This window comes from Nonomuraea harbinensis (assembly GCF_019396385.1).
GTDB lineage: Bacteria > Actinomycetota > Actinomycetes > Streptosporangiales > Streptosporangiaceae > Nonomuraea > Nonomuraea ferruginea.
In genome coordinates this window covers 1-41469 of sequence record NZ_JAHKRN010000065.1, presented here as the reverse complement: position 1 = coordinate 41469, position 41469 = coordinate 1, and the positions used below count along the sequence as shown (strand labels likewise).

Annotated in this window: 41 protein-coding genes; 20 read left to right on the top strand and 21 right to left on the bottom strand. The window is 72.4% G+C overall.

Annotation, left to right across the window (positions count from 1 at the left end):
* From KME79_RS47300 to KME79_RS39610, 4 genes are all read right to left on the bottom strand, one after another.
* A partial coding sequence (locus KME79_RS47300; protein WP_219550964.1) for a thiamine pyrophosphate-binding protein occupies positions 1-1320 on the bottom strand: 1320 nt, incomplete at its 3' end.
* A complete protein-coding gene (locus KME79_RS39620; protein WP_219550962.1) occupies positions 1317-2099 on the bottom strand; it encodes a cyclase family protein in 783 nt (260 codons plus the stop codon). The genes KME79_RS39620 and KME79_RS47300, both read right to left, overlap by 4 nt.
* Positions 2100-2179: 80 nt before the next feature.
* Complete coding sequence (locus KME79_RS39615) at positions 2180-2797, bottom strand: Rv1352/Rv1906c domain-containing protein (protein ID WP_504739491.1); 618 nt, start codon at positions 2795-2797, stop codon at positions 2180-2182.
* A gap of 24 nt (positions 2798-2821) precedes the next feature.
* Positions 2822-3250: a CBS domain-containing protein gene (locus KME79_RS39610; RefSeq protein ID WP_219550958.1), complete on the bottom strand. Its 429-nt coding sequence runs from the start codon at positions 3248-3250 to the stop codon at positions 2822-2824.
* 123 nt (positions 3251-3373) lie between these two features.
* Between KME79_RS39610 and KME79_RS39605 the strand changes: the two genes are divergently transcribed.
* Positions 3374-4792 carry an aminopeptidase P family protein gene (locus KME79_RS39605; RefSeq protein ID WP_219550956.1) on the top strand — a complete coding sequence of 473 codons (1419 nt, stop codon included), beginning with the start codon at positions 3374-3376 and terminating at the stop codon, positions 4790-4792.
* Positions 4793-4885: 93 nt separating this feature from the next.
* A complete protein-coding gene (locus tag KME79_RS39600) occupies positions 4886-6418 on the top strand; it encodes an alpha/beta fold hydrolase (RefSeq protein ID WP_219550954.1) in 1533 nt (510 codons plus the stop codon).
* Here KME79_RS39600 and KME79_RS39595 read toward each other — a convergent pair.
* Positions 6399-7802 carry an FAD-binding oxidoreductase gene (locus KME79_RS39595; RefSeq protein ID WP_219550952.1) on the bottom strand — a complete coding sequence of 468 codons (1404 nt, stop codon included), beginning with the start codon at positions 7800-7802 and terminating at the stop codon, positions 6399-6401. The genes KME79_RS39600 and KME79_RS39595 overlap by 20 nt on opposite strands.
* 110 nt (positions 7803-7912) lie before the next feature.
* Here KME79_RS39595 and KME79_RS39590 point away from each other — a divergent pair, with 110 nt between their 5' ends.
* The 7 genes from KME79_RS39590 to KME79_RS39560 all read left to right on the top strand — a co-directional run bounded on the left by KME79_RS39590 (position 7913) and on the right by KME79_RS39560 (position 15096).
* The gene (locus KME79_RS39590) at positions 7913-8512 is read left to right on the top strand and encodes a 4'-phosphopantetheinyl transferase family protein (protein WP_246641189.1); all 600 of its coding nucleotides are present in this window, start codon (positions 7913-7915) and stop codon (positions 8510-8512) included.
* A 70-nt stretch (positions 8513-8582) separates the two neighbouring features.
* Positions 8583-9041: a MarR family winged helix-turn-helix transcriptional regulator gene (locus KME79_RS39585; protein ID WP_148032570.1), complete on the top strand. Its 459-nt coding sequence runs from the start codon at positions 8583-8585 to the stop codon at positions 9039-9041.
* 59 nt (positions 9042-9100) lie between these two features.
* Positions 9101-9751, top strand: a complete 651-nt coding sequence (locus KME79_RS39580; protein ID WP_219550950.1) for an LppX_LprAFG lipoprotein — start codon at positions 9101-9103, stop codon at positions 9749-9751.
* On the top strand, positions 9748-11277 hold the full coding sequence (locus KME79_RS39575) for an MFS transporter (protein ID WP_219550948.1): 1530 nt from the start codon (positions 9748-9750) through the stop codon (positions 11275-11277). Before KME79_RS39580 ends, KME79_RS39575 begins: the two co-directional genes overlap by 4 nt.
* Positions 11278-11344: 67 nt before the next feature.
* Complete coding sequence (locus KME79_RS39570; RefSeq protein WP_308249220.1) at positions 11345-12433, top strand: GNAT family N-acetyltransferase; 1089 nt, start codon at positions 11345-11347, stop codon at positions 12431-12433.
* A 79-nt stretch (positions 12434-12512) separates the two neighbouring features.
* Positions 12513-13781, top strand: a complete 1269-nt coding sequence (locus KME79_RS39565) for a DegT/DnrJ/EryC1/StrS family aminotransferase (RefSeq protein WP_219550946.1) — start codon at positions 12513-12515, stop codon at positions 13779-13781.
* Positions 13771-15096, top strand: a complete 1326-nt coding sequence (locus KME79_RS39560; RefSeq protein ID WP_219550944.1) for a lipopolysaccharide biosynthesis protein — start codon at positions 13771-13773, stop codon at positions 15094-15096. The genes KME79_RS39565 and KME79_RS39560 overlap by 11 nt, the downstream gene beginning before the upstream one ends.
* 37 nt (positions 15097-15133) lie before the next feature.
* Here KME79_RS39560 and aspS read toward each other — a convergent pair whose 3' ends face one another.
* The 5 genes from aspS to KME79_RS39535 form a co-directional block, all read right to left on the bottom strand.
* Entirely contained in the window at positions 15134-16396 is a 1263-nt protein-coding gene (aspS, locus tag KME79_RS39555) for an aspartate--tRNA(Asn) ligase (RefSeq protein ID WP_219550942.1), read from the bottom strand.
* Positions 16397-16658: 262 nt separating this feature from the next.
* Positions 16659-18053, bottom strand: coding sequence for a ribosome biogenesis GTPase Der (der, locus tag KME79_RS39550; RefSeq protein WP_148032576.1), 1395 nt, complete (start codon positions 18051-18053; stop codon positions 16659-16661).
* A 30-nt stretch (positions 18054-18083) separates the two neighbouring features.
* Positions 18084-18740, bottom strand: coding sequence for a (d)CMP kinase (gene cmk / locus KME79_RS39545; RefSeq protein WP_261808653.1), 657 nt, complete (start codon positions 18738-18740; stop codon positions 18084-18086).
* 70 nt (positions 18741-18810) lie between these two features.
* Complete coding sequence (locus tag KME79_RS39540) at positions 18811-20172, bottom strand: carotenoid oxygenase family protein (RefSeq protein ID WP_148032577.1); 1362 nt, start codon at positions 20170-20172, stop codon at positions 18811-18813.
* Positions 20169-20795 carry a TetR/AcrR family transcriptional regulator gene (locus KME79_RS39535; protein WP_148032578.1) on the bottom strand — a complete coding sequence of 209 codons (627 nt, stop codon included), beginning with the start codon at positions 20793-20795 and terminating at the stop codon, positions 20169-20171. Before KME79_RS39535 ends, KME79_RS39540 begins: the two co-directional genes overlap by 4 nt.
* A gap of 105 nt (positions 20796-20900) precedes the next feature.
* Between KME79_RS39535 and KME79_RS39530 the strand changes: the two genes are divergently transcribed.
* Complete coding sequence (locus KME79_RS39530; protein WP_308249219.1) at positions 20901-21749, top strand: glycosyltransferase family 2 protein; 849 nt, start codon at positions 20901-20903, stop codon at positions 21747-21749.
* A 20-nt stretch (positions 21750-21769) separates the two neighbouring features.
* The gene (locus KME79_RS39525; RefSeq protein ID WP_148032579.1) at positions 21770-21964 is read left to right on the top strand and encodes a DUF2795 domain-containing protein; all 195 of its coding nucleotides are present in this window, start codon (positions 21770-21772) and stop codon (positions 21962-21964) included.
* A 46-nt stretch (positions 21965-22010) separates the two neighbouring features.
* Here the strand turns inward: KME79_RS39525 and KME79_RS39520 are convergent, their stop codons facing one another.
* From KME79_RS39520 to pyrG, 9 genes are all read right to left on the bottom strand, one after another.
* A complete protein-coding gene (locus tag KME79_RS39520; protein WP_219550940.1) occupies positions 22011-23093 on the bottom strand; it encodes a prephenate dehydrogenase in 1083 nt (360 codons plus the stop codon).
* Between the two features lie 40 nt (positions 23094-23133).
* Positions 23134-23493 carry a chorismate mutase gene (aroH, locus tag KME79_RS39515; RefSeq protein WP_148032581.1) on the bottom strand — a complete coding sequence of 120 codons (360 nt, stop codon included), beginning with the start codon at positions 23491-23493 and terminating at the stop codon, positions 23134-23136.
* Positions 23494-23562: 69 nt separating this feature from the next.
* Positions 23563-24447 (bottom strand): pseudouridine synthase, encoded by an 885-nt coding sequence (locus KME79_RS45855; RefSeq protein ID WP_308249218.1) that lies wholly within the window; start codon positions 24445-24447, stop codon positions 23563-23565.
* A 1130-nt stretch (positions 24448-25577) separates the two neighbouring features.
* Positions 25578-26309: an SMC-Scp complex subunit ScpB gene (gene scpB / locus KME79_RS39505; protein WP_281429635.1), complete on the bottom strand. Its 732-nt coding sequence runs from the start codon at positions 26307-26309 to the stop codon at positions 25578-25580.
* Positions 26302-27120, bottom strand: a complete 819-nt coding sequence (locus KME79_RS39500; RefSeq protein ID WP_219550938.1) for a segregation and condensation protein A — start codon at positions 27118-27120, stop codon at positions 26302-26304. Before KME79_RS39500 ends, scpB begins: the two co-directional genes overlap by 8 nt.
* The gene (locus KME79_RS39495) at positions 27117-28058 is read right to left on the bottom strand and encodes a ParA family protein (protein WP_148032582.1); all 942 of its coding nucleotides are present in this window, start codon (positions 28056-28058) and stop codon (positions 27117-27119) included. Before KME79_RS39495 ends, KME79_RS39500 begins: the two co-directional genes overlap by 4 nt.
* A gap of 116 nt (positions 28059-28174) precedes the next feature.
* Positions 28175-29101: a site-specific tyrosine recombinase XerD gene (locus tag KME79_RS39490; RefSeq protein WP_148032583.1), complete on the bottom strand. Its 927-nt coding sequence runs from the start codon at positions 29099-29101 to the stop codon at positions 28175-28177.
* Complete coding sequence (locus KME79_RS39485) at positions 29098-29706, bottom strand: NUDIX domain-containing protein (protein WP_219550936.1); 609 nt, start codon at positions 29704-29706, stop codon at positions 29098-29100. Before KME79_RS39485 ends, KME79_RS39490 begins: the two co-directional genes overlap by 4 nt.
* A 44-nt stretch (positions 29707-29750) precedes the next feature.
* The gene (gene pyrG / locus KME79_RS39480; protein WP_148032585.1) at positions 29751-31412 is read right to left on the bottom strand and encodes a CTP synthase; all 1662 of its coding nucleotides are present in this window, start codon (positions 31410-31412) and stop codon (positions 29751-29753) included.
* A 106-nt stretch (positions 31413-31518) separates the two neighbouring features.
* Here pyrG and KME79_RS39475 point away from each other — a divergent pair, with 106 nt between their 5' ends.
* From KME79_RS39475 to KME79_RS39465, 3 genes are read left to right on the top strand one after another with little or no spacing between them, the layout of a single operon-like run.
* Complete coding sequence (locus KME79_RS39475) at positions 31519-32166, top strand: acyltransferase (RefSeq protein WP_219550934.1); 648 nt, start codon at positions 31519-31521, stop codon at positions 32164-32166.
* 41 nt (positions 32167-32207) lie between these two features.
* Positions 32208-33332 (top strand): nitronate monooxygenase, encoded by a 1125-nt coding sequence (locus KME79_RS39470; protein ID WP_148032587.1) that lies wholly within the window; start codon positions 32208-32210, stop codon positions 33330-33332.
* Positions 33333-33381: 49 nt separating this feature from the next.
* Entirely contained in the window at positions 33382-34161 is a 780-nt protein-coding gene (locus KME79_RS39465; protein ID WP_219550932.1) for a GntR family transcriptional regulator, read from the top strand.
* Here KME79_RS39465 and KME79_RS39460 read toward each other — a convergent pair.
* The gene (locus tag KME79_RS39460; RefSeq protein ID WP_219550930.1) at positions 34118-36496 is read right to left on the bottom strand and encodes a GcvT family protein; all 2379 of its coding nucleotides are present in this window, start codon (positions 36494-36496) and stop codon (positions 34118-34120) included. The genes KME79_RS39465 and KME79_RS39460 overlap by 44 nt on opposite strands.
* A 69-nt stretch (positions 36497-36565) precedes the next feature.
* Here KME79_RS39460 and KME79_RS39455 point away from each other — a divergent pair, with 69 nt between their 5' ends.
* From KME79_RS39455 to KME79_RS39440, 4 genes are all read left to right on the top strand, one after another.
* Positions 36566-37468, top strand: coding sequence for a choline/ethanolamine kinase family protein (locus KME79_RS39455; protein WP_219550928.1), 903 nt, complete (start codon positions 36566-36568; stop codon positions 37466-37468).
* A 4-nt stretch (positions 37469-37472) separates the two neighbouring features.
* Positions 37473-38060, top strand: coding sequence for a DUF4126 domain-containing protein (locus KME79_RS39450; protein WP_148032591.1), 588 nt, complete (start codon positions 37473-37475; stop codon positions 38058-38060).
* 238 nt (positions 38061-38298) lie between these two features.
* A complete protein-coding gene (locus tag KME79_RS39445) occupies positions 38299-38904 on the top strand; it encodes a hypothetical protein (RefSeq protein WP_148032592.1) in 606 nt (201 codons plus the stop codon).
* A 57-nt stretch (positions 38905-38961) separates the two neighbouring features.
* Positions 38962-39540 carry a Uma2 family endonuclease gene (locus KME79_RS39440; RefSeq protein ID WP_219550926.1) on the top strand — a complete coding sequence of 193 codons (579 nt, stop codon included), beginning with the start codon at positions 38962-38964 and terminating at the stop codon, positions 39538-39540.
* 10 nt (positions 39541-39550) lie between these two features.
* On the opposite strand, the gene KME79_RS39435 is transcribed toward KME79_RS39440, so the two are convergent.
* On the bottom strand, positions 39551-40036 hold the full coding sequence (locus tag KME79_RS39435; RefSeq protein WP_308249217.1) for a hypothetical protein: 486 nt from the start codon (positions 40034-40036) through the stop codon (positions 39551-39553).
* 188 nt (positions 40037-40224) lie between these two features.
* Here KME79_RS39435 and KME79_RS39430 point away from each other — a divergent pair, with 188 nt between their 5' ends.
* Positions 40225-40860 (top strand): GOLPH3/VPS74 family protein, encoded by a 636-nt coding sequence (locus KME79_RS39430; RefSeq protein WP_219550924.1) that lies wholly within the window; start codon positions 40225-40227, stop codon positions 40858-40860.
* Between the two features lie 332 nt (positions 40861-41192).
* On the top strand, positions 41193-41469 hold a 277-nt coding region (locus KME79_RS39425; RefSeq protein WP_219550922.1), incomplete at its 3' end, for a hypothetical protein.

Sequence of the window (41469 nt, the reverse complement as noted above, 5' to 3'; positions counted from 1 at the left end):
GCACGCCCCCCCGCCGCCGAGCCCCGCCACCGGCAGCCGGTCGGGGCGGGCCACGGCGGCGCCGATGGCGGTGGCGAGGCCGAGCCCGACCGCCTGGAACGCCTGCGTGAAGCAGAACCCGCGCTCGTCGGGCACGTCCAGGAACATCGCCGGGTAGCCCATGAAGTTGCCCGAGTCGGTCGCCACGATCCGCTCGGCGGGCAGCAGGTCGTCCAGGCCGATGGTGAGAGTCCTCGGGTCGACGCGGCCGCCGCCGCTCTCGTCGCGGTACGGGACCGCGCGCCAGCGGCCCTCCTCCCGGATGCGCCGGGCCAGCTCGGGCGAACGGTAGCCGGCCCGCTCGCCGCCGGCCGTGAGGGCGCGGGCGACCTCGGCCACGTCGCCCACCACGCCGTGGTCGGCGGGCACGTGCAGGCCGACGGCGGCCAGGTCGAGATCGACCTGCGCGACCTTGGCGCCGGGGCCGATCAGCGAGCCGTGGCGGGTGGTCCACATGTTGAGCGCGCACCCCCAGCCGACCACCAGGTCCGCGCCCCGGACCAGCTCGGCCGTGAGCGGCGTGGCGAAACCGCCGCTCACGTCGAGGTCCCACGGGCTGCCGCGGAACAGGCCCTTGGCCACGGCCGAGGTGGCCAGCAGGGCGCCGGTCCGCTCGGCCAGCTCCACCAGCTCGGCCCGCGCGTGCCGTGCTCCACGCCCGGCGACGAACACCGGCCGTTCCGCCCCGTCGAGCAACCGGCGCAACCCGTCGAGCTGCTCGGCGGAGGCGGCGGGCGCGGCGGGACGGCTCTCGCGAACAGCCGCCGCGGCCCGCTCCGGTCGCTCCCCGCCGAGTTCCGTCTCGGCGGCCTGCACGTCGAGGGGCAGGTTGAGTACGACCGTGCGGCGTTCGTCGCGGGCGACGCGGAACGCCTCCAGGGTGTGCCGGGCCGCCTCGGCGGGGTCGCTGACCCGCATCGGGACGGCGCCCACCGCGCGCACGGCGGCGTCCTGGTCGATGTGGAAGTTGGAGCGGGCGTCGGTGGCCTCGCCCGCCAGCACGACGAGCGGGGTGCGGCTCTTCGCGGCCTCGGCGAGGCCGGTGATCGCGTTGGTGAGGCCGGGCCCCTGGTGCACGGAGACGACCGCCACCTCGCCGGTCATCCGGGCGTAGGCGTCGGCCATGGTGGCCGCACCGCCCTCGTGACGGGCGGCGACGAAGCGCACGCCGTGGCTCACGAGGGCGTTGGTGAGGTGGAAGTTGCCGCTGCCGACGACCCCGAACGCGGCTCGTACGCCCGCCGCGGCGAGCAGCCCGCCCACGGCCTCGGCGACGATCACCCTTCGCCCCGCTCCACCAGCGCGAGCACCCGCACCGGGCTGCCCGAGCCGCCGAGGATGGGCAGCGGCGGCGCCACCACGACCGCGCCGGTGACCGGGAGCCGGTCGAGGTTGCGCAGCTGGGTGAGGCCGTACTTGCCGGCGCCGAGGAAGAAGGCGTGGCAGGGGAAGGCCGGGTCGAAGGAGTGGGCGGCGCCCGCGTCGGTGCCGACGGTCTCGACGCCCAGCCCGATGATCGGCGTCTGCTCGGCGAGCCACCTGGCGCATTCGGCGGAGACGCCGGGGGTGTGCGAGCCGGTCTCGTCGGCGTTGAGGAACGTGTCCTGGTCACCGGAGCGGGAGTCCCAGCCGGTGCGGTAGAGCAGCCAGCCGCCTTCGGGCAGCGGGCCGTTGGCGCGCTCCCACTCCTTGACGTGGTCGATCTGGAGGAGGAAGTCGGGGTCCTTGCCCGCCTCGGCGGTGAAGTCGAGCACCACGGCCGGCGCGATCAGGCTGGCCACCGGCACCTGGGAGACGTCCTGGCCGTCACGGCCGGTCGCCCAGTGGATGGGCGCGTCGAAGTGCGTGCCGGTGTGCTCGCCGGTGTGGATGTCGTTCCAGTACCACCCCGGGCCGCGGTCGTCGTAGCGGCTGATCTCCTCCAGCCGGAACCGGATGGTGTTGCCGAACGGCTCGGGCAACTGGAGGATCGGCGTCTCCTCCGACAGGGGCGCGGTGAGGTCGACGACCTCGATCGCGCCGTTGCGCACACTGTCTACGAAGCTCCGCAACACCGACATGGCTTCCTCCTCGCGTGGGGCTGAGCGCATCCTCCTACGCGGGTGTCACCTCCGCAAACAGGCACCGCTGCGGCGGTCCGTCAGGCTCTGGTCCATTCGGCGCAGCCGGCCGTCTGGAAGCTCTTGTCGGTGGCGGCGATGGTGACGGTGGCCGGGCCTGAGGGCATGCCGGCGTCGATGACGTCCCCGATGTCGCCGGTGGTGCTGTTCATGCGGGCCCAGTAGCACTGGCCTCCGCCGCCCGCGGGGCCGGTGGTGCGGTAGGTGCCGGGCTGGATGTCGACGCCGACGACGAGGGTGCGCATCGACGCGAGCGGATCGCCGGGGTTCGACGTGACGGGATCGCCCGGGGGGCCGGCGGACGGGTCCGAGGTGACGGGTGCCGACGCGGACGGGTCGGCGGCCGGAGGCGACGCGGCAGGATCGGACGCGGCGGGGTCGGACGCGGCGGGGTCGGACGCGGCGGGGTCGGACGGGACGGGGTCGGACGGGACGGGGTCGGTGGGCTGCGTGTCGGGGTCGAGCTGTCCCTCGACCGTCACGGTGACCCGGGGAGCGGGGGCCGCCGCCAGCTCTCCTGACCCGAGCCCGGTGAGGAAGCCGATCAGGAAGCCCAGCACCCCGGTCAGCCCGGCGACGAGCAGGATGATCGTCGGGCTGCTCGACGCGCGCGGGTAGTCAGGCGGGGGGCGGTACATCACCTGGACAGCGTCCCACCCGCGTCAGCGGTGGAGGTAGTCCACCAGTGAGGCCTTCTCCGTCTCCAGCTCCTCGATGGTGTTCTTGACCACGTCGCCGATGCTGACGATGCCGGCCAGGCGGCCGTCCTCGACCACCGGCATGTGCCGCACGCGGTGGGTGGTCATGGTCTTGCGCAGCTCGTCGACCCGGTCACCCGGGGCGACGGTGCGCACCTCGGCGGTCATGATCGACGAGACCGGCTCGCCGAGGATGCCCGCGCCGCGATCGTGCAGCCGGCGCACCACGTCGCGCTCGGAGACGATCCCGTCGATGGTGACGCCGTCGGCGGACACGACGACGGCGCCGATGTTGTGCTCGGCCAGCCGGGCCAGCAACTCACGGACGGTCGCGTCGGGCGCCACCGTCGTCACGTCGCTTCCCTTGCCGCGCAAGATCGTGCTGATCAGCATCCGTACCACCTCGGCTAGGAGTTACCCCGTCGTGGTTACAGGCAAGCAAGGGGGTGGGAGGCCGTCAAGGACTCCCGTAAGCTGACCGTACTTGCCATATGAAATACCACTGTTGGAGCCGCTGTGACCGAGCCTCTCAACACCGGGAGCCACGACCTGCCGATCTCCGAGGAGCTGGCCGCGTTCATGCGGACGGGCTGGGCGGACACGCGGCGGACCGGCGTGCGCGCGCTGCCCGTCGCCCCGTGGGCGGCCAAGCGGCGGGCGGCTCTGGCGAGCCGGTTCCCCGGGGAACGGCTGGTCGTGCCGTCGGGCACGCTCAAGGTGCGCAGCAACGACAGCGACTACCGATTCCGCCCGCACAGCGCCTTCTCGTACCTGACGGGCGCGGGCGAGCCCGGTGACGTGCTCGTGATCGAGCCGTCCGGTGAGGCGACCCTCTACACGCGGCCGCGCTCCCCCCGCGAGGAGGGCCAGGAGTTCTACCGGGACCGCCGTTACGGCGAGTTCTGGGTGGGCCGCAGGCCCGACCTGGCGGAGGCGGCGGAGCTCTACCAGATCGACTGCGCGCACCCGCGCGAGCTGGATCTGAAGGGACCCGCGCGGGTGCTGCGCGGCGTGGACCCGGCGGTGGACGAGGCGGTGGACGAGGCGGTGGACAAGGCCGTGGAGCCCGGCGGCGGCGACGCCGAGCTGGAGAGCTTCCTGGCGGAGGCGCGGCTGGTCAAGGACGAGTGGGAGATCGGCGAGCTGCAGGCCGCGGTGGACGCGACCGTGCGCGGCTTCGAGGACGTGGTGCGGGCGCTCCCGCAGGCGCTCGGCCACCCGCGCGGCGAACGCTACCTGGAGGGCGTGTTCGGGCTGCGCTCGCGGCTGGAGGGCAACGCGGTCGGCTACGAGAGCATCGTGGCCTCCGGCGCGCACGCGTGCGTGCTCCACTGGATCCGCAACGACGGACGTCTCGACCCGGGCGACATGCTGCTGCTGGACGCCGGCGTGGAGACCGACACCCTCTACACCGCCGACGTCACCCGCACGCTGCCGCTCTCGGGCCGGTTCGGGCCGGTACAGCGGCAGGTGTACGAGCTGGTCTACGAGGCGCAGTCGGCCGCGATCGCGGCGCTGCGGCCGGGCGTCCGGTTCCGCGACTTCCACCTGACGGCCATGCGCGTCATCTGCGAGGGCCTGCACGAATGGGGCCTGCTGAAGGACTCCCCCGACGCGCTCATGGAGACCGGGCTCTACCGCCGTTACACGCTCTGCAGCAGCGGCCACATGCTGGGCCTGGACGTGCACGACTGCGCCAGGGCGCGGGCGGAGACGTATCTGGACGGCGTGCTGGAGGAGGGCCAGGTGCTGACCGTGGAGCCCGGTCTCTACCTCCAGCCGGACGACCTCACCCTGCCGGAGGAGTTCCGCGGGCTGGGCGTCCGCATCGAGGACGACCTGGTCATCACGGCCGACGGGGCGCGGCTGATGTCGGCGGCGCTCCCCCGCCACCCCGACGAGGTGGAGAGCTGGATGTCGGTCCTGCTCGGCTGATACCTGAGGACGACGCGAAGACCGTACTCAGGGTCGATGGCGCCGCCGGCGGGCCCGTCCGACGATCGGGTCCCACCGACGATTGGACGCGTCATGCGAAGATCTGTCCTGATCCTCAGCCTCGTCATCGCCGCGGTCCTCCCCCTCGTGCCCGTCTTACCGGCCGGCGCCTCGGGCGGGATCGCGTGGACCCCGTGTCCCGAAGCGCCGGAGGTCGAGTGCGGCACGCTCGCCGTGCCCGTCGACTGGGACGACCCCGGCGGGCCGACGCTGGACCTGGCGCTGGCCCGCCGCAAGGCCACCGGTCCGGGTGCCCGCATCGGCTCGCTGGTGATCAACCCGGGTGGTCCCGGCGGCTCAGGGGTGGACGCCGTGATCACGAACCGGATCGCCTTCACCGCCAAGCTGACCAGCAGGTTCGACGTGGTCAGCTACGACCCGCGCGGGGTGCGCCGCAGCCACCCCGTCCGGTGCTCGCTGGAGCTGGCCCTGCGGGCGCCCGACCCGCTCACCGTCGGCAACCGGGCGGGCTTCGAGGCGCTCCTGGCCCACAACGAGCGCTACCGGCAGGACTGCCGGGCCCGCACCGGGCCGCTCTTCGACCACGTCGACACCGGCAGCGTCGTGCGGGACCTCGACGCGCTGCGCGCCGCGCTCGGCGACCGGAAGCTCACCGCCTACGGCCTCTCGTACGGGACGCTGATCACCCAGCTCTACGCCGAGCGCTACCCGCACCGGGTGCGGGCGCTGGCGCTGGACAGCACCATGGACCACAGCCTGCGCACCCGCGCCTTCCTCGACACCGAGTCGCGGGCGGCGCAGGACTCCTTCGACGAGTTCGTCTCCTGGTGCGGGCGGACGGAGTCCTGCGCGCTGCACGGCAGGGACGTGCGGGCCGTCTGGGCGGAGCTGCTGGAGCGCGCCGGGCGGGGCGAGCTGACCTTCCCCGGCGAGCCGGGCGTGCCGCTCTCCAGGACGACGCTGATCAGGCAGGCGTTCGGCGCGTTCTACGGGCCGGACTACTCCGGACTGGCCCGGTTCCTGGTGGCGCTGGAGACCGGCGGGCCCGCCGAGCGGCTCCTGGCGGCGGCCACCCCGCAGGAGGAGACGGTCAGCGACGCGTCGCGGGTCTTCTGTCTCGACTACCTGCTGCCGGTGCGCGACCACCGCGAGTACGCCGCCCACCTGCGCCGGTCGGCGGAGATCGCGCCGGACATGCTGGTCAGCCCGCTCGCGTACGGCATGCTGGCGGCCTGCGCCGGCACGCGGGCGCCGATCCCGAACCCGCAGCACCGGCTGCGCGTCGACGGCACGCCGCCGCTGCTGCTCGCCAACGCCCTGCACGACCCGGCCACCGCCTACGCGTGGGCCACCGCCGCCGCGCGGCAGATCGGGCGCGAGGCCCGGCTGCTCACCTACGAGGGCTGGGGGCACGGCGTGTACGGCATGGGCGACTGCGCGACGGCGGTCTTCGACCGCTACCTGGTCGATCTGGAGATCCCGGCCGAGGGCGCCCGCTGCCCGGCGGTGCCGCCGTCGGAGGGCACGGCCACCCTGCGCGACGCGCCGCCGGACACTCCGTTCCCCGGCACCCCGGGCTACCTCCTCAGCCGGTGGCGGGCCTGATGTTCTGGTTGAGTCGGAAGACGTTGTCGGGGTCGTACTCGGCCTTGATCGCGGCCAGCCGGGCGTACTTCTCCTCGCCGTAGGAAGCCCGCACGCGGTCCTCGTCCTGGTCGGTGAGGAAGTTCACGTACGCCCCGGTGCCCCGGGAGTACGGGAGCAGCGCCGACCAGGCGTCGCGGGCCCACGTCCTCTCCTGTTCCAGGGCGTCCGCCGTGCGTGTGAGCGCCATGACGGACAGCGTGTAGTGCGGCTCGCGGCTGCCGCCGAAGGCGGTGGCCGCGTCAGGGATCGCGCTGAAGGCGCCGTCGAGGCGGAACGCCGGTATGAACGACATCGGCGACCCCTTGAGCGCCGCCTGCTCGCAGAGCGTGGCGATCGCGTCCGTCCCGAGCGACGGCAGGTCGAGCGCCTTCTCGTAGGCGGGCGTCCCCCAGGGCACGGTGTCGTCCAGCAGCGACTGGAGCTGCGGGTACGACATCGGCGCGGCGAACGAGAACAGCGGCGGCAGCGCCCGCGTGATCGGCTCCAGCACCGAGGCGTGATGCCGGGGCGAGCCGAACCCGGCCACGATGAGCGCGTGCCCCTGCCGCAGGCGGTGCTCCTCGGGGACGAACGGGGCGGGCGGCGCGCTCATCCCGAAGGCGATCAGCACGCCGACGTGTTCCGGCAGGCTCCGCACGGCCTGGTCGATCGTCTCGATCGCCTCGGGGCCCCGCTCCGCCTCCCAGAACAGGACCCCCACCTGCACCTCGGGCCCGACGGGATGCAGCCGGAAGGCGAAGGAGGTGACGACGCCGAAGTTGCCGCCGCCGCCTCGCAGCGCCCAGAACAGGTCGGGGTGCTCGCGGGCGGAGGCGTGCACCTGCCGCCCGTCGGCGAGCACGACGTCGGCCGACTCCAGGTTGTCCACGGTCAGCCCGTGGTCGTGGCTCAGCCAGCCGAAGCCGCCGCCGAGCGTCAGCCCGCCGACGCCGGTGTGGCTGATCGTGCCGCCGGGCGTGGCCAGCCCGTACACGTGGGTGGCCGCGTCGAGATCGGCCCAGGTCGCGCCGCCCCCGCAGGACGCCCACCGGCTGGCGGCGTCGACCTCGATCTGCCGCAGCGCGCTGAGGTCGAGCATGACTCCGCCGTCGGTCACGGCCAGGCCGCCGAAGCCGTGGCCGCCGCCGCGCACGGAGATCTCCAGATCCTCCTGCCGGGCGTAGGCGACGGCCGCCTCAGCGTCGTCGGGCCCGCCGCACCGGACGATCACGCCGGGGTGGCGGTCGACGGCGCCGTTCCAGATCCTCCGCATGCTCTCGTAGCCGTCGTCCTTCGGGGAGACCACACGCCCGGCGCATCTCTCGCGCAGTCCTTCGAGCCCGCTTCTGATGAGCTGAACCATGTCGCACTCCCAGGGCGCGCTATAGGCGAACCTCAATTAATCGTAGGTTTCGCCGGATTTGTGGTTGGTTGGCGGATGGGCAAATCCGGGTCACGGTGTACGTTGCGGACATGGCGCTGGTGATGGGCGGTCGGCCTGACGAGGTGGACGCCCCGGTGACGTTGCTGACCTCCGCCGAACGGGAGCGGGCCGCGCGGTTCCGGCACGAGGCCGACCGCCACGCCTTCGTCGCCGCCCACCTGCTGGTCCGCCTCTGCGCGGCCGAGCTCCTCGGCGTCGCCCCGCACCGGCTCACGCTGGCCCAGCACTGCCACGTGCACGGCCCCGGCCACGGCAGGCCGTACCTGGAGGAGGCCCCGGCGGTGGGCGTCAGCCTGAGCCACACGCGCGGCTACGTGTGCGCGGCCGCCGGCCACGGCCGCGTCGGCGTCGACGCCGAGCGGGTGCCGCCCGGCCCGCTCGACCGCATGCTCGCCGGGATGGCGCTCACGCCCCGCGAGCGGGAGGAGGCCGGCGGCAACGAGGACCTGATCCGGGTGTGGGCGCGCAAGGAGGCGCTGATCAAGCGGGGCGAGCTGACCCTCGACGAGCTGTCCGCCCGCGACGGCGACTGGGCGGGCCGCCATCTGCTGGAGTGGCGGGCCGGACCGGACATCCTGGTGGCCGCCATCACCGACACCCCTGCCAGGAGAGCCGCCATCCCCGGTTAACCTTGATATGTGTCCCACAGGCGCCGCCGCTGTCGTGGCCGGCCGCCGGACGTGTCCTGGATAGGAGATCATGAGCGCGCCTCGCTGGCTTTCCCCCGCTGAGCAGCGTGCCTGGCGAACCCACCTGGCGCTGCACAAGCTCCTCATGCACCGCCTGGACCGGGAGCTGCAGGAACACGCGCTGTCGCTGAACGACTACGAGATCCTGGTCAACCTCTCGGAGAGCCCTGGCCGGCGGATGCGCATGAGCGACCTGGCCGACGCGACGATCCAGTCCCGCAGCCGCCTCTCCCACCAGATCTCCCGGATGGAGGCCAAGGGGCTGGTCGTCCGCGAGGACTGCCGCGACGACCGGCGCGGCACCTTCGCGGTGCTGACCGACGAGGGCTGGGACACCATCCAGCGGGTGGCGCCCGTCCACGTCTCCGGCGTCCGCGAACACTTCGTCGACCGGCTGACCGACGACCAGCTCGGCGAGCTGGAGGGGGCCTTCGCGCCGATCGTGGAGCATCTGAAGAAGCTGCGCTGACACCCAACCGATACCGGCGGCGCGCGCGGCGCGCGCCACCGCTCGCTACGATCCGCTTCATGCTGAGAAAGCTGCTCCTCATCCTCCTCGTCGCGGGTCTCACGGCCTGCTCTTCCGGCGGTGGCGAGGAGCTGCCCGCGGGGCCCGACCTGATGAAGAAGGCCGCGGCGGCCATGCGGTCGGTGAAGTCGGCGGCGTTCTCGATCGCCACGGACGGCAAGCCGAACGTCCCGGTCAAGAAGGCCGACGGCCGGCTGACGGCGCAGGGCGACGCCGACGGCACCATCACCCTGGAGGTGTTCGGCAGCCTCCAGGAGATCACCTTCGCGCTGATCGGCGACACCGTCCACTTCAAGGGCCCGACCGGCGGCTTCCAGAAGCTGACCCGGCGGGAGCTGGCCCAGCTGTACGATCCCTCGCTGATCCTCGACCCCGCCAAGGGCATCGCACAGCTGCTCGAATCCGCCTCCGACCCGCTGGTCCAGGCCGAGGAGGGCGGCGCCTACCGGGTGGCGACCGGGTTCTCCGAGCAGACGCTCGGCACGCTCGTGCCGGGGGTCACCCAGCCCGTCAACGGCACGGTCTGGGTCGACAAGGCCACCAGCAGGCTCACCAAGGTCGAGCTGCCGCTGCAGGGCGGCAGCGTGAGCGTGACGCTGGCCGACTACGACGCGCCGGTGACGATCACGCCGCCCCCGTCGGCCGGATGAGGCGCGCGCGCCGGGTCGCGCTCGGCGTCGGCGGCGCGGTGGTGCTGCTGGCCGCGCTCGACGCGTACGTCGTGGTGACCGTCCTCATCGACATCGCCACCGACCTCGGCATCCCGCTGAACCGGCTGGAGCGGGCCACGCCCGTGGTGACGGGCTTTCTGCTCGGCTACGTGGCCGCGATGCCGCTGCTCGGGCAGCTGTCCGACCGCTACGGCAGACGGCCGCTGATCCACGCCTGCCTGGCGGCGTTCGCGGCCGGCTCGGTGCTGACGGCGCTGGCGTCGTCCGAGATCATGGTGGTGTCGGGCCGGACCGTCCAGGGGATCGCCGGAGGGGCGCTGCTGCCCATCACCATGGCGCTCATCGGCGACCTGTGGGGCGAGCGCGAGCGGCCGGTGGCGCTGGGAGCGGTCGGCGCGGCCCAGGAGCTCGGCAGCGCGCTCGGGCCCGTGTACGGCGGGGTGCTGGCGCTGATCCCGAGCTTCGCGGTGCTCGGGGTGGAGCTGGGCGACTGGCACGCCATCTTCTGGATCAACCTCCCCCTGGCGCTCGCCGCCGCCCTCGCCGTCCAGTGGGGCATCCCCGCCGGGAGCGGCGCGGGCGTGCCGCCGGAGGTTCCCGTGAAGGTGCGGGTGGACTGGGTCGGGGGCGGGTTACTCGCGCTGGCGCTGGGGCTGCTGGTGGTGGGGTTGTACAACCCGGACCCGGCCGCGGCCGTGCTGCCCGCCTGGGGCCCGCCGTTGATCGGGGCGGGCGCGCTGGTGGGTGCGGCGTTCGTCTGGTGGGAGATCCGCTCGCCCGTACGGTTGCTCGATCTCACGGGCGTGCCCAAGGGCCCGCTGCTGTCCACGCTGGGCGTGAGCTTCCTGACCGGGGCGGCGCTGCTGGTGACGATGGTGTTCGTGCAGTTCACCGCCCAGACGCTGCTCGGCCTGGAGGCGCTGGAGGCGGCGCTGGTGCTGGGCCGGTTCCTGATCGCGCTGCCGGTGGGGGCGCTGCTGGGCGGGCTGCTGACGCGGCGGTCCGGCGGCCGCGTGGTCACCGCGGCGGGCCTGCTGGTGGCCGCCGCCGGCTACGGGCTGATGAGCCGATGGCCGCTGGAGCTGGCGGACGCCCGGCTGATGATGGACGCCACGCTGGTGGTGGCGGGCCTGGGCGTGGGCCTGGTGATCGCGCCGGTGTCGGCGGCGGCGCTGCGGGTGACCCGGCCGGCGCAGCACGGCGTGGCGTCGGCGGCGGTCGTGGTGGCCAGGATGATGGGCATGCTGATCGGCATCGCCGCCGTCTCGGCCTGGGGTTTCTACCGCTTCCAGTCGCTGACCGCGCACCTCGACACGCCGGTGCCGTTCGGCGTCGAACCGGCCGAGTACGCCCGGCGGCTCGCCGAGTACACGGCCCAGGTGCGGGGCGCGCTGCACGTCGAGTACACCGAGATGTTCCTTGTGACGGCGTTCATCTGCCTGCTCGGCGCGGCGCTGGCATGGTTCATGCCGCGTCGCTCGACAACACGCTCAACGCTCGTATAACGCCCGCTCCTGGAGCATCGACCGGGACTACGCTGTTCCTCCTTACATCAAGTAGCAGGGGGCGAGCGTGTATGAGATCGGTGTTCTGCGTCCGCGCGAACTGGGGACGTCGGAGATCGACGCCTGGCGGGAGATGCAACGGGAGCAGTCGCATCTGGACAACCCGTTCCTGAGCCCTGATTTCGCCCTGGTGATGGGCGAGGTCAGCGACCGGGTCCGGGTCGCGGTGATCCGCGACGGTGACGGCATCGCCGGATTCCTCCCGTACGAGGAACGTTCCGGCGTCGGGGCTGCCGTCGGCGCGTGGGTGTCGCTGTGCCAGGGGGTGGTGCACCGGCCGGGCGCCGTGTTGGAGGCGGCCAAGCTGCTGCGGGCGTGCCGGCTGCACGTGTGGGAGTTCGGCTGCCTGGTGCGGGACCAGCCGTGGTTCGCCCCGTACGTCACCCTGACCCAGGACGCGGTCGTGCTCGATCTGACCGAGGGCTACCAGTCCTATCTGAAAGGGCTGCGCGAACGGTCGCCGAAGTTCCTCAAGACCACCCAGTACAAGGAGCGCAAGCTCGGCCGCGACGCGGGCGAGGTGACGTCCACGTTCGCGGTGAGCCCCGGCGAGGTCGAGCAGTTCCGGCTGCTGCGCACGTGGAAGTCGGGGCAGTACGCGCGCAGCGGCCGCGCCGACCGGTTCGCCCGGCCGTGGGTGGTGGAGCTGGTGGAGCGGCTGCACGCCATCGACTCCAAGGACTTCGGCGGCGTGCTGTCGATGCTGTACGCGGACGGCACGCCGGTCGCCGGCCACTTCGGGCTGCGCAGCCGCTCGACGCTGGTCGGCTGGTTCCCCGCGTACGATCCGGAGTTCGCCAAGTACTCCCCCGGGCTGATCCAGCATCTGCGGATGGCCGAGGCGGCGGCGGAGGCCGGGCTGGACGCGATCGACCTGAGCGTGGGCGCCGGCTACGAGTACAAGGACGCGCTCGCCAGCAGGACCGTTCCTGTGGCCGAGGGTGTGGTGCGGCGGCGGACGGCGCGGGCGGGCGTCCACTGGGCGCGCACCGAACCGGTGCGGCTGGCCCGCCGGGCCGTCCTCGGCACGCCCGCGCTGTACCGGCTGGCCGACCGGGTGCTGAAGAGCTACGGCAAGCGCCGGGTGACCTCGTGAGGTCCCCCGGCCGGCTCCGGCGAGCGCGGGGTCGCGTCGTGGAGGCCGGCCGGACCCGCGACCCGCGACGGACGGCGTCATGAGGGCGACCGAGCTGGAGGCCCGGATGGGCGAGCGGCTCGGGCAGGGCTGCCTGCACGTGCCGTCGGCCCGGTTCGGGCTGCTGCTGGCGCTGCGCCACTGGTTCCGGCCCGGCGACCGGGTGCTGATCGCGCCGACGAACTGCGAGACCGTGCTCTTCGTCGCCCTGGCCGCGGGGCTGACGCCGGTGATGGCGCCGGTCTCGGCCCGTGACGGCAACATCGACGTCGACCGGGTCGACTGGTCGGGGCTGGCGGGCGTGCTCACCACGCATCTGTACGGGGTGCCGGACCGGGTGGCCCGGCTGCGCGCCGCGTGCGACCGGCACGGGCTGGTGCTGGTGGACGACGCCGCGCACGCCTTCCAGACGGAGGCCGACGGCCGGCCGGCCGGGCTGTGGGGCGAGGCCGGGGTGTTCAGCCTGGCCAAGCACGGGCGGGCGATGTCGGGCGGTTTCCTGACGGCCGCCGATCCGGCCGCGCTGCGGGAGCTGGCCGCGGCCCGCGAGGAGCTGCTGCTGCCCGGCCCGGCGCGGGCCCAGGTGCCGGCCGTGCTGCGGCCGCTGCTGCGGGAGGCGGTCTACCGGACCGGGCTGGTGCGGCCGGTGTGGCACGCGCTCAAGCGGCTCGGCCTCATGACGTGGACCGGCCATCGCTACCCGACCACCGCCGGCGAGGTGGCCAAGGCGGCGGGCGACCTGGACGCGATGGACCCGTGGCTCCGCATCGACCTGGACGACTGGCGGATGCGCCCCGGCCGCGCCCTGCTGCGCCTGCACCGTTCCCGGATCCGCGCCATCGGGCGCGAGCGGGAGCGCAGGCTGGCCGGGGTCGCGGCGCTGCGCGCCACCCCGTGGGCCGCGCCGGGAGTGACGGACGCGCCGGTGCGGCCGCTGCTGCGGGTCCCGCTGCTCGTGGCCGACCGCGACCGGGTCGTGGCCGCGCTGGAGTCGCACGGCGTGGTGCCGGGCTTCGTGTACGACCCGCCCCTTGACGACTACCTGACCACGATCCTGCCCGCCGACCCGCTCGATGCCCACCCCTCGATTCCCCCCGCCGACCCGCTCGACGGCGACCGCCCGATCCCCACCGCCGACCGGCTCGATGCCGACCGGCTGTTCCCCACCGGTCCCACGCCCGGTGTCGCGCGCTGGTGGACGGGGCACGTGCTGCCCGCCGACCCGCTCGACGCCGCTCGCCTGATCCCGTTGCTGGAGCGGCTGGGTGTCCGGCCGCCGCTGGAAGGACCGCCTCCTGATGACGAGTGACACAGGGGCGGTCCCGCGCCGGGCCGGGCTGGTCGCCCGGCTCCGCACCGACCTGCGCGACCCGCTCTTCCTCCAGGGCTACGCCCTCATGGTCAACACCGCGGTCACGGCGCTGCTCGGGCTGGGCTACTGGTTCCTGGCCGTGCGGCTGTACGACCCGGCCGCGTTCGGCCAGGGTCAGCTCATGATCACGGCGATGCGGCTGTTCTCCTCGCTCGTCGGGCTGGCGTTCGTGGGGGTGATGGCCCGGTTCATCCCGGTGTCGGGGCGCGGCACGGGCGGGCTGGTGCTGCGCGGCTACGGGGTGGCCGGCATCACGGCGGTGCTGGCGGCGCTCGGGTTCCTGCTGACGCTGCCGCTGTGGGGGCCCGCCTACGGGGAGCTGGCCGGGTTCGTGCCCTCGGTGGTGTTCCTGGCGTCGGTGCTGGTGTGGACGATCTTCACCTTGCAGGACGTGGTGCTCGCCGGGCTCCGGCAGGCCGTCTGGGTGCCGGTCAACAGCACGGTGTTCGGGCTGGCCAAGATGGTGCTGCTGGTCGTGCTGGCCGGGGCCCTGCCGGTGGGCGGGCTGTACGGCGGGATCTTCGTCTCGTGGATGGTGCCCACGGCGCTCGCCCTCATCCCGGTCACCTTGCTGATCTTCAAGGTGGCGGTGCCCCGGCACGTGGCCCGCACCGGCGCGAACGCCACCCCGCCGCGGCTGCGGGAGATCGGCCGGTTCGTGGCCGGCGACTTCTCCGGCACCCTGTCCACGCTGCTCGTGCTCTACCTGGTGCCGGTCATGGTGGGCGCCTGGCTCAACGACGCCGAGCTGTTCGGCTACTTCTCGATCGCCCACACGCTCGGCTGCATGATGGGGCTGCTGGCGGCCAACATGGCGGTCTCGCTGACCGTCGAGGGCTCGCTCGACGCCGGGCGGCTGGCGCGGAGCACCCGCGACGCGCTGCGCCGCACCTTCCTGATCGTCGGGCCGGTGGTGGCCGTCGTGGTGGCCGGGGCGCCGCTGATCCTGCGGGTGTTCGGGCCCGAGCTGGCCGAGGCCGGCACACCGCTGCTGCGGCTGATGGCCGTCGGCGTGCTGCCGATGGCGCTGGTGGAGATCCGGCTCGGCACGCTGCGGGCCCGCAGCGAGGCCAGGAAGCTGGCCACCGTGCAGATCGGCATGACGCTGCTGGTGTTCGCCACCGTGATCGCGCTGTTCCCGGTGGCGGGCGTCACCGGCGTCGGCTACGCCCTGCTGATCAGCCAGACGGTGACCGGGCTGTGCGTGCTGCCAGGCCTGCGCAAGGTGCTGGCGCTCCCCCGTACCGGCTGACCCGCCGTCCGGTGAGCCCGGACGGCGGGCCGGGCCGCTACGGCGTGAGGCGGTGCAGGTCGCGCGGGAACGCGGTGACCTGGCGGATGTTCGCCGCGCCCGTCAGGCGCGCCGTCCACCGCTCCAGCCCGATGGCGAACCCGCCGTGCGGGGGCATCCCGTACGCGAACGTCCGCAGATATCCCTCGTACGGCTCCGCGCTCTCACCACGGGCGGCCAGCGCGTCCAGGTAGTCCTGATGGCGGTGCAGCCGCTGCCCGCCGGTCACCAGTTCCAGCCCGCGGAAGAGCAGGTCGAAGCCGTTGGAGTACCCAGGTCTGCCGGGGTCGGGATGGGTGTAGAAGGGCCGTTTGGCCATCGGGTAGCCGGTGACGAACAGGAACTCCGAGCCGTGCTCCTTCAGCGCCCACTCCGACAGCCACCGCTCCTGGGCGGGTGAGAGGTCGGGCTCGTCCTCGCCCGTCATCCGCTGCGCCTCGGTGAAGTGGATCGCCGGGATCTCCTCGGGCACCCCCGGCAGCTCGGCGCCGAGCAGGGCCACGGCCGGGGCGGCGCGCTCGCGTACCGACTCCAGCATGCCCGCCACGGCCTCGCGCAGCACCGCCATCACGTCCCGGTGGTCGCGGACGAAGCCCAGCTCGGCGTCGAGGCTGGTGTACTGGGCCAGGTGGCGTACAGTGTCGTGCGGCTCGGCCCGGAAGACCGGCCCCACCTCGTACACCCGCTCGAACACGCCTGCCATCGCCTGCTTGTAGAACTGCGGCGACTGGGCGAGGTAAGCGGGGCGGCCGAAGTAGTCGATGCCGAAGACGTTCGCGCCGGACTCGGTGGCCGACGCGACGATCTTCGGGGTGTGCACCTCGGTGAACCCGAGCCGGTCCAGCGCGGCGCGGAACCCCGCCACGCTCGCGGCCGAGATCTCCAGCGGCGCCCGCAGCGCCGGATGGCGCAGGGCGGCGGGCGCGTGGTCGAGCACCGTCGGCAGTGTCGCCGCCACCACGGGCCTGAACAGGTCGAACGGCGGAGGCTCGACCGGCCGTGACAGCAGCTCGATCTCCGGCTCGGTCAGCTCGGCGCCGCCCGGCGCCTGCGGGTTGACGGTCACCCTGCCGGTGACCTGGACGACGCTCTCCTCGGCGGGCAGGTCGCCCGCGGTGACCGCCTGGGCCAGCCCTGAGCGGTCCCTGACGACGAGGAAGGACACGGATTTCAGCAGCCGGCGGCGATGGACCCAGCCGGCGATCGTCACTCGTTGCCCGGCGTGCTCGGCGAGCTCGGCGGACAGGACACGAGAGATCATGACAGCTCCTGATGAGGAAGGTGTATGACCCCTTGGGAGTGCGGGGGAGAAGGGAGCTCCCGGTGCCACCGCACTTTCGCCGCCCGGGGAACGGGCGGCCTCTCGGACCCTGTGACGGGGGTCAGGCCGGCGGGGCATTTCCTCCCCGCACTCAGGGGTGTCTTCACCGGGGGCGCGGGGCCGCCCTCACAGCACCGGCGGCTCTCTCGGCCCGCGTGGACCCCGGCTACTCGTCTCCGTCGACGCGTTGCCGACGATGGTATCAGCGATCCCTTTTCTGGCGCTTCTCCCTGATCTTCATCGTGACCTCGATCGGCGAGCCGGCGAAGCCGAACTCCTCGCGCAGCCGCCGCTCGATGAAGCGCCGGTAGGTGTCTTCCAGCCAGCCGGAGGTGAACAGGACGAACTTGGGCGGCTCGATCGACGCCTGGGTGGCGAACAGGATCTTCGGCTGCTTGCCGCCGCGCACCGGGGGCGGCGTCTGCTGCACCAGCTCGGTCAGGAACGCGTTCAGCCGGGACGTCGGCACCCGGGTCGCCCAGGACTCCAGCGCCCGCTCCAGGGCCGGCACCAGCCGGTCGACGTGGCGGCCGGTCTTGGCGGAGATGTTGACCCGCAGCGCCCACGGGGTGCGGACGAGCTGCCGGTCGATCTCCTTCTCCAGGTAGTAGCGGCGGTCCTCGTCGACGAGGTCCCACTTGTTGAACGCGACCACCATGGCCCGGCCGGACTCGATCACCAGGCCGATGATGCGCAGGTCCTGCTCGGTGAGGGGCTCGCTGGCGTCGATGAGCACGACCGCCACCTCCGAGCGCTCCAGCGCGGAGCGGGTGCGCATGGCGGCGTAGAAGTCGGCGCCCTGCAGCTCGCGGTCGCGCCGCCGGATGCCGGCCGTGTCGACGAACCGCCAGGTGCGGCCGCCCAGCTCGATCAGCTCGTCGACGGGGTCGCGGGTGGTGCCGGCCATCGGGTCGACCAGCACCCGCTCCTCCCCCGCCAGCTTGTTGAGCAGGGAGGACTTGCCGACGTTGGGCTTGCCGAGCAGCGCCACCCGGTAGGGGCCGCGCTCGTCGGCGAAGCGCTCGCGGGGGGTCTCGGGCAGCGCGTCGAGCACCACGTCGAGCAGGTCACCGCTGGCGCGGCCGTGCAGCGCGGAGACGGGGTAGGGCTCGCCGAGGCCGAGCGACCACAGCGCGGCGGCCTCCAGCTCGACCTGCTGGTTGTCGACCTTGTTGGCGGCCAGGATCACCGGCTTGCCCGACTGGCGCAGCACGGAGCCGACGATCTCGTCGGCGTCGGTGGCGCCCACCGTCGCGTCGACCACGAACACGATCACGTCGGCCAGCTCGGTCGCGACCTGCGCCTGCTCGGCGATGCGCAGGCCCATGCCGGTGGCGTCAGGGTCCCACCCGCCGGTGTCGACCACGGTGAAGCGGCGGCCGCGCCAGTTGGCCTCGTAGGTCACCCGGTCGCGGGTCACCCCCGGCACGTCCTCCACGACCGCCTCCCGGCGGCCGATGATGCGGTTGACCAGCGTGGACTTGCCGACGTTCGGCCGCCCGACGATGGCCACGACCGGCAGCGGCGTGCTATCGCCGACGTCGCCGGAAACCTCGAGATCGTCGAGCTCAGCCTCGACCCAATCCCCCGTAGACATGGTGTCTCATCCTTATGAGTCCCGCACCGCTCAGGTGCGCTCCTTGACCAGTCTCAACACCTCCGCGATCACCTCGTCGAGGTTGAGCGCGGTGGTGTCGAGCTCGACGGCGCCATCCGCCATCGAGAGTGGATCCGTCTTGCGTGTCGAGTCGAGGGTGTCGCGCCTGGCCAGGGCCGCCTGCTGCGCCTCCGCCGTGGTGCCGGCCAGCTCCGCCGACCGGCGCTGGGCGCGGGCCTCGGGGCTGGCCGTCAGATAGATCTTGACGGGGGCGTCGGGGGCGACGACGGTGCCGATGTCGCGGCCCTCGACCACGATGTCGCCGGCGCCGATGATCTCCCGCTGGAGGGCGACGAGCCTGGCCCGCACCTCGGGCACCGCCGCCACGGCGGAGACCGCCGAGGTGACCTCGTCCTCCCGGATCGGCCCCGCCACGTCGACGGCGCCGACGTGGATGGCGGGGCTGTCGGGGTCGGTGCCGGAGACGATCTCGGGCTCGCCGCAGCGGGCCGCGATCGTGGCGGAGTCGGCGAGGTCGACGCCCTGCCGGAGGATCCACCAGGTCATCGCCCGGTATTGCGCTCCGGTGTCCAGGTAGCGCAGACCCAGCGCGCGGGCCACCCCGCGCGACGCGCTCGACTTGCCCGACCCCGAAGGGCCGTCCATGGCGACGACCAGACCGGCCACGGCTCTCCCTCTTCACGTGTGCTGACCCAACCTCACGAGGTTACCGTCTCGCGCCACCGCGACGAGCCGGTCAGTCGGCGACCCAGCTCCCGTGGAAGCCGAGCGGCACCCTGACCGGCAGGTGGACGGTGGCCACCGGGTCGCCGGTGAAATCCTGCGCCGGCAGGATCACCAGGTCGGCCGCGCCTCTGTCCGGGTTGTTGACGAAGGTGAGCACGTACCCGTCGTCCTCCGCGTCGCCCGACGGCACGAACACCGGCTCGCCCACGTACGCGCCGCGCCCGAACTGGCGGGCCTGCTGCGTGCCCGCCGCCAGGTCGTGCTTGATCAGCGTGTTGTCGAACGCCTCGTCGGGCAGGTCCTCCAGCTCGGTGTCGTCGGGATAGACCACGTCGATCAGGTCGCGGGCGGCCGCGGTGTAGCCGTAGCGGTAGGGCCTGCCGGTCAGCCGCTCGTCCATGCGCGGGAACTCCTGCGCCCTGTCGTCCAGCCGCGTCTCGGTGAAGGTGCCGGCGACCGGGTCGACACGCCAGCGGTCGAGCGTCGGCGTGCCGCCCAGGTCGAGCCGGGCGTCGACGAACCGCTGCGGGTAACGCACCAGGTCGACCACCACCTGGTCGCCGTCGTCGTAGGCGTTGAGCGTGTGGAAGACCCAGCACGGCGGCACCTCCACCCAGCTCACCTCGCCGGTCGCCCGTGACAGCAGGCCGACCCTGGAGGCGTGGCCGGGGTTCCACGCGTACGGCAGCGAGGCGCCCTGCTCGGCGTGGGCCATGCTGAAGGTGACCGGCAGGTCGTAGATGACCACATACTTCTCGGTGAGCGCGAAGTCGTGCAGCATGGGCGCGTCGGCGATCGGGATGTCCCTGGTCCGCACGACCGTGCCCTTGTCGTCGAGCACGATGTGCTGGTGGTGGTCCCAGCCGAAGAAGTACGCCATGGCGTGCAGCTCGCCGGTGGCGGGGTCGAGGTGGGTGTGCGCGGCGAACCCGCCGGGCAGGCCGCCGTCGAAGTCGCACGGGCCGATGGTGTCGAGCTCGTAGCTCATCTCGTACGGGAGCGCCCCGGCCTCGACGGTGGCCAGGGTGCGCCCGGCGATGCCGAGCACGTGGGTGTTGGGGGCGAAGTCCATGCCCTCGTGGGTGAGCGTGGAGCGCGGCTCCTCGCCGAGCCGCCGGGCCACGGCGGCGTTGCGCACCCACCGGTTGCGGTACCACTCGGCGCGACCGTCGCGCAGCCGCACGCCGTGGATCATGCCTTCGCCGAGGAACAGGTGGGAGGCGGACGGGTCGTCCAGGCTCAGCGGGTTGGGGCCGTTGCGCAGGTAGCGGCCGTTCAGCTCGGCCGGGATCCGGCCGGTCACCTCCAGGTCGTAGGCGGTGATCTCCTCGGTGACGGGGGCGAAGCCGTCGCGGTACGGGTGGGACGTCATGGGGTGGTCCTCTCGTCTGGAACGAGGAAGGGATGCAGCACCGAGGTCCACAGCAGCCGGTAGCGGTGCCCGGCCTCGGCCCGGTCGAAGAAGCCGGAGAGCTCCAGGCTCACCGCGCCGTGCATGGCCATCCAGAGCACGTCGGCGATCTCCGCGGCGCCGCCGCCGCGCAGCCGCCCCTCGTCGAGGCAGCGCCGCACGCCGCCCACGAGCAGGCGGAACGTCCGCCGGGCGGCATCCCTGGCCGCCTCGTCGGGGATGTAGCCGGACAGGGCGCCCTGAAACATCAGCCGGTAGTACTCCGGCTCCTCCAGCGCGTACTCCCGGTAGGCGGCGACGCCGGCCCGCAGCCGCTCCAGCGGGTCGTCGTCGTGGGGCACCTCCAGCAGCCGCCGCTCGAACCGGGCGAAACCCTCCAGCCAGAGCGCCCGGCAGAGCCCGTCCTTGCCGCCGAACAGCGTGTAGATGACCTTGGTGGAGCAGCCGGCCTCGCCGGCGATGCGCCGCACGGTCAGCGCCGCGGGCCCCTCGCCGATCAGCAGGCTCTTGGCGGCGTCGAGGATCACTGCCCGCACGACGCCCTGCCCCTCCTGCTGGGCCTGCTGGTACGCGGTCACGCTCATGTTCGGTAACGCCGTTTCTTCTCGGTAACGCTGTTACCGTCTTTCTATCCCGGCTTCCCCGGCCCGTCAAGGCATGAGCGGCCTCCCTCAGGAGAGAAGCCGTGCGTGAGAGCTGACAGCAAGGTGACGGTGGTGGTGGTGACCCGCGACCGCCTGCGCACGCTACAGCGCTCGCTCCCCCGCCACCGGGGCCCGGTGATCCTGGTGGACAACGGTTCCACCGACGGCACCGCCGGGTTCGTCCGCCGCCACCACCCGCACGTCCAGGTCGTGGAGAACGGCCGCAACCTCGGCGCGCCCGCCCGCAACTTGGGCGTGCGGCTGGCGCGGACTCCGTACGTGGCCTTCGCCGACGACGACTCGTGGTGGGCGCCGGGCGCCCTGGAGCGGGCGGCCTGGCTCTTCGACGCCCACCCGCGCCTGGCCGTGCTCGGCGCGCGCGTGCTGGTGGGGCCCGAGGAGCGGCTCGACCCGGTCAGCGAGGAGATGCGCCGCTCGCCGCTGGGGGTCGCCGCCGACCTGCCCGGCCCGAGCGTGCTCGGCTTCCTGGCGTGCGGCGCAGTGGTGCGCGGGGACGCCTTCCTGGAGGCCGGCGGCTTCGACGACGTGGTGTTCTTCTTCGGCGAGGAGGAGCGGCTGGCGCTGGACCTGGCCGCGCGCGGCTGGGGTCTCGCCTACGCCGACGACGTGGTGGCGCACCACCACCCGTCGCCGCCCCGCGATCCGGCGGCCCGGCAGGCCCTGGCGGTGCGCAACGCGCTGCTGACGGCCGTGCTGCGCCGTCCGTGGCCGGTGGTGGCCCGGCGGTCGCTGGACGCCCTGCGCCAAGGCAGGGCGGGCCGGCGCGGCCTGCTCGACGCCCTCCCCCGGCTGCGCCGCGCCCTGGCCCGGCGCGAGGCGTTGCCGCCGGAGGTCGAACGGGCACGAAAAGCGCTTGATCGTTACAATCTGTGACTTTTGGGTAGCAATCGGTTATGACTACAGCACCGAACCCGATCCAGCTGCAGAAGCACCTCAAGGGTGTCGACTACCCGGCCTCCAAGGCCGACCTGCTGGAGGCCGCCCGCAAACACGGCGCCGACCAGGACACGATGCGCGCCCTGGAAGCCATGCCCGACCGCGAGTACGACGGCCCCAACGCCGTCAGCCAAGCGATCACCCGGCGCTGAACCACCCAAGGGTCCCGGCACCACGCCGGGACCCTTCACCATGCCGCTACGGCACCTGCCAGCCGCGCTCGCGCAGGGCCTGGCTCAGCGAGCCGGCCGCGTCAGGCTGCACCGACAGCTCGGCCACGCCCAGGGGCAGGCCGGGAGCGTGCTCCAGGCGGACGTCCTCGACGTTGACCCCGACCTCGTCGCACACCTGGAACAGCCGCGCCAGCTGGCCCGGACTGTCACCGATGACGACCTGGACGACCGCGTACGCCGAAGCCGGGCCGCCGTGCTTGCCCGGGATCCGCCCGTGGCCCACGACCCCGCGCTTGAGCAACTGGGTCAGCTCGCCGGACGCGGTGCCGTCGCCCCCGGACAGCGCCCGCAGCGCCGACGCCGCCTCCGCCAGGTCACGGGAGACCGCCTCCAGCACCTCGGCGACCGGGGCCGAGTTGCCGGACAGGATGCCCAGCCACAGGCCGGGATCACCGCCGGCGATCCTCGTCACGTCGCGCACCCCCTGACCGGCCAGGCCGAGCGCCACATCGGAGGCGTCGGCCAAGCGAGCCGCCACCGCCGAGGCCGCGACGTGCGGGGCGTGCGAGACCACCGCGACCGCCCGGTCGTGCTCGGCCGCGTCGACCTCGACCGCGTTCGCGCCGCACAGCTCGATCAGCCGCAGCACCGCCGCCGTCGCCTCCGCGGACGCCTCGGGCGTGGGACAGAACGCCCACGGCCGCCCCAGGAACAGGTCGGCCCTGGCCGCGCCCGGCCCGGACCGCTCACGGCCCGCCAGCGGGTGCGAGGCCACGTACGCCGACAGGTCACAGCCCAGCTCGCGCGCCCGGTCGATCGGCTCCGCCTTGACGCTGGCCACGTCGGTGAAGAACCGCGCCGCGCCGCCCTCCTGCAGCCGCCGCAGCTCGGTGGCGACGTAACCGGGCGGCACCGCGATCACCGCCAGGTCGGCGCTCTCGCCGGGCCGCCACTCCTCACCGGCGCCGAGCTCGCGCGCGAGCCGCACGGCCCCCTGGTCTCGGTCGGCGAGCAGCACGCGCACCTCGTGCTTGCGCAGCGCGAGCGCCAGCGAGGTGCCGATGAGACCGGTGCCCACAACCAGCACGGTGCGGAGTTCGGAGGCCATGTCGTTGTCCTGATTTCGGTACGGGAGTCGTACGGGCAGATTATTGGGCGATGTCCTGACGGAGCGCGACGGCGCCGCGCAGATACACATGCTGGATCGCCGAGCGGGGCCGGTCGGTCTCGACGTGCGCCATGAGCCGCACCACCCTGGGCAGCGCACCCGGCACGCCGATCTCGGTGCAGCAGATCAGCGGCACCTCGTGGAACCCCAGCTTGCGCGCCGCCAGCGCCGGGAACTCCGCCGTCAGGTCGGGAGTGGCGGTGAACAGCACACTGATCACGTCGTCCGTGGTGAGCTCGTTGCGCTCCATGACCTGGGCGACCAGCTCGGTCGTCCCCTCGATGATCGAGTTACGGTCGTCGGCGTCCACCTGGATCGCGCCGCGGATCGCCCGCACCATGCCCTTCGCTCCTTCTATAGCGGGAGAGCCCGTGCGGAGATTCGCACGGGCTCCAGCGTCGTGGCCAGGTTACAGCTTCACCGCGGCGTACAATTCGCCGACCTCACGCAGCGTCAGCGCCCTGAGCGTGCCGGGCTTGGTGCGGCCCAGCTTCACCGGGCCGAACTCGATGCGGGCCAGGTCGATGACCCGGTGGCCGGACTCCTCCAGCATGCGTCGTACGACGTGCTTGCGTCCCTCGTGCAGCACCACCTCGACCAGCGCCTGCTGGCCGTGCTCCTGCACGATCTGGAAGTCGTCGGCCTTGGCGATGCCGTCCTCCAGCTCGATGCCCTGCTTGAGCCGGCGGCCCAGGTCGCGCGGGATCGGGCCGGGCACCTTGGCCCAGTACTTCTTCGGCACCCCGTAGCTCGGGTGGGTGAGCCGGTTGGCCAGCTCGCCGTCGTTGGTGAGCAGCAGCAGGCCCTCGGTCTCGGTGTCGAGCCTGCCCACGTGGAACAGCCGCGGAGCCAGCTCCTCCACGAAGTCGGCCAGGCACGGCCGGCCCTGCGGGTCCTCCATGGTCGACACCACGCCGATCGGCTTGTTCAGCGCGTAGTAGACCAGATCGGGCGCGGTCGGGATACGCCTGCCGTCGACGTGGATGACCTGCTTGGCCGGGTCGACCTTGGCGCCGAACCTGCGCACCACCTGGCCGTCCACGGTGACGCGGCCGTCGCCGATCATCTCCTCGCAGGCCCTGCGGCTGGCGACCCCGGCCTGGGCGAGCACCTTCTGCAGGCGCACCCCGCCCGGGACCTCGGTGGTGTCACGCTCGTCGGTGTAGCCCTCGGGGTAGAAGTCGCGGTCGCGGACGGGCTGGCGTGCGGTCTTGAACCGGTCCTTGGGCGTGGCCCGGTCTCCGGCGCCGCGCCGCGAGTCGCCCAGCGTGTGCACGCCGTCGCGCTTGGACACCCGCCCACTGCGGGCGCCTTCGTCCCGCCGGGGCGTGCGGCCCGAGCCGCCGCGGTCTCCTTCGTCGCGCCTGCCGTAACGGGCCCGCGACGAACCCTGGGGGCCTTCCCTGCGCCCGCTCCGGTCCACCCTGAACCCGCCGCGCTCCTCCGCGCGCCCGCCGCCGGAGGACTCGTACTCGATGTCGTCGCCGGAGAAACCGAAGTCGTCCCGCGCGGGCCGCTCGGAACGGCCTCCGTCCTGCCCGTACCTGGCCCGCGTACCGCCGCCCCTGCCGGCGCGCGGCGAGTCACGTCCGTCGCCCCGGTCCCGGCCGTACCGGTCCTCCCCACGCGAGCTACCGCGCGCGTCATCACGCCGATAGGACCCACGCGCGTCATCACGACGGAACGAACCGCCCGAAGACCCACGCGCGTCATCACGACGGAACCCACCACGGTCGTCCCGCGAACCCCGACGGTCACCACGGAACTCCCCACCAGAGCCCCGGCGGTCATCGCCGCGGAACCCGTCACGACGGGAACCCTCACGCGCGTCATCGCGACGGAAGGACCCGCCGGAAGACCCGCGCGCGTCGTCACGACGGAACCCGCCACGGTCATCCCGCGAACCCCGACGGTCACCACGGAACTCCCCGCCGGAACTCCGGCGGTCATCGCCGCGGAAACCGCCACCGCGGGAACCCCCGCGCGCGTCATCCCCACGGTAAGACCCGCCCGAGGACCCACGCGCGTCATCACGGCGGAACGAACCGCCGGAAGACCCGCGCGCGTCATCACGACGGAACCCGCCACGGTCGTCCCGCGAACCTCGACGGTCGCTGCGGATACCCCCGCCGGAACCCCGGCGGTCGTCCCCGCGGAAACCGCCACCGCGGGAACCCCCGCGCGCGTCATCCCCACGGTAGGACCCGCCCGAGGAACCGCGCGAGTCGTCGCGGCCGGAACCGCCGCTGAAGTCGTCTCTGCCGGAACCCCGGCGCTCGTCTCGCTGGGAACCGTCACGGGAGTCGTCGCGGCGCGTACGGCCGCGCGAATCGTCCGAGCGGAAGGCGGGACGCCCGCCGCGGCCGGAGCCGCCGGCGCGTCCTCGACCGCGTCCATCACCGGACGGGGTGCTTCGCCTGTTGATCACTTCGTCGTCTCCTCGATGTTCTCCACGTCGTCGGGGAGGAACGGCGCGAGCTCGGGAAGCTCACTGACGTCGTTCAGTCCCAGACGCTCAAGGAAGTATGAGCTTGTCCGGTAGAGCACGGCTTGGCTCTCCGGGTCGGTGCCGGCCTCCTCGACCAGCCCCCTCGCGACCAGCGTCCGCATGACGCCGTCGCTGCTGACGCCGCGCACCGCGGCCACCCGCGCCCGGCTCACCGGCTGCCGGTAGGCCACGACCGCGAGCGTCTCAAGCGCGGCCTGGGTCAGCCTCGCCTGCTGGCCGTCACGGACGAACCGCTCCACGAGCGGCGCGTACGCGGGGCGCGAATAGTATCGCCACCCTCCCGCGACCTGCCTCAGATCGAAACCCCGCGCGGAGGCTTCGTATTCCGCTGAGAGCTCACGCAGCGCCGCCGCCACCTCGTGGGTGGGCCGCTCCAGCACCTGGGCCAGGGTGACTTCCCGTACGGGCTCGTCGACGACCATGAGGATGGCCTCCAGCGCCGGCTTGAGCTCGGGACCCGGCGCCTCGTGCGGAGGTTTCTCGGTGACGGGCTCCTCGAAACGGGCGTCCTCAGGCTCTTCCTGCGGATCGACACGTTCGGGGGCCTCCGCGGCGTCCTGGAGGTCCTCGGGAGAGGACGGGATCAGGGAGCCGGGGAGGGTCATCCAGGCGGGCAGGTCCTTGCGCGGGCGGGAGTCGTCAGCCATCTGCGGGTTTCTCCGGGCTCTCCTCGTAGTCGTCTCCCACCGAGACGTCGCCGTCGTCGGTGCCCGTCCACGTGACGTGCAGGTCGCCGAGTGGCTCGACCTGCTCGAAGCTGACCGCGGACTCCCGGAACAGCTCCAGGACGGCCAGGAAGCGGGCGATGACCTCGTAGGTGCCCTCGCAGTCGGCGACCAGGGCCCTGAAAGTGGCTCTGCGCATGCGGCGCAGGCGCTCCACAAGGATAGCGGCCTGCTCGCGCACATTGGCGAGCGGTTGGTAGATGTGGCCGACGCCGACGGTCGGCGGGAGCTTGGGGGTGAAGGCGCGGGCGGCGATGCGGGCCAGCTCCTCGGGGCCGATGCCGAGCACCAGCTCCGGCAGCAGGCCGGCGAACTGCGGCTCCATGGGGACGCTGCGCGGGAAGCGGAGCGCCTCGTCGGCCATCCGCCCGGCGAAGATCTTGGCGACCTCCTTGTAGGCCTTGTACTGCAGGAGGCGGGCGAACAGCAGGTCGCGGGCCTCCAGCAGGGCGAGGTCCTCCTCGTCCTCGACCTCGCCCGACGGCAGCAGCCGGGCCGCCTTGAGGTCGAGCAGGGTGGCCGCGACCAGCAGGAAGTGGCTGGTCTGGTCGAGGTCCCACTCGGGGCCGCGGGAGCGGATGTAGGAGATGAACTCGTCGGTCACCTGCGAGAGGGAGACCTCGGTGATGTCGAGCTTGTGCTTGGAGATCAACCCGAGCAGCAGGTCGAAGGGCCCTTCGAAGACGTCCAGGTGGACCTGGAAGCCCTGGGGCTCGGCCTGCTGCTCTGTCACCTCGCCATTGTGGCAGGCTGCGGCCAGCGCGAGAGCACTTCCCGGGCCAGCTCGCGGTAGGCGTTGGCGCCGAGCGAGGACGGGTCGAAGGTAGTGATCGGCTCGCCGGCCACCGTGGCGTCGGGGAAGCGCACCGTACGGTTGATCACGGTGTGGAAGACCTTGTCGCCGAAAGCCTCCACGACGCGGGCGAGCACCTCGCGGCCGTGGAGCGTGCGCGCGTCGTACATGGTGGCGAGCAGGCCCTCGATCTCGAGGTCCTCGTTGAGCCGCTCCTGCACCTTGGTGATGGTGTCCATGAGCAGGGCGACGCCGCGCAGCGCGAAGAACTCGCACTCCAGCGGCACCATGACGCCGTGCGCGCAGGTGAGGGCGTTGATGGTGAGCAGGCCCAGCGACGGCTGGCAGTCGATGAGGCAGACGTCGTAGTGCGGCAGCAGCGGCTTGATGACGCGGCCGAGCACCTGCTCGCGGGCCACCTCGGTGACGAGCTGGACCTCGGCGGCGGACAGGTCGATGTTGCTGGGCAGCAGGTCGAGGCCCTCGACGCCGGTCTCCAGCAGCACGTCCTCGGCGCTGACGTTGCGCTCCATCAGCAGGTTGTAGACCGTGAGGTCGAGCTGCAGCGGGTTGATGCCGAGGCCGACGGAGAGCGCGCCCTGCGGGTCGAAGTCGACGAGCAGCACTTTGAGACCGCATTCGACGAGGGCGGCGCCGAGGTTGATGGTGGTGGTGGTCTTGCCGACCCCGCCCTTCTGGTTGACCATGGCGACCACGCGGGCCGGGCCGTGGACGTCGCGCGGCACCGGCTCCGGGAACACCGGGCGGGGCCGCTGCGTGGGGCCCAGGTTGACGCCCTTGGAAGGCGCGTTGGTCTTGGTGTCACCCCAGGGGTTGTCGGGGGTCCCCGGGGTCGAACCGTTGGTCTTCACAGTCACCAGCTCGAACCTCCCTGACGATCCCGAACCGGACCGTCCGGACGGACACTATGGCGTCACCACTTAACGCGGCAAGGCGGCACGCCGGAGTGCCGCACGACCCAAAAGACTATAGATCACTGACGGGCGCGGGGATGCGCCGCCGCGTACACCTCTCTGAGTTTGTCGACTGTGACCAGCGTGTAGACCTGGGTGGTCGTCACGGAGGCGTGGCCGAGCAACTCCTGCACCACCCTAACGTCGGCGCCGCCGTCGAGGAGGTGTGTTGCGAACGAATGGCGGAGAACATGGGGAGATATCCCGGCCAGTCCGGCCCGTTCGGCGGCGGCCTGCAGGACCTCCCACGCGCCCTGGCGGGTGAGCCGCCCGCCCCGGGCGTTGAGGAACACGGCGGGAGTGCCGCGGCCGTGGGCCAGCAGACCGGGCCTGGCCCGTACGAGGTAGGCGTCGAGCGCGGCGCGGGCGTAGCGGCCGAGCGGGACCACGCGGGTGCGGCCACCCTTGCCGCAGAGCCGCACCTGGTCGTCCTCCAGGTCGTCGACGGCCAGGCCGACGGCCTCGGAGATGCGGGCGCCGGTGCCGTAGAGGACCTCCAGCAGGGCGCGGTTGCGCAGGGTGAGTGGCGCGCCGTCGGGGCCCGAGGCGGCGATGAGCCGCTCGACCTGGTCGACGGAGACGGCCTTGGGAAGCCTGCGGAGCTGGCGTGGCGGGCGCACCTGGTGGGCGGGGTCGTGCACGGTGACGCCCTCGCGCAGCGCGAAGCGGTGCAGGCCGCGCACGGCGGACACGGCGCGTGCGGCCGAGCTGGCCACGAGCGCCGGGTGCTCACCGTCGCCCTCGCGCAGCGCGGCGAGGAAGGCGCGTACGTCGGACTCCGCCACCTGGTCGAGCTCGGCCCGGCCGCGTGAGCGCAGGTGCTCGGCGTAACGGCGCAGGTCGCGCCGGTAGGAGGCGAGCGTGTTGGCGGCCAGGCCGCGCTCCACCGCGAGGTGGGCGAGGTAGCTGGACAGCACCGCCTCCACGGGAATGGTCCTTTCCTTCATGCCTCCGGAGCGTCCGCCGGGCGCAGGCCGGCGAATCCGTCGGCCGCGGCCGCATATGCGGCGAGAATACCGGCCACGGCCGCAGAATTGTGGATCATCCCCGCGAGCACGCGGCGCACGGCGTCGTCGAGCGGCACCCATTCGACCGGCATGCCGATCTCCTCGTGGCGGTGCTCGAAGTGGTTCTCCTCGTCGGGGATCTTCTCCAGGCCGCGGGCCAGGAAGACGCGGATGCGCTCGTCGGAGCAGCCGGGCGAGGTGAGGATGTCGACGAGGGTGTGCCAGGTGGCGGCGCGGTAGCCGGCCTCCTCGGCCAGCTCGCGGGCGGCGCCCTCGACCAGCGGCTCGCCCTCCACGTCGCGGATCCCGGCGGGCAGCTCCCACAGCAGCCGCCGGGCGGGGTGGCGGTACTGCCTGATGAGCAGCACCCGCCGGTCGTCGTCGAGCGCGAGCACCCCGACCGAGCCGGGGTGGCGGACGTAGTCGCGGTCGGCGGTCTCGTCGCGCGGCATCCGCACGGTGTCGGTGACCACGTCGATCACGTAGCCCTCGAACCGCTTCCTGGTCTCGACGACGTCCCAGGACTCGGGCGTGTCTTGGATCATGTCCGCACCCGCTTCCGCCCCTCGCCGGTCACCCGAGCCGATCTTCACTTGGCCACCTTAGCCGCCACCCTGCTGTCGGCGTAGGCGAGCGAGGCGCCGATGAGCCCCTTGAACATCGGGTTGGCGCGGGTGGGCCGGGAGCGGAACTCGGGGTGGGCCTGGGTGCCGATGAAGAACGGGTGCACGTCGGCGGGCAGCTCGGTGTACTCGACCAGGCGGCCGTCGGGCGACACGCCGGAGAACACCAGGCCGACCTTCTCCAGCCGCTCGCGGTAGGCGTTGTTGACCTCGTAGCGGTGGCGGTGGCGCTCGGCGGCCTTGGCCTTGCCGTAGAGCTGGCGGGCGAGGGTGCCCTCGCCGAGCTTGGCGGTGTAGCTGCCGAGCCGCATGGTGCCGCCCATGTCGCGCTCGCCGGCGACGACGTCCTCCTGGTCGGCCATGGTGGAGATGACGGGGTGCTTGGTGTCGGGGTCGAACTCGGCGGAGTTCGCGTCCTCCAGGCCGGCCATGTCGCGGGCGGCCTCGATGACCATGCCCTGCATGCCGAGGCAGATGCCGAGCAGCGGGATCTTGTTCTCCCGGGCGTGGCGGATGGCGCCGATCTTGCCTTCGATGCCGCGTACGCCGAAGCCGCCGGGGATGAGCACGCCGTCGACGCCGTCGAGCTCGCGCTCGGCGCCTTCGGGGGTCTCGCAGTCGTCGCTCTTGACCCAGCGGATGTTGACCCTGGCGTCGTTGGCGAACCCGCCCGCGCGCAGCGCCTCGGTGACCGACAGGTAGGCGTCGGGCAGGTCGATGTACTTGCCGACCAGCGCGATCGTGACCTCCTTGGCCGGCCGGTGCACGCGGCGCAGGAGCTGGTCCCACTCCTTCCAGTCGACGTCGCGGAAGGGCAGGCCGAGCCGGCGCACCACGTACGCGTCGAGCCCCTCGGAGTGCAGGACGCGCGGGATGTCGTAGATGGAGGCGGCGTCGACGCAGCTGACCACGGCGTCCTCGTCCACGTCGCACATCAGGCTGATCTTGCGCTTGATCGCGACCTGGACGGGCCGGTCGGAGCGGAGCACGATGGCGTCGGGCTGGATGCCTATGCTGCGCAGCGCGGCCACGCTGTGCTGGGTGGGCTTGGTCTTGAGCTCGCCCGACGGGCCGATGTAGGGCAGCAGGGAGACGTGCAGGAAGAACACGTTGTCGCGGCCCACCTCGTGGCGGATCTGCCGCACGGCCTCCAGGAACGGCAGCGACTCGATGTCGCCGACCGTGCCGCCCACCTCGGTGATGACCACGTCGACGTCGGGGCCGGCCATGCCCCGGATGCGGTCCTTGATCTCGTTGGTGATGTGCGGGATGACCTGGACGGTGTCGCCGAGGTACTCGCCGCGCCGCTCCTTGGCGATGACGTTGGAGTAGACCTGGCCGGTGGTCACGTTGGCCGAGCCGTGCAGGTCGGTGTCGAGGAAGCGCTCGTAGTGGCCGACGTCGAGGTCGGTCTCGGCGCCGTCGTCGGTGACGAAGACCTCGCCGTGCTGGAACGGGTTCATCGTCCCGGGGTCGACGTTGAGGTAGGGGTCGAGCTTCTGCATCGTGACCCGGAGTCCGCGGCCCTTGAGCAGGCGGCCGAGGCTGGAGGCGGTGAGCCCCTTGCCGAGACTGGAGGCGACGCCGCCGGTGACGAACAGATGCTTGGTTTGCGTGGCGCTGCGCAAGGAGGCTCCCGTGGCTAGGTGTGGCTAGTGTCCACGGGCTCTCAGGATATCAAACAACGCCCCTCACATGCCCGAACGGTATGACCAAGCGGTAACTTTGGTCTTTATGTCACTTGTACGGCGGGCGATCGGCACGCTGATCCACCGTGCCTACGCGGCGGTCCGGGAGGCCGGCGCGATCACCCCGCGCACTCCCGCCGGCTACCGGTTCCGCCATCTGGGCGAGGGAGCGAAGATCGCCTTCCCCCCGGGGGCGATCTTCGGCGAGGAATGGATCGAGATCGGCGACCACACGCTGATCGGCGAGCGCGTGTCGCTGTCGTGCGGCATGTGGCCGGGCGCCGACCTGGGCCCGGACTCGATCCTGCGGATCGGCGAGAGCTGCTCGATCGGCCGCGGCACGCACGTGGTCGCGCACCAGTCGATCGACATCGGTGACGACGTCTTCACCGGCCCGTACGTCTACATCACCGACCAGAACCACGTCTACGACGACCCCGACGTGCCGATCGGCCGGCAGTGGCCGCGCAACAACCCGGTCTCGATCGGGTCGGGCTCGTGGCTGGGCGCGGGCGCGATCGTGCTGCCCGGCACCCGGCTGGGGCGGCAGTGCGTGGTGGCGGGCGGCGCGGTGGTGCGCGGCGAGTTCCCCGACCACAGCGTGGTGGCGGGGGTGCCGGCCAAGCTCGTGCGGGCGTACGACGCGGACTTAGGCTGGCACGCGCCGGGCGTCTCGCCGTTGGCCGCTTCCTGACCATCTGGACCGAACATGCTTCTGGCGGTTAGCGTCGGTGCATGCGGACCGCCATCAGCGAGCGTCTAGGCATCGAGTTCCCGCTGTTCGCCTTCAGCCACTGCCGTGACGTGGTGGCGGCGGTGACGAACGCGGGCGGGTTCGGTGTGCTGGGCGCGATCGCGTACACCCCCGAACAGCTCGACGTGGAGCTCACCTGGATCGACGAGCAGGTGGGCGGCAGGCCGTACGGCGTGGACGTGCTCGTCCCCGGCAAGGTGGACGCCGCCGCCCTCGGCGGCGTGCGCGTCGCCGAGCTGATCCCCGAGCGGCACCGCGACTTCGTCACGCACCTGATGGCCAAGTACGGCGTGGGCGGGCCCGGCCAGCAGCCGGTGGGCGCGGCGGCCGACGAGTTCGCCCGGCGGGTGTCGGCGGCGGGCGCGACCGGGCTGATCGACGTGGCGCTCAAGCACCCGATCGGGCTGATCGCCTCCGCGCTGGGCCCGCCGCCGCCGGAGATGGTGGCGCGGGCGCGCGAGGCGGGAGTGCCGGTTGCGGCGCTGGTCGGCACCGTGGAGCACGCGCGCCGGCAGGTGGCCGCGGGCGCTGACGTCATCGTCGCGCAGGGCACCGAGGCGGGCGGCCACACCGGCGAGATCTCCACCCTGGTGCTGACGCCGCAGGTGGTGGACGCGGTCGCGCCGGTGCCGGTGCTGGCCGCCGGCGGCATCGCCTCGGGCCGCCAGATGGCGGCGGCGATGGCGCTCGGCGCGCAGGGCGTCTGGTGCGGCTCGGTCTGGCTGACCACGGAGGAGGCGGAGACGCCCCAGGCGGTCAAGCGCAAGTTCCTGGCGGCCTCGTCGCTGGACACGGTCCGGTCCCGCTCGCGTACCGGCAAGCCGGCCCGCCAGCTCGCCACCGCGTGGACCGAGGAGTGGGACCACGGCCAGGAGAGCCCGGGCCCGCTGGGCATGCCGCTGCAGATGCTGGTGGCCGAGCACGCGATGGCCCGCATCACGGCGGCGGCCGAGCGGGGCGAGCCGGGCGCGCTGGAGCTGGCCGGCTACTTCGTCGGCCAGGTGGTGGGGCAGCTCAACCAGGTCAAGCCGGCCCGCGAGGTGGTGTACGAGATGATCAGCGAGTTCGGCGAGGCGCTGGATCGGCTCAACCGGCTGGCGGAGTGACGCTTCACCCGCTTTGGCGCTCAGCCCCCGAAGCGTGTCAATATGCGGTGTGGTCGGGACACCGCCTGAGCTGGAGCGGGGCACCGGCGTGCCCGCGCACGTGCAGATCGAACGGTGGCTGCTCGACTCGATAGAGCGGGGCGAGCTGGCGCCGGGTGACCGGCTGCCCGGGGAGCGGGAGCTGGCCGGGCGGCTCGGAGTGAGCCGGATGACGCTCCGGCAGGCCCTCGCGCGGCTGGAGTCCGACGGGGTGCTGATCAGGGTGCCCGGCCGGGCGGGCGGGGCGTTCGTGGCCGAGCCGCGCGTCGAGTGCGACCTGACGGGGCTGGCCGGGTTCACCGAGCAGATGCGCCGCGCTCACCTGCGGGCCGAGGCGCGCGTCCTGGTGGCGCGCACGGTGCCCGCGCCGGCCCCGGTGGCCGCCGCGCTGGAGCTCGCGGCGGGTGAGCCGGTGCACGAGGTGGCGCGGGTGCGCTCGGCGGGCCGCTCGCCGGTCGCGCTGGAGCGCTCGTTCTTCCCCGCGCTGCCCGGCTTCCTGGAGGAGGACCTGACGCGATCGCTGTACGCGCTGCTGGCAGAGCGCTACGACCTGGCGCCGCGCACCGCGCTGGAGCACCTCGACCCGGTGGTCGCGGGCCCGGCGGAGGCGGCGGAGCTCGGCATCGAGCCGGGCGCGCCGCTCATGCGGATCGAGCGCACCGCCTACGCCGGCGACGGCACGCCTGTCGAGCACGCCCGCGACCTGTTCCGGCCGGACCGGGTGCGGATCTCGGTGCGGTCCGGGGTCAGCGGACCCGCTCCCCCGCCGGGTCCCACAGCGGCTCCTTGACGACGGTGCCGGGCACCCACGTGCCCTCCACCTCGATCTCGACCTTGGTGCCCGGTTCGGCCTCCAGGTAGGCGTAGGCGATGGAGGACCCGACGGTGTAGCCGTAGCCGCCGGAGGTGACGCGGGCGGCCACCTCGCCGTCGACGCGCACCGGCTCGTTGCCGAGCGCGACGGCGCGCGGGTCGCCGAGGGTGACGCAGCGCAGCCTGCGCTTCGGCCGCGGGTCGAGGGCCTCCCGGCCGAGGAACTCCTTGTCCATCTTGACGCAGAAACCGAGCCCGGCCTCGTACGGGGTGGTCTCGGGGCCGATGTCGGCCCCCCACACCCGGTAGCCCTTCTCCAGGCGCAGGCTGTCGATGGCCTTGTAGCCGCCGGCGACCATGCCGTGCGGCTCACCGGCCCGCCACAGCGTCTCCCACAGGGCGAGCCCGTACTCGCTGGAGCAGTAGAGCTCCCAGCCCAGCTCGCCGACGAACGTCACCCGCAGCGCCAGCACGGGCACGTCGCCCACGGTCAGCTCGCGCGAGGTCATGAACGGGAAGCCGAGCGGGTCGGGGGTGAGCGCGCCGAGGATGTCGCGGGCGCGCGGCCCCCACAGCGCGAAGCAGGCGTACTGGCCGGTCACGTCGGCGATCCGCACGTCGGCGCCGCGCAGCCGGGCCTGCTTGCGCAGCCAGCCGAGGTCGTGCGAGCCGAACGCGGTGCCGGTGACGATGAGGAACTCCCGCTCGCCGCGCCGGGTGACGGTGAAGTCGCACTCGATCCCGCCGCGCCGGTTGAGCGCCTGCGTGTACGTGACCGCGCCGATCGCGCGGGCGACCCGGTTGTCGCAGACCCACTCCAGCAGCGCGGCGGCGTCCGGGCCGGTCACCTCGATCTTGGCGAACGAGCTCTCGTCGAACAGGCCGGCGGCCTCGCGCGTGGCGCGGTGCTCGGCGCCGATGGCGGGCGACCAGTTGCGCCCCGCCCAGCCGCGCGGCCGCTCGTCGCCGTCGCCGGCGTCGCTCCCGTAGTGGTTGACCCGCTCCCAGCCGGACTTCTCGCCGAACACGGCGCCGTGGCCGCGGTGCCAGGAGTACGCGGGAGAGACCCGCAGCGGCCGGCCCGCCCGCCGCTCGTCGCCCGGGTAGCGGATGTCGTAGTAGGTCTCGTAGTTCTCCACCGCGCGGGCGAGCGTGTAGGACGGCGAGCGGTACTGGGCGCCGAACCGGCGGACGTCCATGTGCCACAGGTCCATGGACGGCTCGCCCTCGGCGATCCACTCGGCCATCACCTTGCCGATGCCGCCCGCCCCCGCGATGCCGTGCGCGCAGAACCCGGCCGCCACGTAGAACCCGCCGACCTCGGTCTCGCCCAGGATGAACTCGTTGTCCGGGGTGAACGCCTCCGGCCCGTTGATCAGCTTGCGGATGCCGACGTCTGCCATGGCGGGCACGCGGAGCCGGGAGTTGTCGAAGATCTCCTCCAGTCGCGGCCAGTCCTCGGGCAGCAGCCGGCCGTTGAAGTCCGCGGGTATCGCGTCGTGGGAGGCGGCCGTGGCCGTCCAGGGGGCGCACTCGCGCTCGTACCCGCCCATGACCAGCCCGCTGACCTCCTGCCGGTAGTAGACGAGCCGGTCGGGGTCGCGCAGCGTGGGGAGGTTCCGGTGCTCGTGGAAGCCGTCGGTGACCACGTACTGGTGCGACATCGGCACGATCGGCACGCGCACGCCGGCCATGCGGCCGATCTCGGCGGCGAACATGCCGCCGCAGTTGACGACGACCTCGCAGGCGATGTCGCCCTGGTCGGTGCGCACCCCGGTCACGCGGCCGTCCGTGACGTCCAGGCCGAGCACCCTGGTGCGGGTACGGACGCGCGCCCCGCCCTCCCTGGCCCTGGCCGCCAGCGCGTAGCACAGCCGGGAGGGGTCGATCTGGCCGTCGGTGGGCAGGTAGGCGGCGCCGACCACGCCCTCGGTGCTCATCAGCGGGAACAGTTCGGCCGCCTCGGCGACGGAGATCTCCTCCAGCGGCAGGCCGAAGGTGCGCGCCCAGCCGATCTGGCGGCGGATCTCGGCCATCCGCTCGGGGGTGGAGGCCAGCTTGATGCCGCCGCACTCGGTCCAGCCCGCGTCCAGTGTCCGGTAGAGCTCCACGGAGTACTGGTTCATCCTGGTCAGCGTGGGGTCGGCGCGGAGCTGGCCGACCAGGCCCGCCGAGTGGAAGGTCGAGCCGCTGGTGAGCTCGTCGCGGTCCAGCAGGATCACGTCCCGCTCGCCGAGCAGGGTCAGATGGTAGGCGACGGAGGCGCCGCCGACGCCCCCTCCGATGATCACGATGCGCGCGGAGTCGCTCATGCGGCGAGGCTAACCTTCGGTGACTCTAAAGGTCTAGACCGTTTAACGCGCGTCGGCTTAGCATCGACCATGGCCGTGCTCGAGATCCTCGACCGCATCCCCCTCCTGTCCGGCGTGCCGCGTTCCGTGGAGGAGCTGCCCGGCGGGCTGACCAACCGCAACTTCAAGGTGACGACCGACGGCGGGACGTTCGTGGTGCGGGTGTTCGGCGGCGACGGCTCGCTGCTGTTCATCGACAGGGACGCCGAGCACCTGGCGACGCTGGCCGCCGCCGAGGCGGGGGTGGGCGCTCCGGTGCACGCCTATCTGCCGGGTGAGGGGCTGGTCGTGGGCTACATCCCCGGGCGTACGTTCACCGAGGCCGACGTGCGCGACCCGGCGAACCTGCCCCGGCTGGCCGAGGCGTGCCGGCGGCTGCACGCGGGGCCGCGCTTTCCCCGCGAGTTCGACATGTTCGACGTGCAGCGGCGGTATCTCGGGATCGTGCGGGATCGCGGGTTCCGGCTGCCGGCGCGATATCTGGAGTTCATGCCCCAGGTCGCTCAAATCCAGAAATGTCTGGAAGTGCGGCGGGAAGCGACGGTTCCGTGTAACAACGACCTGCTGGCCGGCAACATCATCGACGACGGGCAGCGCCTCTGGCTGATCGACTACGAGTACGCGGGCAACAACGACCCCTGCTTCGAGCTGGGCAACCTGTGGAGCGAGTCGGACCTCTCGCCCGGCCAGCTGGAGGAGCTGGTGACCGCCTACTACGGCCGCCGCCTGCGCCACAAGATCGCCCGCGCCCGGCTGCTGGGGCTGATGGCGAAGTACGGCTGGACCCTGTGGGCGTCGATCCAGGACGGCGCGGATCAGCCGATCGACTTCGACTTCTGGTCGTGGGGGATGGAGAAGTACGAGCGGGCGGTGGCCGAGTTCACCGGCGCGGAGCTTCCGTCCCTCATGGACGAGGCGGCGCGGGCAGACTAGAACCATGTTCGCCACTCTGACCGGACTCGGCCTGTCGACCGCCGCCGGGCTGAACGCCTACATCCCCCTGCTGGTCGTGGGCGTGCTCGCCAACGTCACCGACGCGGTGAAGCTGCCCGACGGGTACGCCTGGCTGTCGAACTGGGGCGTGCTCGGGGTGATCGCGGTGCTGCTGGCCGCCGAGTTCGTGCTGGACAAGGTGCCGGCCGTCGACACGGTGAACGACGTGATCCAGACGGCGGTCCGGCCTGCGTCCGGCGGCGTGGTGTTCAGCGCCACCACCGCGGCGGCCGAGCTGGACAGCTCGGCCTGGATGGCGGAGAACCCCTGGCTCGGCTGGGTGCTGGGCATCGTCATGGCGCTGGCCGTGCACCTGCTGAAGACCGCGGCCCGGCCGGTGGTCAACGCCACCACGGCGGGCGCCGGCGCCCCGGTGGCCAGCGTCGCCGAAGACAGCGGCGCCCTGGGCCTGAGCCTGGTGGCGGTGTTCGCGCCGGTCCTGGTGATCCTCGCCCTGATCCTGCTGGCGCTGATCGCCTGGTGGGTGATCAGGAAGGTCCGCCGCCGGCGCGCCCGCCGGAACCGGATCTGACCGGTAGCGCGGCACCGGTCACCGCGTCAACACCTGCCAGGCGGATGTGGCATGCCCGCTTCGTTCCGTACCGTCGGGTTCCGCGTCCGCCCCACGGCGGCCCGCCGGCCGTGCGGGCGCTCAGTGGCCCCCGCCCCGCGCCCGCATGACGAGAGGCCCGGCAGCGTTCACCCCGCTGCCGGGCCTTTCCCATCGCTGCGGGGGCACTATCCTCGAAACCAAGAGCCCCACACAGGAGGTGTCCCCGATCGGCGAGCTCCTCATGATCGTGCTGGTCATCCTGGCGTTCCTGCTGCTGATCGCCGGGGTCGGCGTCTACGTGCTGGTCAAGGTCGGCAAGAAGGCCGCGGTCAAGGCCAGGGAGGCCACCACCCGGCTGACCACGCACGTCAACGCCATGGGCGCCGGCGACGCCGCCGAGGTCGAGCGCCTCCGCCTCGACCTGCGCCGCGAGGTCTCGCTGACCCGCCAGGCGGTCGAGCAGGCCCAGCGCCAGGGCTGGGGCCTGGGCGACCTGCCCCGCCTGCTGTCCGACCTGACGGCCCAGGCCGACGTGCACGACGGCCAGCTCGGCATGTACGCGCAGCAGGCCCGCGTCTCGCGCTACGTCGACCACGCCACGCTGGGCACGCTGCGTGAGCACCAGGCGAAGCTGACGGCCATGTGCGCCCGCATCCGCGCCGATCTCCTCAGCGACCAGGTGCAACACTCGGCCACCGGCCTGGAGGACCTGCGCACCCGCACCGACCTGGAGATCGAGGCCCGCCGCCCGGCCCCCGACCCCCTCCAGGAGATCGACGACCTCTACCGCAGGACCATGCAGGACCGCAAAGAGCAGCCCTGACACCACCCACCGTGGCATCATGATTGCGAAGGGTCACATCTCCGAGGAGGCGTCGTCATGACCACAGCCTTTCCGGAATGGTTCTACCCCGGCCCTCCGGGCGGCTGGACCGCCGACATGCTCGATCACCTCCCCCCCGACGCGCCCCCGCACGTCGAACTGATCGATGGTGGGCTCATCATGTTGTCGCCCCAGACGATGTTCCACATGCTTGTTCTCAGGCTGCTGGAAAGGGAGCTCCGCCCGCCCGACCACCTCGTCGTCATCCGGGAGATGACCGTGACCCTGGGCCTGCGCCAGCGCCCCGAGCCGGACATCATGCTGGTGAAGACCGCTGCCGCCCAGCAGATCGGCCTCACCACTTTCAATCCGGCAGACGTTCATCTGGTCGTCGAGGTGGTCTCCGAGGAGTCCCGCGACAGAGACCGCACCACCAAGCCGAGCAAATACGCGAGCGCGGGCATCAAACACTTCTGGCGCGTCGAGCTGGAGGACGACCGCCCCGTCGCCTACACCTTCGAGCTGGAGCCCGCCGTCAAGGCCTATCTGCCCACCGGCATCCATCGCGGCCGGCTGCGCACCGACATCGGCTTCCCCGTCGACGTCGATCTCGACCTGGACAAGGTCAGGCGCTGAGGCGGCCCCGCTAACTCCACTCCTGATAGATGAAGGCCGCGTACTCCTCGGCCGATCCGCCCTTGTTGAGAACGGCCCGGGCCGCCTGCGCCTGCTCGATGGTCGGCAGATGTCCTTCCAGCAGGATCGGCAGCGACAGCCGCCGCGCCAGCAACTCCTTCTCGGAGATCCCGTACGGCCGCCGCACCACCGACACGTTCACCCGCAGCGCATGCTCGTTCCCCGGCACCACCCCCGGCCGATCCACCTCGACCGCCGCGTACCGGTAACCATGCGCCCGATCACACGTGGCGCACCCGGCGGCCCCCCGGCTGAGCGCTCCCCCGCACTCCCCGCAGACCAGCCGGTCATAGGCGGCGTCGACCACCCGCCAGAGATGCCGGTCGAGCTCGTCGATCACCATCTCGGCGACCCCCCGCTCCTCCTCAGCGGAGAGCCCTCCGAACTCCCCCCGCAGAAACTCCCGCCACCCCTCCTCGACGAGTCCGTCCACCACCCGGGCGCACTTCACACACCCCGGCGCCCCGGCCGGCTCCCACAACCCGCACCCCGCACACCGCCGCATCCCCGCACCCTAGCCGTTCCTCGGCGGCCGCCTCCTCGCAGTTTCCCGGGCCACTCGCCGGGCGATCCTCCAAAGGCTTCGGGTGCCCATGCCGGCTCGCGATGCGCCAGATTGGATCCATGAAGCCGCTCATCGCCGAAGAGCTCCTCCTGCTGGCCCTCCGCCCCGACGGCGTGGTCTCGGTCAACCAGGAGATGCTGGACTACACGCTGAGCGCCGCCGTGCTCACCGAACTCGTCGTCATGGACAGACTCGCCCTGGAGAACGGCCACCTACACGTACGCGACCCCGAGCCCACCGGCAACCCCGAACTGGACGAGACACTCCACCACCTGACAGCCCACAGCGGCCCACCCCCGGCCTTCACCGACTGGTGGGTCTCGATGTACACACCCGAGCGCCGCACCCGATTACTGGCCGCGCTCGTACGCCAAGGCCTGATCACCGCAGAAACCCGCCGCTACCTGCGCATCTTCAAAGAGGAGGTCTACCCTGAGACCAGCCCGGCGCCAAGAGCGGCACTCCACGACCGCTTGAGAGCCGTGCTGACCGGAGCCGAGCCCGACGCCCGCGTCTCGGCACTCGTCTCCCTGGCCCACGCGGGCAAGCTGCTCCCCAAGAACCTGCCGAAACCGGAACGCCGACGCGCCCAGGAGATGGCAGCCCAGAACCCCCTGGGCACCCTGGTCGCGCAATCGTTCGACCAGGCCGCCAAGGAGAGCATCGGCAGGATCGCAGGCGGCACGGCCACCTGACCAGACGGAGATCGGGGACGGGCCCACGTCGCAGGCGAACGGCGGGGCCCCAGCAACCGACCCCGGGCGGCTGGCCACCGTCGGTCACCCACCGCATCCCCGCCGAGGTCAAGGGTGAGGCACCACTCATCGAGCCGACCCGCGGACGCCCCGAGGACCAATCCGCCCTGGCCCACCTGACCAGCGGAACGGAGCCGCCGGCGGACAAGGTGACGGTGACCCTGTGCCCCCGCCCCGGCTCGTCCGTCACCCTGCGCTTCCCCCGGCTGGGAGTCGAGACCACGACCCCCGCCTCGGAGTCCCGCGCCATCACCGGAGGACACGAACAACGCGTGATCGACGTGAGCGGCCCAGACGCCTACGACGCCGGCGCCGTCACCGTGGACGTCCTGGCCATCAGCCTCCGCGAGCCGACGGTGGCGGCGATCGTGTCCTTCAGGCACACGGCCTGGCTCTGGCTCCTCCCGCTGGCGCTCCTCGGCCCCGGGTTCGACGTAATTCGCGGGTCCTGGAGGTCCTGCAGAGCTGAAACTGCAGGTCATCCAGCCGTGAGAGATGCAGACACCCGAAAGCCCCTAGAGACGCGATTTCAGAGATTCACCTACATCC

Bases quoted from the DNA above. Each gene is read 5' to 3' on its own strand.
- KME79_RS39620 (WP_219550962.1), bottom strand. From the start codon at position 2,099: ATGTCGGTGTTGCGGAGCTTCGTAGACAGTGTGCGCAACGGCGCGATC.
- KME79_RS39615 (WP_504739491.1), bottom strand. From the start codon at position 2,797: ATGTACCGCCCCCCGCCTGACTACCCGCGCGCGTCGAGCAGCCCGACG.
- KME79_RS39610 (WP_219550958.1), bottom strand. From the start codon at position 3,250: ATGCTGATCAGCACGATCTTGCGCGGCAAGGGAAGCGACGTGACGACG.
- KME79_RS39600 (WP_219550954.1), top strand. From the start codon at position 4,886: ATGCGAAGATCTGTCCTGATCCTCAGCCTCGTCATCGCCGCGGTCCTC.
- KME79_RS39595 (WP_219550952.1), bottom strand. From the start codon at position 7,802: ATGGTTCAGCTCATCAGAAGCGGGCTCGAAGGACTGCGCGAGAGATGC.
- KME79_RS39590 (WP_246641189.1), top strand. From the start codon at position 7,913: ATGGCGCTGGTGATGGGCGGTCGGCCTGACGAGGTGGACGCCCCGGTG.
- KME79_RS39585 (WP_148032570.1), top strand. From the start codon at position 8,583: ATGAGCGCGCCTCGCTGGCTTTCCCCCGCTGAGCAGCGTGCCTGGCGA.
- KME79_RS39580 (WP_219550950.1), top strand. From the start codon at position 9,101: ATGCTGAGAAAGCTGCTCCTCATCCTCCTCGTCGCGGGTCTCACGGCC.
- KME79_RS39575 (WP_219550948.1), top strand. From the start codon at position 9,748: ATGAGGCGCGCGCGCCGGGTCGCGCTCGGCGTCGGCGGCGCGGTGGTG.
- KME79_RS39565 (WP_219550946.1), top strand. From the start codon at position 12,513: ATGAGGGCGACCGAGCTGGAGGCCCGGATGGGCGAGCGGCTCGGGCAG.
- KME79_RS39560 (WP_219550944.1), top strand. From the start codon at position 13,771: ATGACGAGTGACACAGGGGCGGTCCCGCGCCGGGCCGGGCTGGTCGCC.
- aspS (WP_219550942.1), bottom strand. From the start codon at position 16,396: ATGATCTCTCGTGTCCTGTCCGCCGAGCTCGCCGAGCACGCCGGGCAA.
- der (WP_148032576.1), bottom strand. From the start codon at position 18,053: ATGTCTACGGGGGATTGGGTCGAGGCTGAGCTCGACGATCTCGAGGTT.
- KME79_RS39540 (WP_148032577.1), bottom strand. From the start codon at position 20,172: ATGACGTCCCACCCGTACCGCGACGGCTTCGCCCCCGTCACCGAGGAG.
- KME79_RS39535 (WP_148032578.1), bottom strand. From the start codon at position 20,795: ATGAGCGTGACCGCGTACCAGCAGGCCCAGCAGGAGGGGCAGGGCGTC.
- KME79_RS39525 (WP_148032579.1), top strand. From the start codon at position 21,770: ATGACTACAGCACCGAACCCGATCCAGCTGCAGAAGCACCTCAAGGGT.
- KME79_RS39520 (WP_219550940.1), bottom strand. From the start codon at position 23,093: ATGGCCTCCGAACTCCGCACCGTGCTGGTTGTGGGCACCGGTCTCATC.
- aroH (WP_148032581.1), bottom strand. From the start codon at position 23,493: ATGGTGCGGGCGATCCGCGGCGCGATCCAGGTGGACGCCGACGACCGT.
- scpB (WP_281429635.1), bottom strand. From the start codon at position 26,309: ATGGCTGACGACTCCCGCCCGCGCAAGGACCTGCCCGCCTGGATGACC.
- KME79_RS39490 (WP_148032583.1), bottom strand. From the start codon at position 29,101: ATGAAGGAAAGGACCATTCCCGTGGAGGCGGTGCTGTCCAGCTACCTC.
- KME79_RS39485 (WP_219550936.1), bottom strand. From the start codon at position 29,706: ATGATCCAAGACACGCCCGAGTCCTGGGACGTCGTCGAGACCAGGAAG.
- KME79_RS39475 (WP_219550934.1), top strand. From the start codon at position 31,519: ATGTCACTTGTACGGCGGGCGATCGGCACGCTGATCCACCGTGCCTAC.
- KME79_RS39470 (WP_148032587.1), top strand. From the start codon at position 32,208: ATGCGGACCGCCATCAGCGAGCGTCTAGGCATCGAGTTCCCGCTGTTC.
- KME79_RS39460 (WP_219550930.1), bottom strand. From the start codon at position 36,496: ATGAGCGACTCCGCGCGCATCGTGATCATCGGAGGGGGCGTCGGCGGC.
- KME79_RS39455 (WP_219550928.1), top strand. From the start codon at position 36,566: ATGGCCGTGCTCGAGATCCTCGACCGCATCCCCCTCCTGTCCGGCGTG.
- KME79_RS39450 (WP_148032591.1), top strand. From the start codon at position 37,473: ATGTTCGCCACTCTGACCGGACTCGGCCTGTCGACCGCCGCCGGGCTG.
- KME79_RS39440 (WP_219550926.1), top strand. From the start codon at position 38,962: ATGACCACAGCCTTTCCGGAATGGTTCTACCCCGGCCCTCCGGGCGGC.
- KME79_RS39430 (WP_219550924.1), top strand. From the start codon at position 40,225: ATGAAGCCGCTCATCGCCGAAGAGCTCCTCCTGCTGGCCCTCCGCCCC.